General features: G+C 69.4%; 54 protein-coding genes (1 of these 54 running past the window's edge). 22 read left to right on the forward strand and 32 right to left on the reverse strand.

What is annotated here, in order from left to right; genetic code table 11:
* On the forward strand, positions 1–1,260 hold a 1,260-nt coding region (locus L632_RS0121190), incomplete at its 5' end, for a Re/Si-specific NAD(P)(+) transhydrogenase subunit alpha (protein WP_028716961.1).
* Positions 1,261–1,273: 13 nt separating this feature from the next.
* Positions 1,274–2,716 carry an NAD(P)(+) transhydrogenase (Re/Si-specific) subunit beta gene (locus tag L632_RS0121195; RefSeq protein ID WP_028711200.1) on the forward strand — a complete coding sequence of 481 codons (1,443 nt, stop codon included), beginning with the start codon at positions 1,274–1,276 and terminating at the stop codon, positions 2,714–2,716.
* A gap of 76 nt (positions 2,717–2,792) precedes the next feature.
* On the opposite strand, the gene L632_RS0121200 is transcribed toward L632_RS0121195, so the two are convergent.
* Both L632_RS0121200 and L632_RS0121205 read right to left on the reverse strand, forming a co-directional pair.
* Entirely contained in the window at positions 2,793–3,059 is a 267-nt protein-coding gene (locus tag L632_RS0121200) for a hypothetical protein (protein ID WP_028711199.1), read from the reverse strand.
* A 141-nt stretch (positions 3,060–3,200) separates the two neighbouring features.
* A complete protein-coding gene (locus L632_RS0121205) occupies positions 3,201–3,710 on the reverse strand; it encodes a murein L,D-transpeptidase family protein (RefSeq protein WP_028717565.1) in 510 nt (169 codons plus the stop codon).
* Between the two features lie 176 nt (positions 3,711–3,886).
* Between L632_RS0121205 and L632_RS0121210 the strand changes: the two genes are divergently transcribed.
* A complete protein-coding gene (locus tag L632_RS0121210) occupies positions 3,887–5,185 on the forward strand; it encodes a DUF3422 family protein (protein ID WP_028711197.1) in 1,299 nt (432 codons plus the stop codon).
* A 135-nt stretch (positions 5,186–5,320) separates the two neighbouring features.
* Entirely contained in the window at positions 5,321–5,665 is a 345-nt protein-coding gene (locus L632_RS0121215) for an arsenate reductase family protein (RefSeq protein ID WP_036699117.1), read from the forward strand.
* A gap of 8 nt (positions 5,666–5,673) precedes the next feature.
* On the opposite strand, the gene L632_RS0121220 is transcribed toward L632_RS0121215, so the two are convergent.
* From L632_RS0121220 to L632_RS0121260, 9 genes are all read right to left on the reverse strand, one after another.
* Complete coding sequence (locus L632_RS0121220; protein ID WP_028711195.1) at positions 5,674–6,279, reverse strand: YitT family protein; 606 nt, start codon at positions 6,277–6,279, stop codon at positions 5,674–5,676.
* A gap of 55 nt (positions 6,280–6,334) precedes the next feature.
* Positions 6,335–7,333 carry an ABC transporter substrate-binding protein gene (locus tag L632_RS0121225; protein ID WP_036699118.1) on the reverse strand — a complete coding sequence of 333 codons (999 nt, stop codon included), beginning with the start codon at positions 7,331–7,333 and terminating at the stop codon, positions 6,335–6,337.
* Between the two features lie 78 nt (positions 7,334–7,411).
* Complete coding sequence (locus L632_RS0121230; RefSeq protein WP_028711193.1) at positions 7,412–8,833, reverse strand: mannose-1-phosphate guanylyltransferase/mannose-6-phosphate isomerase; 1,422 nt, start codon at positions 8,831–8,833, stop codon at positions 7,412–7,414.
* A 146-nt stretch (positions 8,834–8,979) separates the two neighbouring features.
* Positions 8,980–9,927 carry a glyoxylate/hydroxypyruvate reductase A gene (locus L632_RS0121235; RefSeq protein ID WP_232215643.1) on the reverse strand — a complete coding sequence of 316 codons (948 nt, stop codon included), beginning with the start codon at positions 9,925–9,927 and terminating at the stop codon, positions 8,980–8,982.
* On the reverse strand, positions 9,905–11,047 hold the full coding sequence (gene rodA / locus L632_RS0121240; RefSeq protein WP_028711191.1) for a rod shape-determining protein RodA: 1,143 nt from the start codon (positions 11,045–11,047) through the stop codon (positions 9,905–9,907). Before rodA ends, L632_RS0121235 begins: the two co-directional genes overlap by 23 nt.
* 3 nt (positions 11,048–11,050) lie before the next feature.
* Positions 11,051–12,994, reverse strand: coding sequence for a penicillin-binding protein 2 (mrdA, locus tag L632_RS0121245; protein ID WP_028717566.1), 1,944 nt, complete (start codon positions 12,992–12,994; stop codon positions 11,051–11,053).
* A 3-nt stretch (positions 12,995–12,997) separates the two neighbouring features.
* Complete coding sequence (locus L632_RS0121250) at positions 12,998–13,528, reverse strand: hypothetical protein (protein WP_028717567.1); 531 nt, start codon at positions 13,526–13,528, stop codon at positions 12,998–13,000.
* On the reverse strand, positions 13,521–14,453 hold the full coding sequence (gene mreC / locus L632_RS0121255) for a rod shape-determining protein MreC (protein ID WP_028717568.1): 933 nt from the start codon (positions 14,451–14,453) through the stop codon (positions 13,521–13,523). The genes L632_RS0121250 and mreC overlap by 8 nt, the downstream gene beginning before the upstream one ends.
* A gap of 13 nt (positions 14,454–14,466) precedes the next feature.
* Positions 14,467–15,501, reverse strand: coding sequence for a rod shape-determining protein (locus tag L632_RS0121260; protein ID WP_028711187.1), 1,035 nt, complete (start codon positions 15,499–15,501; stop codon positions 14,467–14,469).
* Positions 15,502–15,756: 255 nt separating this feature from the next.
* Here L632_RS0121260 and L632_RS0121265 point away from each other — a divergent pair, with 255 nt between their 5' ends.
* Positions 15,757–16,596, forward strand: a complete 840-nt coding sequence (locus L632_RS0121265) for a putative rhamnosyl transferase (protein WP_028711186.1) — start codon at positions 15,757–15,759, stop codon at positions 16,594–16,596.
* 33 nt (positions 16,597–16,629) lie between these two features.
* Here the strand turns inward: L632_RS0121265 and L632_RS0121270 are convergent, their stop codons facing one another.
* On the reverse strand, positions 16,630–18,192 hold the full coding sequence (locus L632_RS0121270) for a 2-isopropylmalate synthase (RefSeq protein WP_028711185.1): 1,563 nt from the start codon (positions 18,190–18,192) through the stop codon (positions 16,630–16,632).
* A 347-nt stretch (positions 18,193–18,539) separates the two neighbouring features.
* A complete protein-coding gene (gene purD, locus L632_RS0121280) occupies positions 18,540–19,802 on the reverse strand; it encodes a phosphoribosylamine--glycine ligase (protein WP_028711184.1) in 1,263 nt (420 codons plus the stop codon).
* Positions 19,803–19,911: 109 nt separating this feature from the next.
* On the opposite strand from purD, the gene xseA reads away from it, so the two are divergent.
* Positions 19,912–21,471, forward strand: a complete 1,560-nt coding sequence (xseA, locus tag L632_RS0121285; RefSeq protein ID WP_028717569.1) for an exodeoxyribonuclease VII large subunit — start codon at positions 19,912–19,914, stop codon at positions 21,469–21,471.
* Between the two features lie 84 nt (positions 21,472–21,555).
* On the opposite strand, the gene L632_RS0121290 is transcribed toward xseA, so the two are convergent.
* The 4 genes from L632_RS0121290 to L632_RS0121305 all read right to left on the reverse strand — a co-directional run bounded on the left by L632_RS0121290 (position 21,556) and on the right by L632_RS0121305 (position 25,535).
* Positions 21,556–22,815, reverse strand: coding sequence for an MFS transporter (locus tag L632_RS0121290; RefSeq protein WP_371256013.1), 1,260 nt, complete (start codon positions 22,813–22,815; stop codon positions 21,556–21,558).
* Positions 22,816–22,822: 7 nt separating this feature from the next.
* A complete protein-coding gene (gene eda / locus L632_RS0121295; protein WP_028711181.1) occupies positions 22,823–23,461 on the reverse strand; it encodes a bifunctional 4-hydroxy-2-oxoglutarate aldolase/2-dehydro-3-deoxy-phosphogluconate aldolase in 639 nt (212 codons plus the stop codon).
* Between the two features lie 184 nt (positions 23,462–23,645).
* Positions 23,646–24,308, reverse strand: a complete 663-nt coding sequence (locus L632_RS0121300) for a DUF1190 domain-containing protein (RefSeq protein ID WP_051416108.1) — start codon at positions 24,306–24,308, stop codon at positions 23,646–23,648.
* A gap of 3 nt (positions 24,309–24,311) precedes the next feature.
* Positions 24,312–25,535, reverse strand: a complete 1,224-nt coding sequence (locus L632_RS0121305) for a glutathionylspermidine synthase family protein (RefSeq protein WP_028711179.1) — start codon at positions 25,533–25,535, stop codon at positions 24,312–24,314.
* Positions 25,536–25,865: 330 nt separating this feature from the next.
* On the opposite strand from L632_RS0121305, the gene L632_RS0121310 reads away from it, so the two are divergent.
* The 5 genes from L632_RS0121310 to L632_RS0121330 all read left to right on the forward strand — a co-directional run bounded on the left by L632_RS0121310 (position 25,866) and on the right by L632_RS0121330 (position 31,123).
* Complete coding sequence (locus tag L632_RS0121310; RefSeq protein WP_051476520.1) at positions 25,866–27,467, forward strand: ABC transporter substrate-binding protein; 1,602 nt, start codon at positions 25,866–25,868, stop codon at positions 27,465–27,467.
* Between the two features lie 108 nt (positions 27,468–27,575).
* Positions 27,576–28,568, forward strand: coding sequence for an ABC transporter permease (locus L632_RS0121315; protein ID WP_028711177.1), 993 nt, complete (start codon positions 27,576–27,578; stop codon positions 28,566–28,568).
* Positions 28,565–29,470, forward strand: coding sequence for a nickel transporter permease (gene nikC, locus L632_RS0121320; protein WP_028711176.1), 906 nt, complete (start codon positions 28,565–28,567; stop codon positions 29,468–29,470). Before L632_RS0121315 ends, nikC begins: the two co-directional genes overlap by 4 nt.
* Positions 29,467–30,321: an ABC transporter ATP-binding protein gene (locus L632_RS0121325; RefSeq protein WP_028711175.1), complete on the forward strand. Its 855-nt coding sequence runs from the start codon at positions 29,467–29,469 to the stop codon at positions 30,319–30,321. Before nikC ends, L632_RS0121325 begins: the two co-directional genes overlap by 4 nt.
* A 46-nt stretch (positions 30,322–30,367) precedes the next feature.
* Entirely contained in the window at positions 30,368–31,123 is a 756-nt protein-coding gene (locus tag L632_RS0121330) for an ABC transporter ATP-binding protein (RefSeq protein WP_028711174.1), read from the forward strand.
* On the opposite strand, the gene L632_RS0121335 is transcribed toward L632_RS0121330, so the two are convergent.
* Positions 31,120–31,824, reverse strand: a complete 705-nt coding sequence (locus L632_RS0121335; RefSeq protein WP_028711173.1) for a VIT family protein — start codon at positions 31,822–31,824, stop codon at positions 31,120–31,122. The two genes, L632_RS0121330 and L632_RS0121335, sit on opposite strands and share 4 nt — an antisense overlap.
* Positions 31,825–31,949: 125 nt before the next feature.
* Between L632_RS0121335 and L632_RS0121340 the strand changes: the two genes are divergently transcribed.
* Positions 31,950–33,395, forward strand: a complete 1,446-nt coding sequence (locus L632_RS0121340; RefSeq protein WP_028711172.1) for an aldehyde dehydrogenase family protein — start codon at positions 31,950–31,952, stop codon at positions 33,393–33,395.
* A 14-nt stretch (positions 33,396–33,409) separates the two neighbouring features.
* Positions 33,410–34,153, forward strand: a complete 744-nt coding sequence (locus tag L632_RS0121345) for an SDR family oxidoreductase (protein ID WP_028717571.1) — start codon at positions 33,410–33,412, stop codon at positions 34,151–34,153.
* On the opposite strand, the gene L632_RS0121350 is transcribed toward L632_RS0121345, so the two are convergent.
* From L632_RS0121350 to L632_RS0121365, 4 genes are read right to left on the reverse strand one after another with little or no spacing between them, the layout of a single operon-like run.
* Complete coding sequence (locus L632_RS0121350) at positions 34,150–34,983, reverse strand: metal ABC transporter permease (protein WP_028717572.1); 834 nt, start codon at positions 34,981–34,983, stop codon at positions 34,150–34,152. The genes L632_RS0121345 and L632_RS0121350 overlap by 4 nt on opposite strands.
* Positions 34,980–35,840, reverse strand: coding sequence for a metal ABC transporter permease (locus tag L632_RS0121355; RefSeq protein WP_028711169.1), 861 nt, complete (start codon positions 35,838–35,840; stop codon positions 34,980–34,982). The genes L632_RS0121350 and L632_RS0121355 overlap by 4 nt, the downstream gene beginning before the upstream one ends.
* The gene (locus L632_RS0121360; protein WP_028717573.1) at positions 35,837–36,706 is read right to left on the reverse strand and encodes a manganese/iron ABC transporter ATP-binding protein; all 870 of its coding nucleotides are present in this window, start codon (positions 36,704–36,706) and stop codon (positions 35,837–35,839) included. The genes L632_RS0121355 and L632_RS0121360 overlap by 4 nt, the downstream gene beginning before the upstream one ends.
* Complete coding sequence (locus L632_RS0121365) at positions 36,699–37,604, reverse strand: metal ABC transporter substrate-binding protein (RefSeq protein ID WP_051416106.1); 906 nt, start codon at positions 37,602–37,604, stop codon at positions 36,699–36,701. Before L632_RS0121365 ends, L632_RS0121360 begins: the two co-directional genes overlap by 8 nt.
* A gap of 105 nt (positions 37,605–37,709) precedes the next feature.
* Here L632_RS0121365 and L632_RS0121370 point away from each other — a divergent pair, with 105 nt between their 5' ends.
* Positions 37,710–38,132, forward strand: a complete 423-nt coding sequence (locus L632_RS0121370) for a Fur family transcriptional regulator (protein ID WP_036699121.1) — start codon at positions 37,710–37,712, stop codon at positions 38,130–38,132.
* On the forward strand, positions 38,129–38,488 hold the full coding sequence (locus L632_RS0121375; protein ID WP_198019299.1) for a YigZ family protein: 360 nt from the start codon (positions 38,129–38,131) through the stop codon (positions 38,486–38,488). The genes L632_RS0121370 and L632_RS0121375 overlap by 4 nt, the downstream gene beginning before the upstream one ends.
* On the opposite strand, the gene L632_RS0121380 is transcribed toward L632_RS0121375, so the two are convergent.
* The 3 genes from L632_RS0121380 to pth are packed head-to-tail and all read right to left on the reverse strand — an operon-like array spanning position 38,485 to position 40,618.
* Entirely contained in the window at positions 38,485–38,859 is a 375-nt protein-coding gene (locus L632_RS0121380; RefSeq protein WP_156929395.1) for a DUF2237 family protein, read from the reverse strand. The two genes, L632_RS0121375 and L632_RS0121380, sit on opposite strands and share 4 nt — an antisense overlap.
* The gene (locus L632_RS0121385; protein WP_028711163.1) at positions 38,859–39,914 is read right to left on the reverse strand and encodes a DUF2332 domain-containing protein; all 1,056 of its coding nucleotides are present in this window, start codon (positions 39,912–39,914) and stop codon (positions 38,859–38,861) included. The genes L632_RS0121380 and L632_RS0121385 overlap by 1 nt, the downstream gene beginning before the upstream one ends.
* Complete coding sequence (pth, locus tag L632_RS0121390) at positions 39,911–40,618, reverse strand: aminoacyl-tRNA hydrolase (protein ID WP_028717574.1); 708 nt, start codon at positions 40,616–40,618, stop codon at positions 39,911–39,913. The genes L632_RS0121385 and pth overlap by 4 nt, the downstream gene beginning before the upstream one ends.
* A gap of 196 nt (positions 40,619–40,814) precedes the next feature.
* On the opposite strand from pth, the gene L632_RS0121395 reads away from it, so the two are divergent.
* From L632_RS0121395 to L632_RS0121415, 5 genes are all read left to right on the forward strand, one after another.
* Positions 40,815–41,444: an ATP-dependent Clp protease proteolytic subunit gene (locus tag L632_RS0121395; protein WP_028711161.1), complete on the forward strand. Its 630-nt coding sequence runs from the start codon at positions 40,815–40,817 to the stop codon at positions 41,442–41,444.
* A gap of 161 nt (positions 41,445–41,605) precedes the next feature.
* Positions 41,606–42,871, forward strand: a complete 1,266-nt coding sequence (clpX, locus tag L632_RS0121400; protein ID WP_028711160.1) for an ATP-dependent Clp protease ATP-binding subunit ClpX — start codon at positions 41,606–41,608, stop codon at positions 42,869–42,871.
* Positions 42,872–43,403: 532 nt separating this feature from the next.
* Positions 43,404–43,778 carry an NADH:ubiquinone oxidoreductase subunit NDUFA12 gene (locus L632_RS0121405; RefSeq protein WP_028711159.1) on the forward strand — a complete coding sequence of 125 codons (375 nt, stop codon included), beginning with the start codon at positions 43,404–43,406 and terminating at the stop codon, positions 43,776–43,778.
* Between the two features lie 4 nt (positions 43,779–43,782).
* The gene (mlaD, locus tag L632_RS0121410) at positions 43,783–44,253 is read left to right on the forward strand and encodes an outer membrane lipid asymmetry maintenance protein MlaD (RefSeq protein WP_028711158.1); all 471 of its coding nucleotides are present in this window, start codon (positions 43,783–43,785) and stop codon (positions 44,251–44,253) included.
* Positions 44,250–44,753 (forward strand): DUF2155 domain-containing protein, encoded by a 504-nt coding sequence (locus tag L632_RS0121415; RefSeq protein ID WP_028711157.1) that lies wholly within the window; start codon positions 44,250–44,252, stop codon positions 44,751–44,753. The genes mlaD and L632_RS0121415 overlap by 4 nt, the downstream gene beginning before the upstream one ends.
* Here the strand turns inward: L632_RS0121415 and aat are convergent.
* The 6 genes from aat to tkt form a co-directional block, all read right to left on the reverse strand.
* Positions 44,717–45,355 carry a leucyl/phenylalanyl-tRNA--protein transferase gene (aat, locus tag L632_RS0121420; protein ID WP_028711156.1) on the reverse strand — a complete coding sequence of 213 codons (639 nt, stop codon included), beginning with the start codon at positions 45,353–45,355 and terminating at the stop codon, positions 44,717–44,719. The two genes, L632_RS0121415 and aat, sit on opposite strands and share 37 nt — an antisense overlap.
* 35 nt (positions 45,356–45,390) lie before the next feature.
* On the reverse strand, positions 45,391–46,740 hold the full coding sequence (gene accC, locus L632_RS0121425; RefSeq protein WP_028711155.1) for an acetyl-CoA carboxylase biotin carboxylase subunit: 1,350 nt from the start codon (positions 46,738–46,740) through the stop codon (positions 45,391–45,393).
* A 7-nt stretch (positions 46,741–46,747) separates the two neighbouring features.
* Entirely contained in the window at positions 46,748–47,269 is a 522-nt protein-coding gene (gene accB / locus L632_RS0121430; RefSeq protein WP_028711154.1) for an acetyl-CoA carboxylase biotin carboxyl carrier protein, read from the reverse strand.
* A gap of 103 nt (positions 47,270–47,372) precedes the next feature.
* Positions 47,373–48,263, reverse strand: coding sequence for a lysophospholipid acyltransferase family protein (locus L632_RS0121435; RefSeq protein WP_051416105.1), 891 nt, complete (start codon positions 48,261–48,263; stop codon positions 47,373–47,375).
* A gap of 26 nt (positions 48,264–48,289) precedes the next feature.
* A complete protein-coding gene (locus L632_RS0121440) occupies positions 48,290–49,216 on the reverse strand; it encodes a DMT family transporter (protein WP_028717575.1) in 927 nt (308 codons plus the stop codon).
* Between the two features lie 240 nt (positions 49,217–49,456).
* Positions 49,457–51,475 (reverse strand): transketolase, encoded by a 2,019-nt coding sequence (gene tkt / locus L632_RS0121445; RefSeq protein WP_028711151.1) that lies wholly within the window; start codon positions 51,473–51,475, stop codon positions 49,457–49,459.
* A 93-nt stretch (positions 51,476–51,568) separates the two neighbouring features.
* On the opposite strand from tkt, the gene L632_RS0121450 reads away from it, so the two are divergent.
* Together L632_RS0121450 and L632_RS0121455 are read left to right on the forward strand one after the other, a co-directional pair.
* Positions 51,569–53,512 (forward strand): hypothetical protein, encoded by a 1,944-nt coding sequence (locus tag L632_RS0121450; protein WP_028717576.1) that lies wholly within the window; start codon positions 51,569–51,571, stop codon positions 53,510–53,512.
* 90 nt (positions 53,513–53,602) lie between these two features.
* Complete coding sequence (locus L632_RS0121455) at positions 53,603–55,093, forward strand: nucleobase:cation symporter-2 family protein (RefSeq protein WP_028711149.1); 1,491 nt, start codon at positions 53,603–53,605, stop codon at positions 55,091–55,093.
* On the opposite strand, the gene L632_RS0121460 is transcribed toward L632_RS0121455, so the two are convergent.
* Positions 55,087–55,949 carry the 3' portion of an HlyC/CorC family transporter gene (locus L632_RS0121460; protein ID WP_036699125.1) on the reverse strand. 520 nt of this gene lie beyond the right edge of the window, so the window shows 863 of its 1,383 coding nt (coding positions 521–1,383); its start codon lies beyond the right edge, outside the window; its stop codon occupies positions 55,087–55,089. The two genes, L632_RS0121455 and L632_RS0121460, sit on opposite strands and share 7 nt — an antisense overlap.

The following is a 55,949-nucleotide window of genomic DNA, read 5'->3' on the forward strand; positions in this document are numbered from 1 at the left end:
CTGGCGCGCGAGCAGGGCGTCACCGCCATCGCCATGGACATGGTGCCGCGCATCTCGCGCGCGCAGAAGATGGATGCGCTGAGCTCGATGGCCAATATCGCCGGCTACCGGGCGGTGATCGAGGCGGCGAACAATTTCGGGCGCTTCTTCACCGGCCAGGTGACGGCGGCGGGCAAGGTGCCGCCGGCCAAGGTGCTGGTGGTGGGCGCCGGCGTCGCCGGGCTTGCGGCGATCGGCGCCGCGGTCAGCCTGGGCGCGCAGGTCCATGCCTTCGACGTGCGCCCCGAGGTGGCCGAGCAGATCGAATCGATGGGCGCGGAATTCGTCTATCTGGACTTCCAGGACCAGGTGCAGGACGGGGCCGCCACCGGCGGCTATGCCGCGCCCTCCTCGCCCGAGTTCCGCGAAAAGCAGCTCGAGAAGTTCCGCGAACTGGCGCCCGAGATGGACATCGTCATCACCACGGCGCTGATCCCCGGCCGCGACGCGCCGAAGCTCTGGACCGCCGACATGGTCGCGGCGATGAAGACCGGCTCGGTCATCGTCGACCTGGCGGCCGAGCGCGGCGGCAATTGCGAGCTGACCGTCCCGGATGAGCGCATCGTCACCGAAAACGGCGTGGTGGTGATCGGCTATACCGATTTCCCGTCGAGGATGGGGGCGCAAGCCTCTGAACTTTATGGCAACAACATCCGCCACATGCTCTCGGACCTGACGCCGGGCAAGGACGGCGTCATCGTCCAGAACATGGAGGACGACGTGATCCGCGGCTCGACCGTCACCCATGACGGCGACGTGACCTGGCCGCCGCCGCCGCCCAAGGTCGCGGCCATCGCCGCCGCGAAGCCCAAGGAAAAGCCCAAGGAACTGACCCCCGAGGAACGGCGCGCGCAGGAAATCGCCGCCTTCCGCGCCCAGACCCGCAGCCAGGTGACGCTGCTCGGCGCCGGCGCGGTGCTGATGCTGCTGGTGGGGCTGTTCGCGCCCGCAAGCTTCCTGTCGCATTTCATCGTCTTCGTGCTGGCGGTCTTCGTCGGCTTCCAGGTGATCTGGAACGTCAGCCATTCGCTGCACACGCCCTTGATGGCGATCACCAACGCCATCTCCTCGATCATCATCGTCGGCGCGCTGCTGCAGATCGGCTCGGGCGGCTGGCTGGTGGTGCTTCTGGCGGCGCTGTCGGTGCTGATGGCGGGCGTCAACATCTTCGGCGGCTTCCTGGTCACGCGCCGGATGCTCGCCATGTTCCAGAAGTCGTAAGGGGAGAGGGCGCATGGAATACGGATTCACCACCGCCGCCTATGTGGTCGCGGCCGTGCTGTTCATCCTGTCCCTGGGCGGGCTCTCGGGCCAGGAAAGCGCCAAGCGCGCGGTCTGGTACGGCATCGCGGCCATGGCGCTGGCGGTGGTCGCGACGCTGATCGGGCCGGGCTATGGCAATTGGGGGCTGACGCTGGTCATGCTGGCCATCGGCGGCGGCGTCGGCTGGTATGTCGCCAAGCGGGTGCAGATGACCGAGATGCCGCAGCTGGTCGCGGCCATGCACAGCCTGGTCGGCCTGGCCGCGGTGCTGATCGGCTTCAACGCCCAGTTCGAGCTGGCGCGGGTGATCCGCGCCCGCGCCACGGATGCCGCCGCGCATTTCGAGGGCTTCGCCGCGGTGCTGGCGCACAAGACCCCGGCCGAGATCGCCATGCTGAAGGTCGAGGTCTTCCTGGGCATCTTCATCGGCGCGGTGACCTTCACCGGCTCGGTGGTGGCCTTCGGCAAGCTGGCGGGCAAGATCGACGGCAAGCCCCGCAAGCTGCCGGGCGGGCATATGCTGAACGCCGGCGCGGCGGCGCTGTCGGTGCTGCTGGGCGTCCTCTATTGCGCCGGGATCGGGCCGGCGGTGCCGTGGCTGCTGCTGATCACGCTGCTGGCCTTCTTCATCGGCTATCACCTGATCATGGGCATCGGCGGCGCCGACATGCCGGTGGTGGTGTCGATGCTGAACAGCTATTCCGGCTGGGCGGCGGCGGCGATCGGCTTCACGCTGGGCAACGACCTGCTGATCGTGGTGGGCGCGCTGGTCGGCTCCTCGGGTGCGATCCTGAGCTACATCATGTGCAAGGCGATGAACCGCAATTTCGTCAGCGTGATCCTGGGCGGCTTCGGCGGCGAGGCGGGCCCGGCGATGGAGATCGAGGGCGAGCAGGTGGCCATCGACGCCGACAGCGTGGCGGCGGCCTTGAACGATGCCGACGAGATCATCATCGTGCCGGGCTATGGCATGGCGGTGGCGCAGGCGCAGCAATCGGTGTCGGAACTGACCCGCAAGCTGCGCGCCAAGGGCAAGACCGTGCGCTTCGCCATCCACCCGGTGGCGGGCCGCCTGCCGGGGCATATGAACGTGCTGCTGGCCGAGGCCAAGGTGCCCTATGACATCGTGCTGGAGATGGACGAGATCAACGAGGATTTCCCCTCGACCGACGTGGCGATCGTGATCGGCTCGAACGACATCGTGAACCCGGCGGCGCAGGAGGACCCCAACAGCCCCATCGCCGGCATGCCGGTGCTGGAGGTCTGGAAGGCCAAGCAGGTCTTCGTCAGCAAGCGCGGCCAGGGCACCGGCTATTCCGGCATCGAGAACCCGCTCTTCTACAAGGAAAACACCCGCATGTTCTACGGCGACGCAAAGAAATCCATCGACCAGCTCCTGCCCATGATCGAGTGAGGGGGGGGAAATGACGAAAGCGGGCCGCGAGGCCCGCTTTTTTTCATATCCGCGCCTTTAGTCCCGGGTCCCGGCTTCAGATCGCATCCAGCATCGACTTGATGACATCGGTGGGCAGGGCGGGATGCAGCGCCAGCTTGCGGGTGCGCTTGCCCTTGCGCGGGATCAGCAGCGCGCAGCGCGTGGCAAGCGCAAGCGAGCCCTCGCCCGACTGGGCGATGGCCCCCGCCCGCCAGCGCGAATGCGGTCCGAAACGCATGATGCTTTCGATGGTGCCGGGCACATAGCCCTCGGTCTCGGCCGAATCGATCAGGGCGTCGTGGATGATGGGGGGCAGATACATGGGTGCCGGCATTCGAGGATCAACATTTCAGCCATGTGTTAATCCGCGGCGGCCGCGATGAGTATATGCCCTTTTGAACAGGTCTGCCATACAAGCCATGCGCGTATCGCGCCGGCCCGGTTCGTCCGCTGGCCGAAAGGCTCAGGGCGTGATCAGGATCGGCGTGCCGTCGCGCACCATGGCGTAGATATCCTCGACCTCGGCATCGGTGACGGAGATGCAGCCGGCCGTCCAGTCGTGGCGCAGCTTCGAGAGCGCCCGCCCCTCGGGGCCCTGGCCATGGATGAAGATGTCGCTGCCGGCGCTGCGCCCGATGGCCGCCGCCAGCGCCTTGTCCTGCGCATTGGGATAGGAGATCCCGATGGACAGGTGGTAGCGGCTGTCGGGATTGCGGCGGTCGATGAAATAGAGCCCCTCGGGGGTCTTGCCGTCGCCCTCGAACTGCTTGTGGCCGATGGGCTCGTTGCCCAGCCCGATGCGATAGGCTTTCAGCACCGTATTGCCGCTGAGCAGCAGCATCTGCCGCGCGCCCTTGTTGACCACGACCTGCGTGACCGGAGGGCCGGAATAGGTCTTCAACTTGCTGGGCGCGCAGGCGGCAAGCCCAAGGATAAGCGCGATGGCGCAGATGCGACTCAGCCAGCCTGTCATGCGATGCCCTCGATCCGGTGTTTTGCCTTATTTTGCCTGTCCCGCGCCCGCTGGGCAATGCGGCAGGCTTCACGAAATCCTGATGCGCCGGGCGGCGGCGTGGCAGATTTGCCAGCGCCGCGAAATCGCCGGGCTTTCCTGTTGCGGGAAAGATGGCCGCGGCTAATCATGCGGCCATGAACGACGAAGACGAACACCCCCAGCGTTACGCCCTGGTGAACGAGTTGCATGCCCGGCCCTCGCCGCGGCTTCGGGCGCCCTGCACCGCGGTCTTTCTGGCGATCAAGGAGCCGCGCGACGCCGCCAACCGCGACCGGGCCCGGGACGTGGCGCATCTGGCCGAGCTTTGCGCCCGGCACGGCGCGCCGCGCCCCGACACCAGCGCCGGGCATTACGCGGCGCAGCTGGGCCGCCATCAACTGCGCTGGGAAAGCCATACCGAGTTCGTCACCTATGCCGCCTTCGCGCCCGGCCTGCCGCCGCGGCCCTTCGACCCCTCGGCCGGGGCGATCTTTCCGCATGACTGGCAGCACCACGCGCCGGGCAAGCGCATTGCCGCGGTGATGATCCAGGTCGATATCCTGCCGGAGGATCCGGCCGACATCCTGCCGCGCCTGTCGGAATGGTTCGCGGCCGACAGCATGGCCTCGGTCTGGGTGCTGGAGGAGGCGGCGGTGGTGGCCGGCGATTTCCGCATCGATCCGGCCGGCTGGATGCGCTTTGCGCTGTTCGTCAAGCCCGGTACCCAATCGGGCCGGATCGGCCGCATCGTCCAGCGCCTGCTGGATCTTGAGACCTATCGCGCCATGTCCATGCTGGGCCTGGGCCGCGCCCGTGAACTGACCCGGCAGCTGAACGCGCTGGACCCGCAGCTCAGCGACATCGTCCAGGGCATGAGCGACGACAGCCGCCCCGCCGACGCGGTGCTGCAAGACCTGCTCTCGGTCTCGACCCGGCTGGAGAGCGCGGCGACCCAGCACGCCTTCCGCTTCGGCGCCAATGCGGCCTATGAGGCCATCGTCATGGACCGCGTCGCCTCGCTGCGCGAGTCGCGCTTTCTCGGCGGGCAGATGCTGACCGAGTTCATGGCGCGGCGCTATCTGCCCGCCATGCGGACCGCGAAATCGGCCGAGAAGCGGCTCTCGGCCATGCTGGACCGCAGCGAGCGCGCCGGCGAGCTGCTGCGCACCCGCGTCGATGTGCAGCGCAGCGCCCAGAATCAGGAGTTGATGCAGCGCATGGACCGCCGCGCCGACCTGCAATTGCGGCTGCAGCACACGGTCGAGGGGCTGTCGGTCGTGGCGATCAGCTATTACGCGGTCGGCCTGCTGGGCTATGCGCTTTATCCGCTGGCCCATGCGCTGCATATCGACAAGGCGGTGCTGGTCGCGGCGCTGACGCCGGTCGCGGTGCTTGGCGTCTGGCTGGGCATGCGGCGCATCCGGGCGCGGCTGCATGACGGCAGCGGCCACTAGCGCCGGCCGCGGGCTTGGCCGATAAGGCGCGCAATCCGTGACCCGAAGAAGGAGAGAATCGGTGAGACAGGCCCTTTCCCTTTGCGCGGTGCTGGCCCTTGCGGCCTGCGGCGTGCCCCTGGTGCCCTTCGTCTGATGGCGGGGCGGCTCATGATGTATGGCCTCGGCCATTGCTCGACCTGCCAGAAGGCGCAGGCCGAGCTGGAGGCCGCAGGCTGGCAGGTCGAATTCCGCGACGTGGCCAAGGTGCCGCTGGACCGGGAGGAATGGCAGCGCATGATCGCCGAGTTCGGCGAGAAGCTGGTCAACCGCGCCAGCCTGACCTGGCGCGGCATGTCCGAGGAGGAGCGCGCCGGCACGCCCCTGCAGATGCTGTCGGCCAAGCCCTCGCTGATGAAGCGCCCGGCCATCGTCCAGGACGACAAGCGCCTGCTGGGTTGGACCGCGAACGTCAAGCGCGCGCTGGGGGTGGCGGCCTAGGCCGCCCTTCACACGACATAGCGGTCGCGGCGGTGGTTGATCGCGATCACCAGGTTCAGCACCAGCGCGCCCAGAAAGGACCAGGCGACGCTTTGCCAGTCGCGCAGCATCAGCGCCGCCAGGAACAGGCAGGCGTCGAAGATCAGTTGCGTCCAGCCGGCGCGAAAGCCGGTCGCGTCCTGCAGATACAGCGCCACGATGCCGATCCCGCCCAACGAGGCGCCGTGCCGGAACAGCGCCAGCAGCGCCGAACCGGTTAGGAAGCCGACCAGGACGGCGCCCACCGCCGGATGGACATGGCCGAATTCCAGCCCGGCCGGCAGGACCGCGACCAGGACCGACATCGCCGCCACGGCGGTGAAGGTCTTGAGCATGAAGCCCAGCCCCAGCCGCCGGTAGCCCAGCCAGTAGAAGGGCAGGTTCACCACGAAGAACACCGGCGCGAAGCCCCAGCCGGTGGCATAGGAGATCAGGATCGCCAGCCCCGCCGTCTGTCCGGTGACGAAGCCCAGATGGGTCAGCAGCAGCACGCCGGTCGCGGCCATGAAGCTGCCATAGGCCAGACCTTGCGCGTCCTCGATCGGACTGTGGCGGCGGGGAGATGTGTCGCTCATCCGCCCCTCTTGCCCGCGGCGGCGAGGGGCGGCAAGGGGGGCGGGCTGGGACGGATCAGCGCAGGGGCGTGACGTCGGGTCCCTCGGCGGCAACGGCGGCAGCCTCGGCCGGGGCGGCCCTTCGGGAGATCCGGGCGGTGAAGGCGTCGCTCGGGTCGCGGCGCAGCACGGCCTGGGACCCGCCGACGCGCAGGGTCTCGACCGTGCGGCGGTATTCCGCCTCGTCCAGCGCCCCGCCGGCCGAAAGCAGCGGGCCGATCCGGCGCAGCATTGCGGCCTGCCGCTGCACCGCCGCCTCGTCCGGATCGGGGCCGAGGATCAGCCGCGCGGTTTCCACGGGATTTTCCGCCGCCTCGCGCCAGCCCTTCATGCTGGCGCGCAGAAAGCCCGCCAGTTGCGCCTCGGCCTCGGGCCCGGCCAGCTGGCCGGCAAGAACGTAAAGCCCGTCCTCAAGCACCGAGGCGCCCTGGTCCCGCGGGTCGAGCTCGATCAGGCCCTCGCCCGGCAACGGGTCGTAGCTCAGCGTGCTGATGCAGGCGGCCTGCTTCTGGCGCAGCATCTCGGCGCCCGGCCATTGCGCCAGCAGCGCGACGCCGGACAGGCTGTCGTCGGGGACCAGTCCCAGCCGGTTCAGCCAGGCCCGCAGCGGATAGTCCGTGCCCCCGAACCAACTGCCGATGGTCTTGCCGCGCAGATCGGCGGCGCCGGCCACGCCCGTCTCGCGCAGGCAGGTCAGCCGCAGCGCCGGATGGGCGAAGATCTGGCCGATATTGACCACCGGCAGGCCGTTTTCCCGCGCCACCAGCGCGGTGGGCAGCCATTCCACCGCCAGGTCCGCCTCGCCCCGCGCCAGCGCCTCGAAGGGCGGGGCGCCGTCGGCGGGGCGCAGGGTGACGGTCAGCCCTTCCTCGGCATAATGACCGCGCGCCTCGGCCAGCAGAAAGCCGGCGGATTCCGCCAGGGCCGGGCCGCGCAGCTGCACGGTCAGTTCCCCGGCCCGTGCAGTCAGCGCGGCCAGCGTCAGGGCCAGGGCGGGAAGCAGGGATTTCGTCATCCGTCTCATCGCCGGCCATGGTTAGACGGCCCGGTTCAGCGGCGCAAGCAATCGCGCCGCACGATGCCGCGAGCGGCGTCAGTCGCGCGAATAGATGTCCTCGTAGCGCACGATGTCGTCCTCGCCCAGATAGGCGCCGGTCTGCACCTCGATCAGCACCATCGGCACCTTGCCGGGATTCTCCATCCGGTGCACGGCGCCCAGCGGCACATAGATCGACTGGTTCTCGGTCACCAGCGTCTCGGTGTCGTTCACCGTCACCCGCGCCGTGCCGCTGACCACGATCCAGTGCTCCGAACGGTGGAAATGCGATTGCAGCGACAGCGCGCCGCCCGGATTGACCACGATGCGCTTGACCTGGAAGCGGTCGGCCAGCGCCAGCGTCTCGAACCAGCCCCAGGGGCGGTGGTCGCGCAGGAAGGTCTCGGCCTGCCGGGCGCCCTTGGCCCTCAGCGCCGAGACCGCCTTCCTGACCTCTTGCGCGCGGTCCATGCCGGCGACCAGCACCGCGTCCTTGGTGGCGACGACCATCACGTCCTTCAGCCCGATGCCCACCACCTCCATCCCCTCGTCCTGCGAGCGCAGCAGCACGTTGTCGCAATCGATGGCGGTCGAGCGTCGGTCGGTGACGGCGCCGCGTTCGGCCGGCGCGGCGGCCTGTGCCTCGTGCCAGACCGCGTCCCAGCCGCCAAGATCCGACCAATAGCCCGAAAAGCGCACCACCGACAGATTGTCGGCCTTTTCCAGCACCGCGTAATCCACCGAGCGGTCGGGCAGCTGCTCCCAGGGCTCGGGCGCCAGCCGCAGGAAGCCGAGATCCGTCTGGGCCTCGGCCAGCGCCGCCTCGACGGGGGGCAGGTATTCCGGCGCATGGGCCCTGAACGCCTCGACCATCGTCCGGGCGGCAAACAGGAAGATCCCGGCATTCCACAGGAAATTGCCCTGCGCGATCATCTGCGCCGCTTTCTCGGCATCGGGCTTCTCGACGAAGCGTTTCAGCACCAGCGGGCCCTCGCCCTCGTCCTCGGCCTCCATGTAGCCATAGCCGGTTTCGGGCCGGGTGGGGGCGATGCCGAAGGTGACGATGCGGCCCGCCTGCGCGGCGGGCAGGCCCAGATCGACGGCGCGGCCGAAGGCCTCGGCATCGGGCACCACATGGTCCGAGGGCGCGACCAGCAGCACCGCATCGGGGTCCTTTTCGGCGGCGCTCAGCGCGGCGGCCAGGATGGCGGGCGCGGTATTGCGGCCCGCGGGCTCGATCAGGATGGCCGCGGGCGCGATGCCGATCTGGTCCAGCTGCTCGGCGACGATGAAGCGGAAATCGGCATTGGTCATCACCAGCGGCGCGCCGTAGCGCGGACCGTGAAGCCGGCGGGCCGAGGCCTGGAACAGGCTTTCCTCGCCCACCAAGGGCGCGAATTGCTTGGGAAAGCTCTTGCGCGAGACGGGCCACAGCCGGGTGCCCGATCCTCCGGCCAGCAGAACAGGGGTGATCGTCATGAAAATCGCTCCATCGGCCCGGAGGCCGTTTCATCCGCTTTCGTTATCCGCCGGCAGCCTTTCGTGCGCAACTTGCGCAAACCGTCAGGGCGGCGGGGCGTGGTCCCCGGAATAGCATGCCGGGCCCGAAGCGGCAAATCCGCCGGTCAATAGCCCCGCGCCCGGTCCACCAGATGCAGCAGCGGCTGGCCGCGCATGGCGCGGCGCAGGTTCTCGGCCGCGACCGGCGCGGCGCTGGAGGGCCGGGTCTCGGCCGCCACATGCGGGGTGACGGTGATGCGCGGATGGCGCCAGAACGGATGTTCTGGCGGCAAGGGTTCGTGCCGGAACACGTCCAGCACCGCGCGCGCCGCCGGGTCGCGGTCCAGCGCCGCGATCAGCGCCGGTTCGTCGATCAGCGTGCCGCGCCCGGCATTGATGATCGTCGCACCCGCTGGCAGCAGCGCCAGCCGTTCGGCGTTCAGCAGGTCGCGGGTCTCGGCCGTGTCGGGCAGAAGGCAGACCAGGATCTCGGCGCGGCGCAGGGCCTCGGGCAGGGCCGCGCCGGGCAGGACCTCGATCCCCGGCACGGCGCGGCCGGATGCGGACCAGCCGGTGACCCGGAACCCCAGCCCCGCCAAGGCCGAGGCCACGGCCCGCCCCAGTTCGCCCATGCCCAGCACGGTGATGCCGCGCCCGGCGGCCAGCGGCGGGGTCAGGTGGTTGCGCCAGACCCCGTCCTGCGCATGGCGGTCCATGCCCAGATGCGCCCGCAGCGCCCAGCCGGTGCAATATTCCACCATGCCCTGCGCCAGCCCCGGATCGACCATCCGGCACAATGGCTGCGTCAGGGTCGGGTTGGTCACGATGCGCTCGACCCCCGCCCAGAGGCTTTGCACGACGCGGGCGCGGGTGAAGGGGGTGAAATCCAGCCTGGCGCCGTCCTCGGGATAGCCGGGCGCGTAGATCAGCGCGTCGAAACCGGCCGGATCGCCGTCGCGGCGCAGATCCATCTCGGGGCAGGCGGCGCGCAGGGCGGGCGCCCAGGCGTCCCACAGCCGGGCAGGGGCGGCGAACAGCACCCGCATCCGGTCAGCCCCGCGGCCGGTGGACATGGGCCGATTGCACGATGCCGAAGGCCATCAGCAGGATCATCAGCGAGGTCCCCCCATAGCTGACCAGCGGCAGGGGCGAGCCCTTGGCGGGCAGCATCCCCATCACCGTGGCCATGTTGATCGAGAAATACAGGAAGAACGTCCCGGCGATGCCGATGGTCATCAGGCTGGCGAAGCGGTCGCGGTTGGTCAGGGCCGAATACATGCAGAAGCCCAGGATCAGCACATAGAGCATCAGCAGCGAGCCGGCGCCGACAAAGCCGAATTCCTCGGCCAGCGAGGTGAAGATGAAGTCGGTATGCTTCTCGGGCAGGAAATTCAGCCGCGACTGCGTGCCCTGCATGAAGCCGCGCCCCGACCAGCCGCCCGATCCCAGCGCGATCTGCGCCTGGGCGATGTTGTAGCCGGCCCCCAGCGGGTCCGAGCTTGGGTCGAGGAAGGTGTCGATGCGGCGGAACTGGTAATCGTGCAGCAATTGCCAGTCGGTGCCCCGGCTCTCCATCACCGCGGTGATGCCGGCGACGACGATGGCGACGACGCCGGCGAAATACCACAGGCTGACGCCGGCGGCGAACATCACGATGCCGCCCCCGGCGATCAGCATGATCGAGGTGCCGAGGTCGGGCTGCATCAGCACCAGCCCGGTCGGCAGCAGGATCAGGATCACCGGGATCAGCACCCAGAACGGGCGCGAGACCTTTTCGACCGGCAGCCAGTCGTAATAGGCGGCCAGCGTCATCACGAAGGCCACCTTGGTCAGCTCGGACGGCTGGATGCGGATCGGCCCCAGCACCAGCCAGCGCTGCGCGCCCATGCCGACATGGCCGATCACCTCGACCAGGATCAGCAGGCCCACGCAGATCACGTAAGAGGCCACCGAGATCGAGCGCCAGAACCAGATCGGCACGAAGGCCAGCGCGAACATCAGCACCATGCCGACGGCGAAGCGTTCCATCTGCGGCCCGGCCCATCGGTCCATCTCGCCGCCCGAGACGGAATAGAGCATCAGGAAACCGATGCAGCTGACGGCGGTGACCAGAAAGACCAGCGGCCAGTTCAGATGCAGGATCTTGCGCCAGCCGGTCGGCACCTGTGCGACGTGATAGTCGAGATAGCTCATGCGTCAGGCCTTTGCGCGCTCTTGCCCCTTGCGGGCCGAGGGGATCAGGTTCATGCGCGACCACATCTCCTGCACCTTGGCGCGCTCGCCCTCGGGATAGGCGGAAAGCGGCGGCAGCCCGTCCGCCAGCGCGTAAAGCAGGATGTCGCGGGCGATGGGCGCGGCCACGGCCGAGCCGCCGCCGCCATGCTCGACCACCACCGAGACCGCATAGCGCGGCATGTCATAGGGCGCGAAGCAGACGAACAGCGCATGATCCCGCCGGTTCCAGGGCAGCTGCTCGTTCGAGATCACTCCGCGGGCGCGTTCGGCGGCGGTGATGTTGCGGACCTGCGAGGTGCCGGTCTTGCCGGCCATCTGCCATTCCGGCGCGATGATGCGTGAGCGCCGCGCCGTGCCGTGGCTGCCGTTCATCACCGCGTCCATGCCGGCCCGCGCCGTGCGCAGGTGCAGCGGGTTGATGTCCAGCTCCGGCCATTCCGGCAGCGGCTCGGCCTGGCCGTCGATGGCGCGCACCAGCCGCGGCGCCACCGCCCGCCCCGTCGCCACCCGCGCCGTCATCACCGCCAGTTGCAGCGGCGAGGCCAGCACATAGCCCTGGCCGATCGAGGCGTTGAGCGAATCGCCGACCTGCCATTCCTGGGAATAGCGCGCCCGCTTCCAGGCGCGGTCGGGGGCGATGCCCTCGGCGATGGCGGACATCGGCAGCTCGTGGCGCACGCCGATGCCCAGCTTGCGCGCCATGGCGGCGATGCGGTCGATGCCGACGCGCTGCGCCAGCTCGTAGTAATAGACGTCGCAGGACTGTTCGAGGCTGCGCACCGCATCGATGGTGCCGTGGCCGCCCCGGCTCCAGCAATGGAAGCGGCGGCCGGCGACCTGGGTATAGCCCGGGCAGAAGAAGCGCGAGCCGGGATTGATCACCCCGGATTCCAGCCCGGCCAGCAGCGTCACCATCTTGAAGGTCGAGCCGGGCGGATAGACGCCCTGCACGGTCTTGTCGGCCAGCGGCCGGTGGTCGTGGTTCATCAGCGCCCGGTAATCCGGCCCCGAGATGCCGCGCACGAACTTGTTCGGGTCGAAGACCGGCGAGGACGAGATGGCCAGGATGTCGCCATTGGTCACGTCCATCACCACGGCGGCGGCGCTTTCGTTGCCCAGCCGCTGGGTGGCGTAATTCTGCAGCCCGGCGTCCAGCGTGGTCTGCACCGTGGCGCCCTGCTGGCCTTCCTGCCGCGACAGCTCGCGCATCTCGCGCCCGGCGCTGTTCACCTCGACCCGGCGCGAGCCGGCCTTGCCGCGCAGCGACTCCTCCAGCTTGGCCTCCATGCCGACCTTGCCCAGCTGGAACTCGGGCAGGCGCAGCACCGGGTCCGGATCCTCGATCTTCGACAGGTCGTAATCCGAGACCGGGCCGACATAGCCCAGCACATGCGCGAAATCGCCGGCGCGCGGATAGCTGCGCGACAGGCCCGCCTCGGGCGTGACGCCCGGCAGGGCGGGGGCGTTGAGCGCGATCGAGGAAAACTCGGCCCAGCTCAGCCGGTCGGCGACCAGCACCGGGGTGACGGCGCTGCGCTTGCGGATCTCTTCCAGGATCTCGGCGGCCTGGCGGTCGGACATCGGGATGATGTGGCGCAGCCGGGCGATCACGGTCGAGATGTCGCCCGCCTCCTCGCGGGTCAGGGTGACGCGGTAGTTCTGCTCGTTCCCGGCGATGATCGTGCCGTTGCGGTCCAAGATCAGCCCGCGCGCCGGCGGCAGCAGCCGGATCTTGATCGAATTGCCGTCCGACAGCATGCGATACTGGTCGGCATGCTCGATCTGCATCGAGCGCAGCTTCAGCCCCAGTGCCGAGACCACCGCCGCCTGAATCGCCCCCAGCATCAGCACCCGGCGGGTGATGAGGCGGCTGCTTTCGGCGATTTCGCGTTCCGACTTGCGCATGGCTCAGCGATGCCTCGTGTCTCGTTCGGCGCGGCCACGCGGCAGGCCCAGCACCCAGCCGGCAAGCCCCGCGACCAGCGGATAGGCCGCGACCGTGGCGATGTATTGCAGGATCACCTGCCCGAAGGGCGGCAGGGGCAGGAAGAAGATCGCCAGCAGGAAGCGGTTCGCCACCATCATCAAGGCCAGAAGCATCGCCACGCGCAACCATTCAACCATGAAAGGCAGCTCTCGCCAACGCTGCTCGCGCTTGCGGGCGGCCTCGGTGCCGATCACGGCCAGCGCGGCGCCCAGCCCGATGGGGTGAAGCAGCAGGATGTCCTCGATCAGGAACAGGACGGCGATGGTCAGCACCGGGACCTGTTCGGGGCGGCGCAGCACCCAGACCAGCGCCAGGCACAGCCCCAGGTCCGGCCCCGGCCAGCCGATGCGGCCCGGCGCCAGCGGCAGCAGCCGCCAGAACAGGATCGCCAGGAACAGCGCCACGAACAGCGCCTGTCCCAGCAGCCGCTGGCGGCGGGCCGGCTCAATCATCCGCGGCCTCGGCCTCGGCGGTGGCCGCTTGCAGGTCGGACAGCGGCGGCAGCGGCGGGCCGATGAAATCGGCGCTCGGCGGCGGGATCAGCAGTCCGGTATCCGAGAGCTGCTCGGCCGGGTGGCTGCGCAGCACCCGCAGGAATTCCAGCCGCCCGTAATCGGCGGCCAGCCGCACCCGCAGCCGGCCGTCGCTGGCCAGCGCCACCTGGCCGACCGGCAGGCCGGGCGGGAACACGCCGCCGTCGCCCGAGCTGACCACCCGGTCGCCGGGGCGCAGGTTCTCGGGGCTTTCGATGAAGTCCAGCGCCGGCAGGGCGGTGTTGTCGCCGGTCAGCAACGCGTGCTGGCCCGAGGGCAGGATGGTCACCGGGATGCGGCTGGAGGGATCGGTCAGCAGCATGACCCGGCTGGTGGTCTGCCCGACGCCCGAGATGCGCCCGACGAGCCCCAGCCCGTCCATGGTCGCCCAGCCGTCCAGGATGCCGTCGCGCGCGCCGACGTTCAGCAGCACCGATTGCCGGAAGGCCGTGCCGCTGTCGGTCAGCACCACGCCCGAGACCGAGGTCAGGGCCGGGTCGATCCGCACGCTGTTCTGCGCCAGCAGCTTGGCGTTTTCCTGCTCCAGCTGCACGGCGGCCTCTTTCCAGGCCGACATCTTCTGCAGCTCGCGGCGCAATTCCTGATTCTGCTCGTAGAGCCGGGCATAGGACTGGAAGCCCGCCACCATGCGCGAGACCCGGGTGACCGGTGCCATCACCCAGTCGAAGCTGGGCACGAAGCGGTCGATGAAGGCCGCGCGCATGCGTTCGGCCCTGGGGCTGTCGATCTGCCAGAACAGGAACACCGCCAGCAGGAACAGCACCAGCAGCGAAACCAGGATGCGGCGGACCGGAGCCGCGTAATCAGGGCCCTTGCGCGCCATGGGCCGAACCCGCTCAGCTGTCGTAATCGATCACGTGGCGCAGCTGCTTCTCGAATTCAAGGGCCTTGCCGGTGCCCAGCGCCACGCAGCTCATCGGCTGGTCGGCCAGGCTGATCATCAGCCCGGTCTGTTCGCGCAGCGCCAGGTCCAGCTCGCCCAGCATGGCGCCGCCGCCGGTCAGCATCACGCCGCGGTCCACGATGTCGGCGGCAAGATCCGGCGGCGTCGCCTCCAGCGCCACCATCACCGATTCGCAGATCTGCTGCACCGGCTCGGCCAGCGCCTCGGCGACCATGGCCTGGGTGATCTCCATCTCCTTGGGGATGCCGTTCAGAAGGTCGCGGCCGCGCACCATGATCGTGGCACCGCGCCCGTCGTCGGGCATGCGGGCGGTGCCGATCTGGGTCTTGACCCGCTCGGCCGTCGATTCGCCGATCAGCAGGTTGTGGTTGCGGCGCAGGTAGTTGATCAGCGCGTCATCCATGCGGTCGCCGCCGATGCGGACCGAACGGGCATAGACCACGTCGCCCAGGGACAGCACGGCGACCTCGGTGGTGCCGCCGCCGATATCCACGACCATGCTGCCGGTCGGCTCGGTGATCGGCATGCCGGCGCCGATGGCGGCGGCGATGGGTTCCGCGATCAGCCCGGCGCGGCGGGCACCGGCCGAGAGCACCGACTGGCGGATGGCGCGCTTCTCGACCGGGGTGGCGCCATGCGGCACGCAGACGATGATCTTCGGCTTCGAGAAGGTGGTGCGCTTGAACACCTTCTTGATGAAATGCTTGATCATTTCCTCGGCGCTGTCGAAATCGGCAATCACGCCCTCGCGCATCGGCCGGATGGCCTCGATGCTGCCCGGAGTGCGGCCCAGCATCAGCTTGGCGTCCTCGCCCACGGCCAGCACCTGCTTCTTGCCGTCCTTGACGTGATAGGCGACGACCGAAGGCTCGTTCAGGATGATGCCCTTGCCCTTGACATAGACCAGCGTGTTCGCGGTCCCCAGGTCGATCGCGATATCGGTGGAAAACAACCCGCCAAAGGCCATGTGACTACCCCTTCTGCCGTCCCTGCCATGACGGCCGTTTTCGCCGTTCTTTGCGAACGGACATTGCCCGATTGCCCCGGCGAGTCGCCCCCGCCAAGGTGTTGGACATATAGGCCGGGGCCGGGCTGGGGAAAACCAGAAAATTCCATTCCGCCGATGTCGTGGCGGCGATCCGCGGGCCCTGCCGCGCCGCTTGACCGGGCAGCGCCGCCTGCTAGGCTGCCGCCGGTTCTGGTCGCCAGGAAGGGGCAGGGTTTGCGGGACGATATCGTGGGGATCTGCCGCTTTTCCTTCCTGGGGAAATGCGACTGGGCCGAGACTGCCGGGCAGGGCGGCAACGCCCCCGCGCTGATGGCGCGGCGCCGCGCCATGCTCTACGCGCCCGAGCGGCTGGCGCGCCGCTTCGCCGCCTTCGAGACGCTCTGCCTGCCCTCGGTCAGGGCGCAGACCGACGCGGATTTCCGCTTCTGGATCCTGACCTCGCCCGAGATGCCGCGCGAATGGCTGGAGCGGCTGCGCGATCTTTGCGCAGGCCTGCCGCAGATCCGGCTGATCGTCTCGGACAAGCGCGAGACGGTGAACGCGCTGCGCGAGCCGCTGCGCGAGGCGGCCGATGCGGCCGGCCGGCCGGTGATCCAGTTCCGCGTCGACGACGACGACGCCTTCAGCCGCCACCATGTCGCCCGCATCCGCGGCCATGCAAGGCGCTTTTCAGACCTGCCGGCCTTCGCAATCAGCTATCCGCAGGGCCTGGTCATGGGCAGCTACGAGGGCGAGCCGATCAGCTACTGGCGCGCGCATCAGCCCTTCCTGGGCGCCGGCGCGGCGGTGCGGATGCGCGGCGCGGGCCGCTGCATCTATGCCTACAACCATTTCCAGTTGCCCAAGCATTTCCCGGCCTTCACCGATATCGGCGGGCTCGGCTATCTGCAGACCCGCTGGGACGAGGGCGATTCCGTCGCCACGATCGTCGCGAAATTCCCGAAATGGTTCCAGCGGCTGGACCCGGACGCCTTCCAGCAGGCGCTGGCCGAGGATTTCCCCTTCCTGCAGGGCGTCGACCTGGGCTTCGTGGAACGCAAGGGGGCGGCCTGACAGCCGCCCCCTCTTACGCCATTCCGCGGCGGATCAGTGCGAATACATGCTGACCTGCTTGGCGTCCGCACCTTCGCCGACCATGTCGCGGCGCACCTTCAGCCGGTTCAGCGCGCCGACATAGGCCTTCACGCTGGCCAGGATGGTGTCGGTATCCGAGGCCTGGCCGGTGGCGATCCGGCCTTCCTCCTCCATGCGCACGCTGACGGTGGCCTGGGCATCGGTGCCCTCGGTCACCGCATGGACCTGATACAGCTGCAGATGCGCCTTGTGCGGCCAGATCGCCTTGACGGCGTTGAAGCAGGCATCGACCGGGCCGTCGCCGGTGGCATGGACGGTCTTCTCCTCGCCGCCGACCGTCATGGTCAGGTCGGCCGACTGCCCGTCCGTGCCGCAGACCACGCGCAGGTGCTTCACCTGCAGGTAATCGTGCTCGGTATTGGCGGCGCTGTCCTGCATCAGCGCCACCAGGTCGTCGTCGTAGATCTCCTTCTTGCGGTCGGCCAGGGCCTTGAAGCGCACGAAGATGTCCTTCAGCTGGTTGTCGCCCAGCTCATAGCCCAGGTCGCGCAGCTTCGAGCGCAGCGCAGCGCGGCCCGAATGCTTGCCCATGGCGATATTGGCCTCGTTCAGGCCGATATCGGCGGGGCGCATGATCTCGAAGGTCTCGACATTCTTCAGCACGCCGTCCTGGTGGATGCCGGATTCGTGCAGGAAGGCGTTCTTGCCGACGATGGCCTTGTTGAACTGCACCGGAAAGCCCGAGACCTGGCTGACCCGACGCGAGATGCCCATGATCTTCGTCGTGTCGATGCCGGTCGTATAGGGCATGATGTCGTGGCGCACCTTCAGCGCCATCACCACCTCTTCCAGCGCGGTGTTGCCGGCCCGCTCGCCCAGCCCGTTGATGGTGCATTCGATCTGGCGCGCGCCGGCCTCGACGGCGGCCAGGGCATTGGCGGTCGCCATGCCCAGGTCGTTGTGGCAATGCGTGGCGAAGACCACCCCGTCGGCGCCCGGCACCCGTTCCAGCAGCATGCGGATCAGCGCGGCCGATTCGCGCGGCGCGGTATAGCCCACGGTGTCGGGGATGTTGATGGTGGTGGCGCCGGCCTTGATGGCGATCTCGACCACCCGGCACAGGTAGTCGTGCTCGGTCCGGGTGGCGTCCATCGGCGACCATTGCACGTCGTCGCACAGGTTGCGGGCATGGCTCACGGTCTGCTCGATCCGCTCGGCCATCTGGTCCATGTCCAGGTTCGGGATGGCCCGGTGCAGGGGCGAGGTGCCGATGAAGGTGTGGATGCGCGGGCGCTTGGCGTGCCTCACCGCCTCCCAGCAGCGGTCGATATCGGGGAACTGGGCGCGGGCCAGGCCGCAGATCACACTGTTCTGCGCCTGCTTGGCGATCTCGCTCACGGCGGCGAAATCGCCCTCCGAGGCGATGGGAAAGCCCGCCTCGATGATGTCCACGCCCATCTCGTCCAGCATCTGGGCGATTTCCAGCTTCTCGGCATGGGTCATGGTGGCGCCGGGCGATTGCTCGCCGTCGCGCAGGGTGGTGTCAAAGATCAAGACGCGGTTCGGATCGGTCATGTCGGTTCTTTCTTACGCGGGAATTCGGGGTTCAGAAGCCAAGCCGGGCGCGAACCAGACTGAGCGGCGGCCCGGAAGACCCGCTCAGCGCAGCGTAAGAAGAAGCAGACCGCGGAGGTTCACGGCAATACGCGCGCCATCATGCGCGTGCGGGGCCGTGGCAATGATCTGCTGCATCCGAGTCATGGCGCGAACTATAAGACCCGCGCCACCGGCTTGAAAAGACGAAAAACACGCTGCCGCAGCAATTTCCCGCCCCGCAGCCGGCACGGGCGTTGCCGCCCCGCACCGCCGCCTGCTTCACCGTTTTCCAAATACTCCTGCGCCCGTGCCGCCGGTGCGGCAGCTCAAAGCGCGCGCCAGCCGATGTCGCGGCGGCAGAAGCCCCCCGGCCAGTCGATGGCATCGGCCAGCGCATAGGCGCGCGCATGCGCCTCGGCCAGGGTGGCGCCGCGCCCGGTTGCCGCCAGCACCCGGCCGCCCGTGGCGACGATCTGCCCGTCGCGGCGCGCGGTGCCGGCATGGAAGACCATGCGGAAACTGTCCTCGGCCAGCGCGTCGAGCCCGCGGATGGCGCTGCCCTTCTCATGGCTGCCGGGATAGCCCTTCGCGGCCAGCACCACGGTCAGGGCATGGTCGTCGGCCCAGCTGACCGAGGCCGTGCCCAGCCGGCCCTCGGCGCAGGCCAGGATCAGGTCCAGCGCCTGGGCGCCCAGCCGCATCATCAGCACCTGGCATTCCGGGTCGCCGAAGCGGACATTGTATTCCACCAGCCGCGCCCGCCCGTCCCGGATCATCAGCCCGGCATAAAGCACGCCCTGGAACGGCGTGCCGCGCCGCGCCATCTCGGCCACGGTCGGGCGCACGATCTCGGCCATGACCGCATCCTGGATCTCCGCCGTCAGCACCGGGGCCGGGGAATAGGCGCCCATGCCGCCGGTATTCGGTCCGGTATCGCCGTCGCCCACGCGCTTGTGGTCCTGCGCCGTGCCGATCGGCAGGCAGTCCACCCCGTCGCAAAGCACGAAGAAGCTCGCCTCCTCGCCTTCCATGAATTCCTCGATCACCACCTCGGCCCCGGCCGCGCCGAAGGCGCCGCCGAAGGCGTCATCGACGGCGGCGATGGCCTCGGCCTCGGTCATGGCCACGGTCACGCCCTTGCCGGCGGCCAGCCCGTCGGCCTTGACGACGATGGGCGCACCCTGCGCGCGGATATAGGCCCGCGCCGGCTCGGCGGCGTCGAAGCGCGCCCAGGCGGCGGTCGGCGCGCCGCAGGCGTCGCAAACCTCCTTGGTGAAGGCTTTCGAGGCTTCCAGCATCGCCGCCGCCCTGGACGGGCCGAAGACCGGGATGCCCGCCGCCCGCAGCTCGTCGGCGACGCCCGCTGCCAGGGGCGCCTCGGGGCCGATCACCACCAGGTCGATGGCGTTCTCCTCGCAAAAGCCGATCACGGCGGGGCCGGACAGGATGTCCAGATCCGCCAGCCGCGCCAGCGGCTCCATTCCGGCATTGCCCGGCGCGACGAACAGCCGGTCGCATTTCGGATTCTGCCGGATCGCCCAGGCCAGCGCATGTTCGCGCCCGCCGCTGCCGAGGATCAGGATGTTCATGCGGAAAGGCCCCTTTGCGAATGGTCCCGCGCCTTCTAGGAACTGGCCCGGCCCGGATCAATCCCCCAAGCCCCTTGATCCCGCCCGCGCCCCGCGCCACAACCGGGCCATGGAGCTTTTCGAAGACACGCCCGCCAGCAACGCCCATGAATTCACCGTCTCGGAAATCTCGGGCGCGGTGAAGCGCGTGATCGAGGGCGAGTTCGGCCGCGTCCGCGTGCGCGGCGAGATCGGCCGCGTCTCGCGCCCCTCCTCGGGGCATCTCTATTTCGACCTCAAGGACGAACGCGCCTGCATCGCCGCCGTCACCTGGAAGGGCCAGGCCGCGCGTCTCTCGACCCGCCCCGAGGAGGGGATCGAGGTCATCGCCACCGGCCGGCTGACCACCTTTCCCGGCCAGTCGAAATATCAGCTGATCGTCGAGGAGATCGAGCCCGCCGGCGCCGGCGCGCTGATGATGATGCTGGAAAAGCGCCGCAAGGCGCTGGCGGCCGAGGGGCTGTTCGACGAATCGCGCAAGCGCCCGCTGCCCTACCTGCCGCGGGTGATCGGCGTCGTGACCTCGCCCTCGGGCGCGGTGATCCGCGACATCCTGCACAGGTTGCGGGACCGTTTCCCGACGCGGGTGCTGATCTGGCCGGTGGCGGTGCAGGGCGAGGGCTGCGCGCCGCAGGTCGCCGCCGCGATCCAGGGCTTCAACGCGCTGCCCGGGGAAGGGCCGATCCCGCGCCCCGAGCTGATCATCGTCGCGCGCGGCGGCGGCAGCCTCGAGGATCTCTGGGGCTTCAACGAGGAAGCCGTGGTCCGCGCCGCGGCGGCCAGCGACATCCCGCTGATCTCGGCGGTGGGGCACGAGACCGACACCACGCTGATCGACTTCGCCGCGGACCGCCGGGCGCCGACGCCGACCGCGGCCGCCGAGATGGCGGTGCCGGTGCGCGCCGAACTGGCCGCCCGGCTGGCCGAGATGCGGGCGCGGATCATGCGCGCCGCCCAGACCGGCAACCAGCGCCAGCGCCAGCGGCTGGCCGACCTGGGCCGGGCGCTCGGCCGGCCGCAGGCGCTGACCGATCCGGCGCGGCAGCGCTTCGACCTGTTCGCCGAACGGCTGGAACCGGCGCTGCGCGGCTTCGTGCGCGCCCGCCGCGACCGGCTGAACGCGCTGCCGCTGTCGCTCTCGGCATTGCGCGCCATGCTGCGCAACCGGCGCGAGGCGCTGCAGGCCCATCGGCAGCGCCTGCCGCTCTGCCTGGCCCGGCTGCGGCAGCGCAAGGCCGAGCGCCTGGCCGATCTGGGCCAGCGGCTGGAACGCGCCCGGTCGCGGATGCTGGCCGACAGCGCCCGCCAGCTCGCCCGCGACCGCGCGGCGCTTGACCAGTTCGCGGCGCGGCTTGCCGCCGGCGCCGCGCGCCTCCTGCCGCCGCGGCGCGAGGCGCTGGAGCGGCTGGACCGCCTACGCCAGACGCTGGGCTATCGCGAGACCCTGCGCCGCGGCTTCGCGGTCGTCCACGGCCCCGCGGGCCTGATCACCGCCGCTGCCGAGGCGGCGCAAACCCCGCGCTTCGAGATCGAGTTCCTCGATGGCCGCATGGCGGCGCGCCCCGACGCGCCCCCGGCCAAGCCGGCCCGCAGGCCAAGGCAGCCCAGGGACCAGAAATCCCTGTTCTAGCTTCTTTCTTGCCCAAATATCCCGGGGGGAGCGCCTGGCGCACCCCGTCGAGGGGTGCGGCAGGCGCGGGGGGCAGAGCCCCCCTTACCGCGCGACCTCCCGCGGCCGCAGCATCAGCCAGAGCAGCGCCCCGCCGGCCAGCACCAGGAAGGGCAGCATGGCCAGGTTGACCGCGCTCCAGCCCGCCTGGGCCGAGCCGCCCATGCAGTTCATCAGCCCGCCCGAGGACAGCGAGGCCAGGAACACGCCGGAAAATACCACGGCGTCGTTCAGGCCCTGCACCCGCTCGCGCTCCTCGGGGCGATAGGCGCGGGTCAGCATGGCGGTGGCGCCGATATAGCCGAAGTTCCAGCCCAGCCCGAGCAGGATCATGGCCAGGAAGAAATGCGAGAGCTCCACCCCCGACAGTGCCACCGCGCCGGCGCCTGCCAGGATCGCCAGGCCCAGCATGACGATGCGCGTGGCGCCGAAACGGGCGATCAGATGGCCGGTGAAGAACGAGGGCGCGAACATCGCCAGCACATGGCCCGAGACGATGTTCGCCGCGTCCGCCGTGGCGAAGCCGCAGCCGACCACCGCCAGCGGCGCCGAGGTCATCACCAGGTTCATCAGCGCATAGGAGACCATACCGCAGATCATCGCCACGGCGATCTGCGGCACGCGCAGCAGCGCGCCCAGCGGCCGGCCCTGGGCGCGGCCCCTGGCGGGCGCCGGCGGGCGCGGGATGTCGAGAAAGGCGAAGATCACCGGCCCGAGCAGGTTCAGCCCGATGATCGCGGCATAGGTGGCCAGGAAGGGGATGGCAGTCAGCTCGGCGGTCAGGCGCACCAGGACCGGGCCGGTGAAGGCGGCGGCAAGCCCCCCGGCCAGCACCCAGGAGATGGCACGCGACTGGAACTCGGGCGGGGCGCAATCGGTGGCGGCAAAGCGGAAGAAGCCCTGCGCCGCCATATAGACCCCGGTGAACAGCGCGCTGGCGGTGAAAAGCCAGAAATTGCCCGCCGACAGCGCATAGGCGGCGATACCCGCCCCCAGCGCCGCCGAGCCGCAGGAGAGCAGGAACCCCGCCCGCCGCCCATGCCGGCGCATGAAGCCCGAAAGCGGCCGGGCCGACAGCGCCGAGCCCAGGATCATCATCGACAGGGGCAGGGTGGCGATGCAGGGGTTGGGGCTGAGCATCTGGCCCGCCAGCCCGCCGACGATGAAGATCATCGACATCTGCGCCCCCAAAAGCGCCTGGGCCAGCAGCAGCACGACGACATTGCGCCGGGCGCGGCGCATGGCGTCTGAACCGGTCAGGACCGGCTGGCCATCGCCGGGGGTGGTCGCGTCGGGGGCGGTCATCGCAGGCTCATCTCAGCCCGAAAGCCTCGCGGGCGCGGGTTTCGATGGCCGCCCAATCGCCGGCGGCGACATCGGCATCCGGCGCGATCCAGCTGCCGCCGACGCAGACCACGTTCGGCAGCGCCAGGTAGTCCGGGGCGTTCTGCGGGGTCACGCCGCCGGTCGGGCAGAAGCTGACCTGCGGCAGCGGCCCGGCCAGGGATTTCAGCGATTTCGCCCCGCCCGCCGCCTCGGCCGGGAAGAATTTCAGCATGGAATAGCCCAGTTCCATCGCCCGCATCACCTCGGAGGCGGTGACGGCGCCGGGCAGCAGCGGCAGGCCGATCTCCTCGCAGGCCCGGGCCAGCCGCTCGGTCAGGCCGGGCGAGACGGCGAAGCTGGCCCCGGCATCCTTGGCGCGCCTTGCGTCCTCGGGGGTCAGCACCGTGCCGGCGCCGACATGGCCGCCCTGGACCTTGGCCATTTCGCGGATGACGTCGAGCGCGGCGGGGGTGCGCAGGGTCACCTCGAGCACCGGCAGGCCGCCGGCCACCAGGGCCGTGGCCAGCCCCTCGGCGCGGCCGGCATCGCCCACGACCAGGACCGGGATCACCGGGGCGAGTTCGCAAAGCGCGCGGGTGTTCTGGGACTGGGTCTCGGGGGTCATGGCGGGCCTCGTTCTTGCGGAAACTGCCGGCAGGTTGCGCTTTTCCGCGCGGTTGCGCAAGGGCTCGTGTTAGCGTTAACTGCCGTCCTGGTCGGCGGCTTTGCCGGGGAAGGGGGCTGTCCGCCCCCTCTTGCGGCTGGCGCCGCAATTCACCCCCGAGGATATTTCGGCAAGAAAGAAACCCTCAGCCGCCGAAACTGCTGCGCCCGCCCGAGCGTGCGGTGGCCGAGGCGCCGAAGCCGCCGCGCTGGCTGACCTGGGCCGCGCTCATCGGCGGCTTGCCGATGGTCGAGGGCGCGCGCTGGAAGGTCGTGGCCGGCACCTTGCCGGCGCCGCGGTTGCTGGCGAAGCTCTGGTCGCCCTTGGGGGTCGAATAGCGCCCGTCGGCGGTGTTCACCATCGGCTGCGAGGAGATGCCGCCGCCGCGCGACAGCATCGAGCCCATCATGTAGCCGACCAGCAGCGGCATGAAGGAAAAGCCGCCGCCGGAATTCTGCGCCTCCTGCGTCTGCGTTGGGTCGCCGCCGCAATTGCCGGCGCCATGCTCCTGCTCGCACAGTTCCTTCGATTCGTAGCGCGGCGCGGTTTCCAGGAATTCCTGCCGGGCGGCGGCGAAGTTCTGGCGGCAGTCCTCCTCGGTGAACCACAGGGTTTCCTGCTTGCTGGCGGCGATGCAGCTTTCCAGGTCGGGAAAGCTTTGCGCGTCCATGCGGTCGTCCTCGCAGCCGGCCAGCGCCAGGGTGGCGGTTCCGGCCAGCACCAGCGCGACATGGCGGCCGCGCTTGCGAAGGCTGTGGCTGCGGGCGGGGCGGGGGACGGGGTTGGAACGGGAAAATGCGTCGGTCATGGATCAGCCCTCGATGAAATGCGGCTTGAAGCGCGACAGGTTGTGGGTGATGCGCGAGCGATCCTCGCGCAGGCCGAGGCCGCAGCAGTTTTCGCCGACGATCCAGGCGCCGAGCACCGGGTGGAAGCCGCCGAAATCCGGCAGGGGCGCCAGGCCCTGCAGGATCATCGGGTGGTGCGAATAGCTGTCGTCGCCGGTGCGCGCCGTTTCGCGGCCCTGTTCGTGGATGACGACCCCCGCGCCCTCGCGCGAGAAGATCGGCTTGGTCACATGGCCGCGCGCCAGCGCGTCGCGCGCCGCCTCGAAGGCCTGGGCCACGGCGGGGGCGGGGCTGCCGCCGGACAGCGCGTCCTGCACATCCGCGAGGAAGAAGGCCGGCAGCAGGTTCGGATGGCCGGGGAACATCTGCCAGAGCAGCGGCAGGATGGCCTTGTTCGACAGGATCGCCTTCCAGGGCGGCTCGATGAAGCGGGTGCCCGAGCTTTGCAGATGCGCGGCGAAATCGTCGCGCAGCATGTCCTCCCAGGGGTAGAGCTTGAAGAGCGTGCCGATGACCCGGGATTGCTCGTCGGCGAACTGGCCCTCCTCGGTCAGGCCGATCTGCCGGAGCGCGGTGAAATGCGCGCCCAGGCCCGCCTCGCGCGCGGCCCAGGCCAGGGTCTCGACGGTGGCGTAATCCTCGGGGTTGTCGGGATCGGCGGCGAAATGCACCTCCTCGCCGTCGGCGCAGATCTGCGTCCAGCGCGCCACGATCGCCTCGTGGATGCTGTTGAACTGGTCGCAATCCTCGCCCAGCACCCCCGCCGCCTGTTGCTGTTCGAACCAGAGCCACTGGAAGCTGGCGGATTCGTAGAGCGAGGTCGGCGTGTCGGCATTGTATTCCAGTAGCTTCGCCGGGCCGCTGCCGTCATAGGCGAGGTCCATGCGGCCATAGAGTTCGGGTTCGCCGCGCGCCCAGCTCGATGCGATCAGGTCCCAGTGCTGGCGCGGGATGTCCAGCCGGGTCAGCCAGGCCTCGTCGCGGACGGCGCGGTCCACCGCCTCGCGGCACAGCGCATGCAGCTCGGTGGCGGGGGCCTCGATATCCTCCTCGATCTGGCGCAGGGTGAAGCGATAGGCGCTGGTCTCGTCCCAATAGGGCTCGCCGCCCATGTCGGCGAAGGTGAAGCCGAGCTCCTTGGCCTCGTCGCGCCAGCCGGGCCGTTCGGGAAGGGTGCGTTTTTCCATGGTCTCTCCTTCCGCCCGAGATAGGGCGGTGGGCCGGGCGGGCGCAACCCCGCATGGCGATTTTCGGGCGCGGTCCGCCGACGCGGGCCCGGCGGCCGGCGCGGCAAGGCGCCGCGAGGCGGGGCGGTTATCCGTCGCGGCCTCCGCCCGCGGCCGGACCCGGCCAGCGCCGGCCCGTCGGGACCGGAAGCGCGCCGGACGGCGGTGGCGGCGCGGCGCGGGAAAATCTCGGCACCGGCACGCGGGGCTTGCGGCAGGCCGGGCTTCGCGCCAATCTGCTACCATTCCAGCCCCGCGAGCGACGGGGCGCGACAACAGGGATGATCCATCATGCAGAACCGTTTCCCGCTTCGCGCGCTGCTTCTGGCTTCGGCCATGTCTCTGGGGGTGGCGGCGCCGGCCGCCTGGGCCGAGACCCCCGCCGACACGCTGGTCATCGCCCATCAGATCGACGACATCATCAGCCTCGATCCCGGGCAGAGCTTCGAATTCTCGGGGCAGGACGTGGTTCACAGCCTCTATGACCGGCTGGTCGATTTCGACCCGCTGGACCTGAATGCCGGCATCAAGCCCAGCCTCGCGGAAAGCTGGGAGGTCAGCGAGGACGGCAAGACCATCACCCTGACCATGCGCGAGGGGGTGAAGTTCCATTCCGGCAACCCGGTGCGGGCCGAGGACGCCGCCTGGTCGCTGCAGCGCGCCGTCAAGCTGAACAAGTCGCCGGCCTTCATCCTGAACCAGTTCGGCTTCACCGCCGAGAACGTGGACGAGCGCGTGACCTTCGACGGCAACAGGCTGATCCTGCAGCTGGACCAGCCCTATGCGCAAAGCTTCGTGCTGAACTGCCTGGCCTCCGAGGTCGGCTCGGTCATCGACAAGGAAACCGCGATGAGCCATGCCGAGGGCGAGGATTTCGGCAATGCCTGGCTGTCCACCAACGGCGCGGGGTCGGGGCCCTACACCCTGACCGCCTGGCGGCCGAACGAGGCGGTGCAGCTGGCCGCCAACGAGGAATACTGGCAGGGCGCGCCGGTGATGAAGCGAGTGATCGTGCGCCATGTGCAGGAGAGCAGCGCCCAGCGGCTGCTGCTGGAACAGGGCGATATCGACGTGGCCCGCAACCTGACCCCGACGGATGTCGATGGCATCGCCGGCAACGACAGGCTGAAGGTCGCGGACGAGCTGCGCGGCCGCATCCTCTACATGGGGCTGAGCCAGAAGGATCCGCTGCTGTCCCGGCCCGAGATGGTCGAGGCGATGAAATACCTGATCGACTACGCGGGCATGGAGTCGAGTTTCCTCAAGGGCCAGTGGAAGGTGCACCAGAACTTCCTGCCCGAGGGCTATCTGGGCGCCTCGGACGAGAACCCCTGGACCCATGACATCGAGAAGGCCCGCCAGATCCTGACCGATGCCAGCATCACCTCGGGCACGGTCAAGACCATCGTGCGCGACATCCGCGAATATGTCGACGCGGCCCAGACCCTGCAGGCGGCCATGGCGCAGGTCGGCCTGACGCTGGAGATCCAGCAGATGACCGGGGCGCAGGTGCTCGACGCCTATCGCGCCCGGCAGGTGCCGATCTTCATCGGCGAATGGGGCCCGGATTACGCCGACCCGAACACCAATGCCTCGACCTTCGCCCATAATCCCAACAATGCCGACGATGCCGGCCTGTCGCAGCTGGCCTGGCGCAACAGCTGGGCGGTGCCCGAGGAGATGAATCGCGCCGTCGAGGCCGCCACGCTGGAGGGCGACACCGACAAGCGCGTGCAGATGTATCTGGACATCCAGAGCCAGTATCGAGAGATCGCACCGATCATCCCGATGTTCCAGAAGATCGAGCAGGTGGCGATGCAGCAGAACGTGCAGAACTGGACCTCGGGCGGTTCGGTCACCTCGGTCAACTATCGGCAGGTGACGAAGGAATAAGTCGTGGTCCATCCCGACCTGACCGGTCCGCCGGGACAGGGCGCGCCGCCCCCGGCGGGCGGCGCAACCCCCGGCCCGGGCGCGCGGCTGCGGCGCCGGGCGCGAAGCCTGGGCGGCATCCTGCTGTCGCTGGCGCTGACGCTGCTCGGCCTGTTGCTGGTCACCTTCGTCATCGGCCGGGTCATGCCGATCGACCCGGTGCTGAAGGTGGTGGGCGAGCGCGCGACACAGGCGCAATATGACGCGGCCTTCCAGGCCATGGGACTGGACAAGCCGATCTGGCAGCAGTTCCTGCGCTACATGGCCGAGGTGCTGCAGGGCGATTTCGGCCGCTCGATCTCGACCGGGCATCCGGTGGCGCAGGACCTGCGGCGGGTGTTCCCGGCGACGGTCGAGTTGGCGACGCTGGGCACGCTGATCGGCGTCTGCGTGGGCGTGCCCTTGGGCGTGGTCGCCGCGGCGCGCCGGGGCGGCTGGATCGACCAGATCGCCCGCGTGGTGGCGCTAGTGGGCTATTCCATGCCGATCTTCTGGCTGGGGCTGATGGGGCTTCTGCTGTTCTACGGCATCCTCGGCTGGGTCGGCGGGCCGGGCCGGCAGGGCATCATATACGACGGCATGGTGCCGACGGTCACCGGGCTGATCCTGGTCGACAGCCTAGTCGCCGGCGACTGGGCCGCCTTCCGCGACGCCTTCAGCCATATCGTGCTGCCGGCCAGTCTGCTCGGCTATTTCAGCCTCGCCTATATCAGCCGCATGACGCGCAGCTTCATGCTGGAGCAGCTTTCGGCGGAATATGTCGTCACCGCCCGCGTCAAGGGCCTGTCCGAGCGGCGGGTGGTCTGGGGCCATGCCTTCCGCAACATCCTTGTGCCGCTGATCACGGTGATCGCGCTCAGCTTCGGCTCGCTTCTGGAAGGGTCGGTGCTGACCGAGATCGTGTTCTCCTGGCCCGGCATCGGCCAATACATCACCAAGGCGCTGCTGGCCGGCGACATGAACGCGGTGCTGGGCGGCACGGTGGTGGTCGGCACCTGCTTCGTGGCGCTGAACCTGCTGTCCGACATCCTCTACCGCCTGCTGGACCCGAGGGCGACATGACCGAGACGACCCGCGCATGGCTTCTGTCCGACGCGCCGCAGACCCGGCGGCAGGCGCGTCTGGGGGCGATCTACCAGGGCTGGCTGACCTTTCGCGCCAACCGGCTGGCCATGGTCGGGCTGGCGATCCTGGTCCTGCTGGTGCTGGTCGCCGCCTTCGCGCCCTGGATCGCGCCGCAGAATCCCTATGCCCAGAACCTGGCCGAGCGGCTGAAGCCGCCTTCGGCGCAGCACTGGCTGGGCACGGACGCGCTGGGGCGGGACATCCTGTCGCGGCTGATCCACGGCTCGCGCGTGACGCTGTTCATCGTCGGCACGGTGGCGCTGATCGCGCCGGTGATCGGGCTTTTCGTCGGCACGGTGGCGGGTTTCGCCGGCGGCTGGGTCGATCAGGTGCTGATGCGCATCACCGACATCTTCCTGGCCTTTCCCAAGCTGATCCTGGCGCTGGCCTTCGTCGCGGCGCTCGGCCCCGGCATCGGCAACGCGGTGCTGGCCTTGGCGATCACCTCATGGCCGCCCTATGCGCGCCTGGCGCGGGCCGAGACGCTGACCATCCGCAATACCGACTATATCGCCGCCGCCCGGCTGCAGGGCGCAGGGCCGCTGCGGCTGCTGATCGGCCATGTCTGGCCGCTCTGCGTCAGCTCGCTGATCGTACGGGTGGCGCTGGACATGGCGGGGATCATCCTCTCCGCCGCCGGGCTAGGCTTCCTCGGCCTCGGCGCGCAGCCGCCGATGCCGGAATGGGGCGCGATGATCTCGGACGGGCGCACCTATATCCTGGACTTCTGGTGGGTCGCGGCCATGCCCGGCATGGCGATCTTCGTCGTCAGCCTGGCCTTCAACCTGCTCGGCGACGGCTTGCGCGACGTGCTGGACCCCAAGGGGGGCCGGGAATGACCCCGCTGCTTTCCGTCCGGGACCTGCGCGTCAGCTTCCCGACCCGCTCGGGCCGTTTCGAGGCGGTGCGCGGCGTCAGCTTCGACCTTGGCCGCGAAAGGCTGGGCGTGGTCGGCGAAAGCGGCTCGGGCAAGTCGATGACCGGCCGCGCCATCCTCGGCTTGGTGCGCCCGCCGGGCACGGTCGCGGCCGGGCGCATGGAGCTTGGCGGCCAATCGATCCTGAACCTGCCCGAGCGGCGCATGCGCCGGTTGCGCGGCGCGCGCATCAGCATGGTGATGCAGGACCCCAAGTTCAGCCTGAACCCGGTGATGACCGTGGGCCGGCAGATCATGGAGGGCTACCGGCTGCATAGCGGCGAAAGCCGCGCCGCGGCCCGCGACAAGGCGCTGGAAATGCTGCGCGCCGTGCAGATCCGCGATCCCGAGCGAGTCTTTCACGCCTATCCGCACGAGGTCTCGGGCGGCATGGGCCAGCGCATCATGATCGCGATGATGCTGGCCCCGGACCCCGAGATCCTGATCGCGGACGAGCCGACCTCGGCGCTGGACGTCTCGGTCAGGAACGAGGTGCTGCGCATCCTGGACCGGCTGGTCTCTGCCCGCGGCATGGGGCTGATCTTCATCAGCCACGACCTGAACCTGGTGGCGCAGTTCTGCGACCGCGTCCTCATCATGTATGCGGGCCGCGTGGTCGAGGAACTGCCCGCCCGCGACCTGCATGCCGCGAAACACCCCTATACCCAGGGCCTCCTGAACAGCCTGCCGCGGCTTGACCGGCCGGTGGACCGGCTCGCGGTCCTGCAAAGGCAACAGGACTGGCGCGACGCCCCGCCGGCGGGAGCCCCGTGATGGCCCTTCACCGTTTTCCAAATACTCATCCGCACCGGTGCCGCCCATGCTGACGGTCGAGAATCTGGACGTCTGGTTCGGCCATGCGCCCGAGCGCGTCGATGCGGTCCGATCCGCCAGCTTTACCGTCGCGCGGGGCGAAAGCTTCGGCCTCGTCGGCGAAAGCGGCTCGGGCAAGTCGACCATCCTGCGCGCCGTCGCCGGGCTGATCGACAGCTGGTCCGGCCGCATCGAGGTGGCGGGAGAGGTCATCGCCGGCCGCCGCCGCTCGCGCGGCTTCCACAAGACGGTGCAGATGGTGTTCCAGGATCCCTATGCCAGCCTGCATCCGCGCCATTCCGTGGACCGGGTCCTGTCGGAAACCCTGCGCCTGCAGGGCATGGACGGCATCGACCGGCGCATCGCCCGGCTTCTGGACCAGGTCGGGCTGGGGCAGGGCTTTCGCTTCCGCTATCCGCATCAGCTTTCCGGCGGCCAGCGCCAGCGCGTCGCGATCGCCCGGGCGCTGGCGGCGGAGCCGCAGCTTCTGCTGCTGGACGAGCCGACCTCGGCGCTGGATGTCAGCGTGCAGGCCGAGATCCTGAACCTGCTCTGCGATATCCGGGCCGAACGCGGGCTGACCTATGTGATGGTCAGCCACGACCTGGCGGTGGTGGCGCATATGTGCGACCGGCTGGCGGTGATGCGCGAAGGCCGGATCGTCGAAGAGATGGATGCCGCCGCCCTGCGCGCCCAGCGGGCGCAGGGCGATTACGCCCGGGCGCTGATCGCCGCCAGCACCGGCTACAGCCGCGACGCCTAGACCGCCACCCCGACCAGCTTGCCGATCCCGGCGGTGACCGCCAGCGCCACGATGCCGCCCAGGATCACCCGCAGCACCGCCCGGCCGGGCGGTGCGCCGCCGGCCCAGGCCCCCAGCGCGCCCAGCACCCCCAGCGCCGCCACCACGGCGACCAGCACGCTGGCGATGACCGCGCCGCCCGGCGCCAGGATCGCCGCCAGCAGCGGCACCGCCGCCGCGATGCTGAAGGTCGCGGCCGAGGCCAGCGCCGCCTGCAGCGGATTGGCGTTCGAGGCCTCGCTGAGCCCCAGCTCGTCGCGCACATGCGCAGCCAGCCCGTCATGCTCGGTCACCTCGCGCGCGGCCTGCAGGGCGGTGCCGGGCGTCATGCCCCGCGATTCGTAGATCGCGGCCAACTCGTGCAGCTCTTCCTCGGGCATCTCGCGCAGGGCTGCATGCTCGCGGGCGATATCGGCGCGCTCGGTATCCGATTGCGAGCTGACCGAGACATATTCGCCCATGGCCATGGACATCGCCCCGGCGACCAGCCCGGCCAGCCCGGCGATCAGGATCGCCTCGGGCCCCGGATCGGCCGCCGCCACCCCGACGATCAGCGCCCCCACCGAGACGATGCCGTCATTCGCCCCCAGCACCGAGGCGCGCAGCCAGCCCATGCGGCTGACGTAATGCGGATCGTCGGGATGGGCGCTCGGCTGGGTCATCGGGGTCCTCGGCTATTGCTGTTTCGGGCCAGCTTAACGGCCCGGACCGCATTTGCCAGCCTTGCGTCCCGCGACCGGCGCCGTCACGCTGGCGGCGGACGAATCCCGCCGAAAAGGAGGCAAGAATGCAGCACGGCCCGACCCTGCCGCCCGCGCGGAACCTGATCGGCGGCGCCTGGCTGCCGGCCGCCTCGGGACGCGAGATGCCGATGATCTCGCCCATCGACGGCCGGCCCTTCGCCACCATCGCCGATTCCGGGCCGGAGGATGTCGACGTCGCGATCCGCGCCGCCCGCGCCGCCTTCGAGGGCGATTGGGGCCGGCTGACCGCCGCCGAGCGCGGCCGGCTGATGCTGCGCCTGGCCCTGCGCATCGAGGCCGAGGCCGAGGCGCTTGCCCGGCTGGAAACCCACGACAACGGCAAGCCCGTCGCCCAGTCCCGCGCCGACATGGCGGCGCTGGCGCGCTATTTCGAATATTACGGCGGTGCGGCGGACAAGCTGCATGGTGAGGTGATCCCGTTCCTGAACGGCTATGACGTGACGGCGCTGCGCGAGCCGCATGGCGTCACCGGTCATATCATCCCCTGGAACTATCCGGTGCAGATCTTCGGCCGCTCGGTCGGGGCGGCGCTGGCCATGGGCAACGCGACGGTGACCAAGCCGGCCGAGGATGCCTGCCTGACCATCCTGCGCATCGGCGAATTGGCGGCCGAAACCGGCTTTCCGCCCGGCGCCATCAACATCGTCACCGGGCGCGGCGCGGTGGCGGGCCAGGCGCTGGCCGAGCATCCCGGCGTCGATTTCATCAGCTTCACCGGGTCGCCCGAGGCCGGGCAGGCCATCCAGATCGCGGCGGCGCGCAACCACATTCCCTGCACGCTGGAACTGGGCGGCAAGTCGCCGCAGATCGTCTTCGAGGATGCCGATCTTGAGGCCGCGGCCCCGGTCATCGTCAATGCCATCGTGCAGAACGGCGGCCAGACCTGCTCGGCCGGCTCGCGCGTGCTGATCCAGCGCGGCATCTGGGACCGGCTGATGGCGATGCTGGCCGAACGCTTCGCCGCGGTCGTGGCCGGGCCGGCCGAGGGCGCGCTGCTGGGCCCGCTGATCTCGGCCCGGCAGAAGGCGCGGGTCGAACGTTACATCGCCGAGGCCGCAGCCCCGCTGATCGCGCGCGGTGCCGTGGCCGCGGATGCGCCGGCGGCGGGCTTCTATGTCGCGCCGGCGCTGTTCGGGCCGGTCGATCCCCAAAGCCCGCTGGCGCAGGAAGAGATCTTCGGCCCGGTGCTGGCCGCCATCCCCTTCGACACCGAGGCCGAGGCGGTGGCCATCGCCAACGGCACCGAATACGGGCTGGTCGCCGGCATCTGGACGCGCGACGGCGACCGGCAGGCGCGCATGGCCCGCGCCATGCGCTGCGGGCAGGTCTTCATCAACGGCTACGGCGCCGGCGGCGGGATCGAACTGCCCTTCGGCGGGGTGCGCAAATCCGGCCATGGGCGCGAAAAGGGCTTCGTCGCGCTTTACGAATTCTCGCGGCTGAAAACCGTCGTTCATCGTTTCGCATAAAAGGGGGAGAAAATATGCGGCTTCAGGGCAAGACGGCATTGGTGACCGGCGGCGGTTCGGGCTTCGGGCGCGGCATTGCCGAGCGTTTCGCGCGCGAGGGCGCGCGGGTGGCGGTGCTGGACATCAACGCCGACACCGCCGGGGCGGTGGCCTCGGGCATCGAGGGCCTCGCCATCCCCTGCGACGTGAGCCGGGGCGATCAGGTCCGGGCGGCGGTGGAGAAGGCGCGCGAGAGCTTCGGCAGCCTCGACATCGTGGTGAACAATGCCGGCTGGACCACGCCGAACGGCCCGCTGCTCGACACGGACGAGGCGGCGTTCCGCAAGATCTACGACATCAACGTGCTGTCGATCTTTCACATGACCCATGCCGTGCTGCCGCATTGGCGCGCGCGCGGGCAGGGGGTGATGATCAATGTCAGCTCGACCGCCGGCATAAGGCCGCGTCCGGGGCTGAGCTGGTATAACTCCTCGAAAGGCGCGGTGAACACCCTGACCCGCAGCCTGGCGGCGGAACTGGCGCCCGAGGGCATCCGGGTGAACGCCATCGCCCCGGTGATGGGCGAGACCGGGATGCTGGAGCGGTTCATGGGCTGCGAGGACACGCCCGAGAACCGCGCCCGCTTCCTTGCCACCATCCCGCTGGGCCGGCTGTCGACGCCGCGCGACATCGCCAACGCGGCGCTTTACCTGGCCTCGGACGAGGCCGATTTCATCACCGGCGTCATCCTCGAGGTCGATGGCGGGCGGACGGTCTAGCCCGCTGCCTGCGCGCGCCGCGTGGCGATGCTGCGCCACAGGAAGGCCAGCACGAACAGCGCCGTCAGCACCAGCACGACGGTCGGTGCAGGCGCGCTGTTCAGCCAGAAGCTGGCCCAGACCCCGCTGACCGCCGCGAAGGCCGCGACGCCGACCCCGGTGGCCAGCATGGGCGGCAGCCGCCGCGTGACCAGGAAGGCCACCGCCCCCGGCGCGATCAGCAGCGCCACCGCCAGGATGATGCCGACCGCGCTGAGCATGGCGACGACGGTGGCCGAGATCATGGCAAGCAGGCCGTAATTCAGCACGGCCAGCGCCAGCCCCGAGACCCGCGCCTGCACCGGGTCGAAGGCCAGAAGCGCGAAGTCCCGCCATTTCAGCACCAGCGCCAGCCCGACCACGGCCGAGATGCCGCCGGCCAGCCGCAGGTCTTCGGGGCCGACGCCCAGCATGTTGCCGAACAGGATGTGATCCAGGTGCAGGTCGGTCCGGATGGCGGTGTAAAGCACCACCCCCAGCCCGAACATGCCCGACATGACCACGCCCAGCACCGTGTCGGCCTTGACCCGGCTGTTGCCCTGCAGCCAGCCCGACAGCATGGCGCAGCCCAGCCCGGCCAGGAAGGCGCCAAGGATCAGCGGCAGGCCGGCGACATGGGCCAGCACCACGCCCGGCAGCACCGCATGGCTGACGGCATCGCCCATCAGCGACCAGCCCTTGAGCACCAGGAAGCAGGACAGAAGCCCGGCGGGCAGGGCGATCATCAGCCCGATCAGCGCCGCGTCGCGCATGAAGGGAAAGGAAAACGGCAGCAGCAGCCAGTCCATCATGCGGCCTCCTCCAGCGCCGCGCGGGCCCGGCGGCGGGCGGCGAGCAGGCCATGCTTGGGCGCCAGCAGGAAGACGGCCAGGAAGATCAGCGTCTGCAGGCAGACGATCACCCCGCCGGTCGCGCCGTCGAGGAAGAACGAGACATAGGCCCCCAGCGCCGAGGTGGTCGAGCCGATGGCCACCGAGATCAGGATCAGCCGCGGAAAGCGGTCGGTCAGCAGATAGGCGGTCGCGCCCGGCGTCACCACCAGCGCCACGACCAGGAAGGCGCCGACGGTCTGCATTGCCGCCACCGTGCAGGCCGAAAGCAGGGTGAAGAACAGCACCTTCAGCGCCTGTGGGTTCAGCCCGACGGTGCGGGCATGGCTCTCGTCGAAGAACACCACCATCAGGTCGCGCCATTTCGCCGCCAGGATCAGCAGCGAAAGGCCGCCGATCAGCGCCAGCTGCAGCGTATCGCCGGGGGTGATCGCCAGGATGTTGCCCATGGTGATGGTCTGCACGCTGACCGCCATCGGATTGAGCGAGACCATGAACAGCCCCAGCCCGAAGAAGCCGGTGAAGATCAGCCCGATGATCGCGTCCTCGCGCAATCCGCTGCGCTTGTTCAGGAACAGCATGGTCAGCGCGGCAAGCCCGCCCGACAGGAACGCCCCCAGCGCGAAGGGCAGGCCCAGCATGTAGGCCCCGGCGACGCCCGGCACGATGGAATGCGACAGCGCGTCGCCGATCAGCGACCAGCCCTTGAGCATCAGATAGGCCGAGAGGAAGGCGCAGACCCCGCCGACCAGGGCCGAGACCCAGATCGCATTGGTCATGTAGCCGTATTCGAAGGGCACCAGCAGCGTGCGGATCATTTCGAGGCCGCCTCTTCCTCGCGCGCGCTGCGCTGCCTGTCGTCGTAGAAGACCAGCGGCCGCTCGTCGTCCGACAGCACGGTCAGCGCGCGCGGATCGTCGTCGTCATGCAGGCGCCGCCCGCCCAGCACGAAATGCCGCAGCACGCCGCCGAAGGCCAGGCGCAGGTTGTCGGGGGTAAAGACCTCGGCCGTCGGCCCATGGGCCAGCACGGTGTTCTTCACCAGAACCACCCGGTCGCAATATTCCGGCACCGAGCCGAGGTCGTGGGTCGAGACCAGCATGACCCGCCCCTCCTCCCGCATCTGCTGCAACAGCGCGATGATGGCGGATTCGGTCTTGACGTCCACGCCGGTGAAGGGCTCGTCCAGCAGGATGACCCGGGCGCCCTGCGCCAAGGCCCGGGCCAGGAAGACGCGCTTCTTCTGCCCGCCCGAAAGCTCGCCGATCTGGCGGTGGCGGAAATCCTGCATGTTCACGCGCGCCAGCGCCTCGTCCACGGCGCGGCGGTCCTCGGGCCGCGCGCGGCGCAGGAAGCCCATATGGCCGTAGCGGCCCATCATCACCACGTCCTCAACCAGCACCGGGAAGGTCCAGTCCACCTCCTCGGCCTGCGGGACATAGGCGATCAGGTTCCGGCGCAGCGCCTGCGGCACGGTCAGGCCCAGCACCCGCACCTTGCCGGCGGCGGCCGGCACAAAGCCCATCAGCGCCTTGAACAGCGTGGATTTCCCCGAGCCGTTCACCCCCACCAGCGCCGTGACCGAGGCTTGCGGCACCGAAAAGCTGGCATCGCGCAAGGCGGTGAAGCCGTTGCGATAGGCCACCGTCAGGTTGGATACCGCGATGCCGGGGGCGTCATCCATCGGACAGCCCCTTGACGATGGTCTCGGACGTCACGCGCAGCAGGTCCAGATAGGTCGGCACCGGCCCGTCCGGATCGGACAGGCTGTCGACGTAAAGCACCCCGCCATAGCGCGCCCCGGTCTCGGCGGCGATCTGCCGGGCCGGGCGGTCCGAGACGGTGCTTTCCGAGAACACCACCGGGATCCGGTGCTGCTTGATCGCATCGACGACGCGGCGCACCTGCTGGGGTGTGCCCTGGGCATCGGCGTTGATCGGCCACAGGAACAGCTCGTTCAGGTGGAAATCGCGCGCAAGGTAAGAGAAGGCGCCCTCCGATGTCACCAGCCAGCGCCGCTCCTCGGGCAGGGCGCGGGCGGCGTCGCGCAGCGGACCGATGGTGCGCGCGATCTCGCCCTTGTAGCGGCCGGCGTTGGCGCGATAGCTGCCCTCGCCCTCGGGATCGACCTGGGACAGGGCGGCGGCGATGTTGTCCACATAGACCAGCGCCGTATCCAGCGCCATCCAGGCATGCGGGTTGGGCTTGCCGTCGTATTGCCCGCCCGAGATCGGCATCGGCTCGATCCCCTCGGTCAGCGTGGCCGAGGGCAGGTCGCCCAGGTTGCGCAGGAACTGCTCGAACCACAGCTCGAGGTTCAGCCCGTTGCGCAGGATCAGGCGGGCGTCGCGGGCGCCGATCAGGTCGCTGGGCGTCGGTTCGTAATTGTGGATCTCGGCCCCCGGCTTGGTGATCGAGACCACCTCGGCCCGGTCGCCCGCCACGTTGCGCGCCATGTCGGCGATGATGGTGAAGGTGGTCGCCACCTTGAGCCGGCCTGCCTGCGCCAGCGCCGGGGCGGGAAGGATGGCGGGGGCGGCAAGCCCGGCAAGGGCCGTGGTCAGGAATGTTCTGCGTTTCATGATCCGATTCTTCTGCTCTGGGCCTCGTTCTGCCGCTGTTATCTGCGAATGATTCTCAACTGTCAAGCCAGTTGCAATTTCTTCGCATCTGGGCCAGAAAACCGCATGGAGATCGAGACCCGTGCCCAAGCCTTCGAGGACGCGCTGCGCCGTGCCGGCGTGCGCATCACCCGTCAGCGCGCCGCGCTGCTGCGGGTGCTGGCGGCGGCCGAGGATCATCCCGACGCGACGCAGCTGCATCAGCGGGCGACGGCCGCCGGGGCTGGGGTGTCGCTGGCGACGGTCTATCGCACGCTTTCCGCGCTTGAGGCGCAGGGCGTGATCCAGAAGCTGGAATTCGAGGGCGAGCCGGCGCGGTTCGAGCCCGCCGACGGCACCCATCACGACCACATGATCGACGTCGAGACCGGCGAGGTGATGGAATTCGTCAACGAGCGCATCGAGCGGCTGCAGGCCGAGATCGCCGCCGAGATGGGCTACGAGATCGTCCGCCACCGGCTGGAGCTTTACGTCCGGCGCCGCCGATGAGCCTGACGGTCTTCGACAAGATCATCTCGGATCGTGGCTCGCGCTATGCGGTGTCGGGCGGGCCGGCGCGGACCCGGGCCGAGGCCGAGGCGCTGCTGGCCGAGCTGAAGCGCAACAAGCGTTTCGCCAAGGCCACGCATAACAGCTGGGCCGCGATCCTGTCGGGCGAGGCGCTGCGCGACGACGACGGCGAAAGCGGCGCCGGCCAGATCATCCTGCAGATGCTGGAACGCGCCGGGCTGACCGACCATGTGGTGATCGTGACGCGCTGGTATGGCGGCAAGCATCTGGGCGGCGACCGCTTTCGCCACGTCGTCGATGCGGTGCGGCATTATCTGGCGCAAAGCGGGCGCTAGCCTTCGCGTCCGACCGCATGGGCCTGCAGCAGCTCCAGCGGCACGATCTCCAGCGTGCGGGCATGGGTGGCCTCCAGCACCACCTCGGGCGCGGCGAATTCCTGCGCCGCCTGCAGGAAGCGGGCCGCGCAAAGACACCAGCGGTCGCCCGGCTTCAGCCCCGGAAAGCGGAATTCGGGCCGCGGCGTGCTCAGGTCGTTGCCCAGGTATTTCGACAGCGCCAGGAACTCGGCGGTGACGATGACGCAGACCGTGTGCCGGCCGCGATCCTCGGGGCCGGTATTGCAGCAGCCGTCGCGGAAGAATCCGGTCAGCGGCGCGGTCGAGCAGGTCTCGAGCCTGCCGCCAAGAACGTTGAGCGCGGGGTCCATCACAGGGTCTCCTTCGGCTGCCAGCCGATCCAGCGGCCGTGGAAATCCGCCCGGCCGAGGCTCCATTCGCGCATCCCGCCGCCGCTCCAGAGTCGCAGGACCAGCGCCGCGCCCTCGCCGCCATCGGCCTCCATCGACAGATGCGCCAGCGGCCGGTCGGGACTTGCCCCGTCCCCGGCGGCCCGCAGCGCGGATTCGACGAGCGCCCGCGTGGGGGCGGGAAAATACTGCGCCGCCACGGTATGATAGACAAGCCTGCCATGCGCGCAAGGCTCGGCAAGCCGGGCCGCGAGCCATGCGCCGGCATCGCCGCGATCCACCCGCGGCGGATGCCGCCCGGCCAGCGCCAGCGCCGCCTGCATCCGCTCCAGCCGCGCCCGCTGATCCGCCCAGACATAGGCCAGCAGCCGCAGCCCGTCCCGCGCCGGGTCCAGCGGGTTCAGGTCCACGCCGCGGGCCGCGCCGATCGCCAGCGCCGCAGGGGGCGGGGCCGCGCCGCGCCATTGCGGGTTCAGCCAGACGGACTCCCCCTCGTCGGCCAGCAGGGACGGGGCGTATTCCTCTGCATCCCCAAGCCGGTATCGTGGAAAGTTCAGGTTGAGTCCCGCGCTGGCGCCCAGCTCCAGCAGGTCGAAGCGGCGCCCGGGCAGCAGGGCGCCGATAAACCAGCAGGCCGCGATCAGCGCCGCGGCCCGGGCGACCTCGTTGGTCTGCGGCGCATGCTCGACCCATTCGAGCATATGCGCTTCATCGTGATGAATTGCCTGTGAAATCCTGTCATGCAGCCGGTCATCGTCGGGTTCGGCATAGGCCTGGGCGAGTTCCGGGTCGCGTCCGGTCAGGACCAGCGCGTGCAGCGCCCCGCAAAGCCGCAGCGGCACCGAGTCGGCGCGGTGGCTGGCATCGCCGGGCCATGTCCGCACCCGGCGCGCCAGCGCCCCGTCATCCCCGGCCAGGATCAGCGCCAGCTGCTCGCAGACCCGCGCCGTCAGGGGAGAGCCGAGCGCGCGGCAGGCTTCGGCCTGCAGGGCGAATGCCGCGCGCCAGGCGGTCACCGGAACCGCTCGGTCAGCGCCCTCAGGCGGTCGGAAAGGCTGGGCGGCTCGGCGGCGGAATCGTTGGCGGGTTTCGCCGCGGGCTTGGCCGGCGACGCCTTGCCGGGCAGGTCCGGCCGCGTGCCGCTGTTGCGCGCCGGCGCCACCCGCGCCGCGACCGCGTTCATGAAGCGCGCATCCTCGCCGGCGGCCAGCGCCGCCGCCCCGTCCGAGATGCCGCGCAGCAGGTCGTCCAGCCCGGCCTGCTCGGCCTTGGCGAAATCCGACAGCACGTAGCCGGCGACGCGGTCCTTGTCGCCGGGATGGCCGATGCCGATGCGCAGCCGGCGATAGCCCTCGCCGATATGCTGGTGCAGCGAGCGCAGCCCGTTATGCCCGGCATGTCCGCCGCCGGTCTTGAGCCGCACCTTGCCCGGCGCGAGGTCCAGCTCGTCATGCAGCACGATCACGTCCTGGGGCGTGAGCTTCAGATAGCGCATCGCCTCGCCGACCGACTGGCCGGACAGGTTCATGAAGGTGCCGGGCTTGAGCAGGGCGACCCGCTCCTCGCCCAGCCGGCCCTCGCAAACCTCGCCCTGGAAGCGGCTGCGCCAGGGGGTGAAGCCGTGGTCCGAGGCGATGCGCTCCACCGCCATGAAGCCCACATTGTGCCGGTTGGCTGCGTATTTCGCGCCCGGATTGCCCAGGCCGACGATCAGTTTCATGCGTCTCTCCGTCGCTCGGGCGCCAGATTACCGGCCTGGCCGGAAAGGGGCAAATTTTATCGCTCTCTTGTCCTCGCGGCCCGGCGTTACTAAGACTCTGTCAACCTTTCGCGTCTAAGAGCGGTCCCAGGGGACAAGGCCCTTGGGACGAATCGCGAAACGGGCAGGCCAGGCAGGGACAAAAGCAAGGACAGACATGCACGATCCGGCAGAATTCTACATGAACACGCTCGTCCCCATGGTCGTCGAACAGACCAGCCGCGGCGAACGTGCCTATGACATCTTCTCGCGCCTGCTGAAGGAAAGGATCATCTTCCTGTCCGGCCCGGTGCATGACGGCATGGCGACGCTGATCTCGGCGCAGCTCCTGTTCCTCGAGGCGGAGAACCCGACCAAGGACATCAGCATGTATATCAACAGCCCCGGCGGCGTGGTGACCGCGGGCCTGTCGATCTATGACACGATGCAATACATCAAGCCGCGCGTCTCGACCCTGGTGGTCGGGCAGGCCGCCTCGATGGGCTCGCTGCTTCTGTGCGCCGGCCAGCCGGGGCATCGCTTCTCGCTTCCGAACAGCCGCATCATGGTGCACCAGCCCTCGGGCGGCTTCCAGGGCCAGGCCACCGACATCCTGATCCACGCGCGCGAGACCGAAAAGCTCAAGCGCCGCCTGAACGAGATCTATGTCGCCCATACCGGCCGCACCCTGGAGGAGGTCGAGGAGGCGCTGGAGCGCGACCGCTTCATGTCGCCCCAGGAAGCCAAGGACTGGGGTCTGATCGACGAGATCCTGACGGCGCGCGGCAAGGCCGAGCCGGACAAGTGATCACGGCTTCGGGAAGCTGCCGGGGCTGGCGTTTTGGGGATTGTGACGGGCCGGGGTGGCTCGTAACATGATGGCGACGCGGGACGTGGTCCGACCACGTCCGAAACAGGCGGTCGTCCGGCGCTTTTGCCGGGCCTCCGGGGCAATACGAGGATGAACTGATGGCCAATCCGACCGGCGGCGACAGCAAGAACACGCTCTACTGCAGCTTCTGCGGCAAGAGCCAGCATGAGGTGCGCAAGCTGATTGCCGGTCCGACCGTGTTCATCTGCGATGAATGCGTCGAGCTTTGCATGGACATCATCCGCGAAGAGACCAAGACTTCGGCGTTGAAGTCCGGCGACGGCGTGCCCAGCCCGCGCGAGATCTGCAACGTGCTGGACGATTACGTCATCGGCCAGGAACATGCCAAGCGCGTGCTCTCGGTCGCGGTGCACAACCACTACAAGCGGCTGAACCACAGCTCCAAGAGCGATATCGAGCTGGCGAAGTCGAACATCCTGCTGATCGGCCCGACCGGCTGCGGCAAGACGCTGCTGGCCCAGACGCTGGCGCGCATCCTGGACGTGCCCTTCACCATGGCCGACGCCACCACGCTGACCGAGGCAGGCTATGTCGGCGAGGATGTGGAAAACATCATCCTGAAGCTGCTGCAGGCCAGCGAATACAACGTCGAGCGGGCGCAGCGCGGCATCGTCTATATCGACGAGGTCGACAAGATCACCCGCAAGTCCGACAATCCCTCGATCACCCGCGACGTTTCGGGCGAGGGCGTGCAGCAGGCGCTGCTGAAGATCATGGAGGGCACGGTCGCCTCGGTGCCGCCCCAGGGCGGGCGCAAGCATCCGCAGCAGGAATTCCTGCAGGTGGACACGACCAACATCCTGTTCATCTGCGGCGGCGCCTTCGCCGGGCTGGACCGCATCATCGCGCAGCGCAACAAGGGCACGGCGATGGGCTTCGGTGCCGCGGTCAAGGAAGACGACGACAAGGGCGTGGGCGAGCTCTTCAAGCAGCTCGAACCCGAGGATCTGCTGAAATTCGGCCTGATCCCGGAATTCGTCGGCCGCCTGCCGGTCATCGCCACCCTGGGCGACCTGGACGAATCGGCGCTGATCACCATCCTGACCCAGCCCAAGAACGCGCTGGTCAAGCAGTATCAGCGGCTCTTCGATCTGGAGGGCGTGAAGCTGACCTTTACCGAGGACGCGTTGACCGCCATCGCCCGCCGCGCCATCAAGCGCAAGACCGGCGCCCGCGGGCTGCGCTCGATCATGGAGGACATCCTGCTCGACACCATGTTCGACCTGCCCGGCATGGACAGCGTCGAGGAGGTGGTGGTCAACGAGGAGGCGGTGGACAATCCCACGGCCAAGCCGCTGCTGATCCACACGGATGCGAAAAAGGAAACCGCGACCGCGGGCTGACGCGCAAGGCGCAGCAACGGGCCAGACGGGCTGGCCGGCAGGGCGCGGCCGAGGTGCGGCAACGGTCTTTGCCAGGGCGCCGGGAGGGCCCGCGCCATCATCGGCCGTGCCGCCCGCATTGCCGGCTGTTCGCGCAAGCGTGTCGATCGCGTGGATGGTCAGCACGGCAGGCGCCGCATGTCGCGGCCGCAGGCTGTGGGCGGGGTGCTGAGCTTGCCGAGAAACCGCAGCCGCCGCGCCGCCGATGAAGGATGCGACCGGTCTTGGGTCAGGATCGCTTTGCCGCTCGCGGCGCCGCGCGGTCGGCTGCCGCTTCGGGGTTTACTGTGGCGGCGCGGCCGCGTTTCGGGATTGGGACAGGCGAAACGCCTCGGCGCCGTAACGGGCAGGGCGGGCACCGCTTGTCGGGGCTCGCGGCCGGCGAGGCCCTGCGGCGATCCGTCCGCCGGCGGCTGGCGGTCCAAGCCTCTCTGGACCTTGGCCGCAACTTGCGCCATATCTCGGCCGACACCCTATGAAGAGGTTCGCACCCATGTCGTTTCTGCTTCGCTTTCTGACCTGGTGGAACAGCCAGACCCTGAACACCCAGGTCTGGACCAAGCTTTACGGCGCAAAGGTCGGAGAGGACGATCAGGGCAACATCTATTACCAGTCCCGCGACGGCAAGCGGCGCTGGGTAATCTATAACGGCGAAGCCGAGGCGAGCCGGGTGTCGCCGGAATGGCACGGCTGGCTGCACCACACCTTCCAGGAGCCACCGACCAGCGAGCCGCTGGCCCACAAGCCCTGGGAAAAGCCGCATGAGCCGAACCAGACCGGCACGCCGGCGGCCTATCATCCGGCCGGCTCGCTCTATCGTGCCCAGCCGGTCGAGCGCCGCGACTACGACGCCTGGCAGCCCGAGTAAGCCCATGAACAGCGCCGCGGAACGAGCCGAGCTTTGGGTTGGCGCGGCCGTTCTGGCCGTGGCGGCCGGCTTTCTGGTCTGGTCCACCTCGGGCGGCAGCCGGCTCGCCGCGCAGCTGGGCGGCGGCTATGAGCTGCGCGCGGCCTTTCCCAATGTGGACGGCATCGAGGTCGGCACCGATGTGCGGGTGGCGGGCGTCCGGGTCGGGCGGGTCGTCGCCGTCGACCTGAACCCGCAGACCTATCTGGCCGAGGCGCGGCTGCGCCTGCCCGAATCCATCCGGCTGCCCGCCGACAGCGCCGCGCTGATCCAGTCGGACGGGCTGTTGGGCGGCGCCTATATCGAGCTGCAGCCCGGCGGGGCGCCCGAGGACCTCGAGCCCGGCGCCGAGATCGAGGATGTGCAGGGCGCGGTCAGCCTGATCTCGCTGATGATGAAATTCGTGGATTCGCAAAGTTCGGAGGACGGCCAATGACGCATATCCTGACCCGCGCCTGCCTGTGCCTGCTGCTGGCCGCCGGCCCCGCCCTGGCCCAGTCTCCGGAGGAGGAGGACCTGGCCGAGGATCAGCAGCTGATGGTCGATCCGGCCTTCAGCGACGACCCCGAGGCGGTGGTCCCGGCCGAACCCTCGGCAGCCGAGCGCCAGCGGGCGGCCGAGCAGGCCCGCGGCCCGGAAACCGCGCGCGGCAGCGGCGCGCAACTGCGCGGGCTCGACAAGATCACCGGCAGGACCGAGGATTTCACCCTGACCGTGGGGGAATCGGTCGCCTTCGGCCGGCTCGAGGTCAGCCTGGCCGAATGCCGCTATCCGGCCGCCGACCCGACCTCGGACGCCTATGCCGAGCTGACGATCACCGACAGCCGGGCCAATGCGCGGCTGTTCGCCGGCTGGATGATCGCCTCGTCCCCGGCGCTCTCGGCGCTGGACGATTCGCGTTACGATGTCTGGGTGATTTCCTGCACCAGGGCCTGAAGCCCGGGCAGCGCATGCGCGGTGAAATCCGCCCGGACCTGCAGCGCCGCCGCCAGCCGCCGGCGATAATCCATCCGCATGATGGTCTGCCCGCCCATCGAGGCCAGGTGCGGGCTGGGATATTGCGTGTCCCACAGCGTGAAGCCGCAGCGCGCCAGATGCGAGGACATCCAGATCAGCGCCGCCTTCGATGCATTGGTCCGGCGCGAGAACATGCTTTCGGCAAAGAAGGCCCCGCCCAGCGTCAGCCCGAACATGCCGCCGATCAGCGCGTCGCCGGCGCGGATCTCCAGCGAATGCGCGTGTCCCATGCGGAACAGGTCTTGGTAGAGCGCGAAGAGCGGCGCGTTGATCCAGGTCTCGGCCCGGTCGGCGCAGCCCTCGACGACGCCCGCGAAGTCCTGGTCGATGGTCGCCCGCCAGTCGCAGCGCCGCAGAAAGCGCCGCATCGAGCGCGAGACATGCACCCCGCCCACCGGCAGGATGCCGCGCAGCGCCGGCTCGAACCAGTAGAGTTGCGAATCCGTGGCGGATTGCGCCATCGGGAACACGCCCTGGGCATAGGCGGCCAGCATCCGTTCGGCGGTCAGGCCCCCGCTCATGCGCAGGGCCTCTGTCGCGCCGGCAGCCGCATCGGTCAGGCGGCGGCCATCTCGGCCAGCCAGCGTTCCAGCCAGTGGATCGAATAATCGCCGCGCTGGATGTCGGGATTCTCGATCAGCGCCCGGAACAGCGGCACGGTGGTGTCGATCCCGTCCACGATCAGCTCGCCGAGCGCCCGGTTCAGCCGCGCCAGCGCCTCCTCCCGGTCGCGGCCGTGCACGATCAGCTTGCCGATCAGGCTGTCGTAGAAGGGCGGGATGCGATAGCCGTCATAGATCGCCGAATCCATCCGCACGCCCAGCCCCCCGGGCGCGTGATATTGCGAGATGGTGCCGGGCGAGGGGGTGAAGTTCGGCAGTTTCTCGGCATTGATCCGCACCTCGATGGCATGGCCGGAGATCTTCAGATCCTCCTGGCGGAACTCCATCTCTTCGCCGGCGGCGACCAGGATCTGCTGGCGCACCAGATCGACGCCGAAGATCGCCTCGGTCACCGGATGCTCGACCTGCAGGCGGGTGTTCATCTCGATGAAATAGAATTCGCCGTCCTCGAACAGGAACTCGATGGTGCCGGCGCCGCGATAGCCGATCTTGGCCATGGCATTGGCGCAGATGCCGCCGATCCGGGCGCGCTGCTCGGCGGTGATGACCGGGCCGGGGGCTTCCTCCAGCACCTTCTGGTGGCGGCGCTGCAGCGAACAGTCGCGCTCGCCCAGATGCACCGCGCGGCCGCGACCGTCGCCGAAGACCTGGATCTCGATATGGCGCGGGCGCTGCAGGTATTTCTCGATATAGACCTCGTCATTGCCGAAGGCCGCCTTGGCCTCGGCGCGGGCGGTGCGGAAGGCGTTTTCCAGCGCGGCCTCGTCATGGGCGACCTTCATGCCGCGCCCGCCGCCGCCGGCGGTGGCCTTGATGATGACCGGATAGCCGATCCGGGCGGCGATCTGCCGGGCCGCGGCCACGTCCGCCACCCCGCCGTCCGAGCCGGGCACCACCGGAATGCCCAGCGATTTCGCGGTTTCCTTGGCGGTGATCTTGTCGCCCATGATGCGGATATGTTCCGCCGAAGGGCCGATGAAGGTGATGCCGTGATCCTCGACCATCTGCACGAAGCCGGCATTCTCGGAGAGGAAGCCATAGCCGGGATGGATGGCCTGGGCACCGGTGATCTCGCAGGCCGAGATGATGGCCGGCTGCGACAGGTAGCTGTCGGTGGAGGGCGGCGGACCGATGCAGACCGATTCGTCGGCCATGCGCACATGCATGGCATCGGCATCGGCGGTGGAATGCACCGCGACCGAGGCGATGCCCATCTCGCGGCAGGCGCGGATCACGCGAAGCGCGATCTCGCCGCGGTTGGCGATCAGGATCTTGTCGAACATCCCGGCCTCACTCGACGACCATCAGGGGGGCGCCGAATTCGACCGGGCTGCCGTCGTCGACCAGGATGCGCTTGACCGTGCCCGAGCGGGGCGAGGGGATGTGATTCATGGTCTTCATCGCCTCGACGATCATCAGCGTCTCGCCCTCCTTGACCTGCTGGCCGATGCTGACGAAGGGCGTCGCGCCGGGCTCGGGCGCCAGATAGGCGGTGCCGACCATGGGCGAGGTGACGACGCCGGGCAGGCTGGCCGGGTCCTCGTTGCCGGTCGGGGCCGGGGCGGCGGCGGCTGCGGGGGCGGCCGGAGCGGCGGGCGCCGGGGCGGCGGCGGGCGCGGCCATGGCCTGGATGATCTGCTTGTTCTGCTTGGAGAGGCTGACGGTCAGCCGGTCGTTCTCGTCATATTCGCGCTTGACGGTCAGCTCGGTCAGCTCGTTGCGATTGAGCAGTTCGGCCAGGGCCTGGATGAAGGCGACATCGCCCTCGTGATGGCGCTTCTCGTGACCAGCGTTCTTGGATTCGTCGCTCATGCCGTCCTCTGGATGTCGTTGTCGGGGCCCGCGTTCTGCTTGCGCGGCGGATTTGGGCGTTCTTATAGACCGGTGGACAACCCAAGGGAAAGGGATTCGCCGCCTAGCCCCTGCGTTTCCAGCGCCGGTGCACCCAGAACCATTGCTCCATATGGGCGCGGACCAGCCGCTCCAGATCGTCGTTCAGCGCCTGCATCATGGCCGCGGCTTCGCCATGCGGCACCGGCGCGCCGACCTCGACCCGGAAGCTCAGCCCGTCGGGCTGGCGCACCCCGGCGATGGGCAGGATCAGCGCGTCATAGCGCAGCGCCAGCTCGGCCGGGGTCAGCACGGTCCTGGACGGCAGGCCGAAGAAGCGCAGCTCGGCGCCGTGATCGTCGAACTGGTCGAAGCCCAGGGCCAGCCAGCCGCCGCCCTTCAGAAAACGCAGCATCGCGGCCAGCCCGGCGCGGCCGCGCGGGAACATCGGCTGCGAGATGGCGTTCAGCGCCGGGATGTAATGGCGGTTGAAGGCCTCGTTGTTCATCGGCCGGTAGAGCGCGCCGACCGGCCAGCCGCGCCCGGCCAGCGCCGCGCGCATGGCGTCGTAATTGCCGAAATGCGCGGCGGCCAGGATGACGGGCCGGCCCGCCGCGGCCGCCTGCTCCAGCGCCGGAAGCCCGGGCCCGGTCAGCGGATCCGAGGCGCGGATGCGGTCGGTGAACTCCTCGCCCGAATAGGTCTCGGCCAGCGAGCGGCCGGCATTGTCCGGCACGGCGCGGGTCAGGCGGCGGATCTCGGCCGGGGGCAGGTCGGGGCAGGCCATGGCGAGATTGGCGCGGATGCGCCTGCGCCAGCCGGCAAGCGGGCCCAGGACATGGGCGAAGAACCAGCCCATGACCGGGATGCGCCGTTCGTAGGGCAGGATGCGGGCCAGGCCCATCAGCGCCAGAAAGGCGCCGTTGGCGATGCGGTCGCGCAGGCTGATGGGCTCGGGGGTTTCGGTCTCGCTCATCGCGGTCCTGCCTTCTGGGCTTCGATTCACGCGGGCCGGTGCATGGCGCGGGCCTCGCGCATCCAGACATATATGCCAGCGGCCACGATGATCAACGCGCCGACAAGGGTCCAAAGGTCGGGCAGGGTGCCCCAGACCAGCCAGCCCCAGAGCCCGGCCCAGATCAGCCCGGTATAGCCGAAGGGGGCGATGGCGGCGGCCTCGGCCAGCGAGAAGGCCCGGATCAGCAGCGTCTGCGCCGCGGTGCCGAGCCCGCCGAGCAGCAGGAAGGCCCAGATGTCGCCCGCCGCGATGGGCTGCCAGAAGAACGGCACCGCCAGGGTAGTGAGGATCGAGCCGACCAGCGCCGACCAGAGGACCGAGGTCGCGGTGGAATCGCTGCGCGCGATGCGGGTCAGGATCGCGCCGGCGGCATAGGTGAAGGCCGCGACCAGCGCCAGCAGCGCCGCGGGATGGAAGACCCCGGCGCCGGGGCGGATGATGATCAGCGCGCCGCAAAGCGCGGCAAGGATGCCGAGGATGCGCCGGATGCCGATGGATTCGCCCAGGAAGATCGCGGCGCCCAGCGTGATCAGCACCGGGTTGATGTCCATGATCGCGGTGGCCTCGGCCAGGCCGATGAATTGCAAGGCGCTGAAGAACAGCAGGATCGAGCCGAGCTGCGTCACGCCGCGGAAGAACTGCACCACCGGGCGCCGGGTGGCCAGGGCGCTGCGCAGCCGCGGCGCGAAGATGACCGCGACGATGGCCAGGTTGGTGACGAAGCGCACCCAGACCACCTGCACCGGATGGTAGAGCGTCGAGAGATGCTTGCCGGTCGCATCCATCAGCGTGAACAGGAAGATCGCCAGCAGCAGGAGCAGGATGCCGCGCAGCTGCGTGGACCGCGCGGGATCGCCCGCGGGCGCGAGGATCGGCGGCAAGGCGCCGGGGCTGGGTTGGGGCGGTGTCATGGCGGGTCCCTCTTGTCCCCGGGGTTATGCCCGCGGGCGGCGGCAGGGTCCATGGGGGGCGGCGCGAGGGCCGGGCCGCGCCGTCCCATGAGTATTTGGGAAACGGTGAAAGGCAGCCGCGGCGGCTTTCCCGGAGCGCCGGGGGCATGGGTATTCGGGGGAACGAAGAAGCCGGCGGGATGGGACGGGGCCGGCGGGATGGGAGGGGGCCGCGCCGGGGCGGGCGCGGCCCGTAAGTGCTTAGCCGAGCAGGCGGCGAGCCTCGGCGACGGCGGCCTCGGCGGTGATGCCGAACTCCTTGTAGAGCGTGGGCGCCGGGGCCGAGGCGCCGAAACCGGTCATGCCGATGAAGCCCGAGGTCTCCTCGCGCCCGCGCTCGCCCAGAAGCAGCCAGTCCCAGGGCTGGCGCACCGCGGCCTCGATGGCGATGCGCACGGTGCCGGCGGGCAGCACCTGCTGGCGATATTCAGCCTCCTGGTCGCGGAAGAGCTCCATCGACGGCACCGAGACCACGCGGGTCGGCACGCCCTCGGCCTCGAGCGTCTCGCGCGCGGCCACGGCGATTTCCACCTCGGAGCCCGAGGCCATCAGGATCACCCGGGGCGCGGCGCTGGCCTCGCGCAGCACATAGGCGCCCCTGGCGGTCAGGTTCTCGCCCGCATCCTCGCGCAGCAGCGGCAGGTTCTGGCGCGACAGCGCCATGACCGTCGGGGTCGATTCGCTCGACAGCGCGATTTCCCAGGCCTCGGCGGTCTCGATCAGGTCGCAGGGGCGCAGGGTCAGCGTGTTGGGCGTGGCGCGGCAGATCGCCAGATGCTCGACCGGCTGGTGGGTCGGGCCGTCCTCGCCCAGGCCGATGCTGTCATGGGTCATGACATAGGTCACCGGCAGGCCCATCAGCGCCGAAAGCCGCATGGCGCCGCGCGCATAGTCGGTGAAGCACATGAAGGTGCCGCCATAGGGGCGCAGCCCGCCATGCAGCCAGATGCCGTTCATCGCCGCGGCCATGCCGTGTTCGCGGATGCCGTAATGGACATAGCGGCCCTTGCGGTTTTCCGGGGTGAAGATGCCCAGATCCTTGGTCTTGGTGTTGTTCGAGCCGGTCAGGTCGGCCGAGCCGCCCAGCGTCTCGGGCAGTTCGGGGTTCACCACCTCGAGCACCATCTCGCTGGCCTTGCGGGTCGCGACCTTGGGCTTGCTGGCCAGCGCCTGTTCCTTGAGCGCCGCGATGGTGGGCGCCAGCCGGTCGCTGACGCCGCCCGAGATGCGGCGGGCGAATTCGTCGCGGTTCTCGGCCGCATCGACGCGGGCCGCCCAGGCCTCGCGCTCGGCCCGGCCGCGGGCGCCGATGGCGCGCCAGTCGGCCAGGATGTCCTCGGGCACGGTGAAGGCGGGCGAATCCCAGCCCAGCACCTCGCGCGCGGCGGAGATCTCGGACGCGCCGAGGGCCGAGCCGTGCACGCCCGAGCTGTCCTGCTTGTTCGGCGCGCCGTAGCCGATGATGGTCTTGCAGGCGACGAGGACCGGGCGGTCGTCCTTGCCGCTGGCGGCATCGGCCAGCGCGCGCTCGATATCGGCGGGGTCGTGGCCGTCGCAGGAAAGCGTGCGCCAGCCCGAGGCTTCGAAGCGTTTCAGTTGGTCCGTCGAATCCGACAGCGACACCCGGCCGTCGATGGTGATGTCGTTATTGTCCCAGAGCACGATCAGGTTCTTCAGCTTCTGGTGGCCGGCCAGGCCGACGGCTTCCTGGCTGATGCCCTCCATCAGGCAGCCGTCGCCGGCGATGACCCATGTCTTGTGGCTGCACAGCGCCTCGCCGAACTGGGCGCGCATCGCCTCTTCGGCGATGGCGAAGCCGACGGCGGTGGCGATGCCCTGGCCCAGCGGGCCGGTCGTCGTCTCGACGCCCTCGGCATGGCCGAATTCCGGATGGCCGGCGGTGATCGAGCCCCATTGCCGGAAATTGCGGATCTGGTCGATCGACATCTGCTCGTATCCGGTCAGATGGAGCAGCGAATAGATCAGCATCGAACCGTGGCCGGCCGACAGCACGAAGCGGTCGCGGTCGAACCAGTTCGGCGCGGCGGCGTCGAACTTCAGGTGGTTGCGGAACAGGACCGTGGCGACGTCGGCCATGCCCATCGGCATGCCGGGATGGCCCGAATTCGCGGCCTCGACGGCGTCCATCGAGAGGGCGCGGATGGCGTTTGCGAGGCGCCAGTGAGCGGGATCGGCCTTGCGGCGGGCGGCGATGTCCATATCGGGATTCCGTGCTGTTGTGTGGCGGCACGCCCTGATAGGCAGGAGGGCGGGCGGTTGCAAGCCGCAAGGGCGGCGAAGGGGCGGTTTCGCATGACGAAGGACCATGCCATCATCGGTTTCCGGCAGGATCGGATCGGCGCGCGGCTGATCTGCCTGCTCAATGTCATGCGCCTGTCGCGCAAGTTCGGCGTCCCCGGCCGCTATCTCTGGCTCTCGCAGCCCGAGGGTCCCTATCCCGAACTGGCCGATCCCCGCGATTTCCTGGCCCCCGATTTCGTGGCCGCGCATATCGACATCGTCGCGCGCCCGCCCGGCCGGACGGGCCTGCGCAACCTTCCCGCCGTGGCGCCGGGCATGAACAGCGCCGGCTTCGCCCGCAGCCTGGCCGAGGGACGGCGCTATGAATGCGACGCCATGTCCGAGATCATCCGCTTCATGGACGAAACCGAGGCGGAAGCCGCAGAGGGCCTGCGCGCGGCCGCGGCGGAGCTTGCCCTGTCGCCGCGGCTGACGCGTGCCTTGGCGCGGGCCCGGCGCATCCTGGCGCAGGCCGGCGGCGGCCAGCCCGCCGCCATCCATGTGCGGCGCGGCGACATCCTGGACGGCGATCCCTGGTCCTATTCCTCCTGGGCGTCGAAATATGTGCCCGACGAGTTCTTCCGCGCCTTCGTCGCCCGCGCCGAAGGGCCGGTCATCGCGTTTTCCGACACGCCTGCGGCGGTCGAGCATCTGCGCCAGGGCGATCCGCGCCTGGTGCCCGTGCACGAGCTGCTGAAGGCCGGCGCCCTGTCCGCGGCCGAGCGCGACCTGCTTGAGCTCTTGCTGATGGCCGGCTGCGCCGAGGTCGGGGCGCCCAGCCACAGCGCATTCTCGCGTGCGGCGGCGATGATCGGGCATTGCCGCATCGTGGCCCTGCCGGCCGCGCTGCAGGCCGGGCCGCGGCTTGCGGCCTATGATGCGCTTCTGGACCGGGTGATCGCGCGGCCCGACACTTTCTTCGCGCCCGGCGATCTGGCGCAGAGCGTCAGCTATGCCGCGCGCCATGCCGCAAGCTGCGGGCGCGGCGGCGAACTGGTCGACGCGCTGGCCGGGCGCCGCGCCCTGCTGGAGCGGTTCCCGTTTCTTTACAGGGAGCTGGCCCTGGCCGCCTGGTCGGCGCGGCGCAGGCAGAAGGCGCGGCGGTTGGCGCAGCAGGGCCTTGACGCGCCCTTGATGCGCAACCGCGACAAGCCGCAATGCCGGCAGGTGCTGCTGGTGACCGGCGAGCAGGGGCCGGAGCTCGAGGCCGACTTTCTTGGCATGCTTTTCACCGGCCGCGCGGCCGAGGGCCCGATCATGCCGGCGCTGGCGCATCGGCTGATCCGCGGCGGCGGCCCCGCCGCCCGGGCGCTGTGCTATGCGCCCGACCTGCTGCCCATCCATGCCCAGCCGGATCCGGAGGACGGCAAGGGAAGGCTGCTGCCGCTCTGGACGCTGCGCATCGACTGGTCGGAATTCGTCCGCGACCCCGGCCCGCAGCGCGAATTGCTGCTTTGGCCCGACCTGTGGCGCAAGATCGCGCCGGGGGCGGAAAAGCTGCAGCAGATCGAGGCGGCGCTGGCCCGGGGCGAAAACCCTGGGCTTGACGAAAGGGATGCGGCCTGGCTGGGCTTTTGCGCCTCGGTCCTGCGGCTGCATGGCCGGCTGAACCGGGCCTTCGCGCTGCTGCACTGGCTGGATGCGGCGCGGCCCGCGCAGATGCTGACCCACAAGCGGCTGGCCGATGCCTGCTTCGCCGCCGGCAATCGCAAGGCCGGCGACCGCTGGCTGGGCTCGGCGCTGGCGCTGGCGCCCGACCAGCCGCTGCTGCGCCTGTCCGCCGCCCTGCGCGCCGCCAAGGCGCAGGACGGCGCGCGCGCCGAGGCGCATCTGCAGGCGGCCCGGGCGGCCTGGCCCGGGCTGGGCCTGACCGAGACCCTGGGCCGCGCGCTGCGCAGGCAGATGCCTGCCGGCGCGCCCGCCTGCGCCGCAGAACCCGGCGCGACGCCGGGCTGACCGCGTCTGCGTCACAAAGGATTTGCCAAAACCCCGCTGGCCAAGCAATCTGGCAGAAAAAGCAATGCCTTTCGGCAACAGGGGGAAATGATGGCACGAGTTGCGACATCCGCGGTCGACCCGGTCGACGAGATCCTGCCGCCGGTCCGCATGGCGACATTGGGCCTGCAGCACGTCTTGGTGATGTATGCCGGCGCGGTGGCCGTGCCGCTGATCGTCGGCCGGGCGCTGAAGCTCTCGCCCGAGGACGTGGCCTTCCTGATCTCGGCCGACCTGTTCTGCTGCGGCATCGCCACCATCATCCAGTCGCTGGGCATGACGCGCTGGTTCGGCATCCAGCTGCCGGTGATGATGGGGGTGACCTTCGCCTCGGTCGGGCCGATGGTGGCGATGGCGAATGCCTATCCGGGACCGGAGGGCGCGCGGATGATCTTCGGCGCCATCATCGGCGCGGGGATCGTCGCCATGATCCTGGCGCCCTTCGTCGGCCGGATGCTGAAATTCTTTCCGCCGCTGGTCACCGGCACGATCATCCTGGTGATCGGCGTGACGCTGATGCGGGTGGGGATCAACTGGATCTTTGGCAACCCGGTCGGGCCGACCGCACCCAAGGTCGTGGACCCGGTCGCCATGGGCTGGCTGAACCAGCTGAAGGAGCTGGCCGGGACCGGCGCCGTCCCGGCCCTGCCGGACGGCTTTGCCCCGGCGCCCAGCGTGCAGAACCCGCTTTACGCCCAGCCCGTCAACATCGTCATCTCCGGGGTGGTGCTGGTGGCGATCCTGCTGATCGCGCGCTTCGGCCGCGGTTTCGTCGCCAATATCGCGGTGCTGCTGGGCATGCTGATCGGCGCGGCGCTGACCATCGCCCTGGGCCAGATGACCTTCGAGAAGGTCGCCGAGGCGCATTGGTTCGGCATCGTCACCCCCTTCCATTTCGGCACGCCGATCTTCGATCCGGTGCTGATCGTGACCATGGTTCTGGTGATGATCGTGGTGATGATCGAATCGACGGGCATGTTCCTGGCGCTCGGCGACATGACCGGCCGCGAGATCACCCCGCAGCGGCTGAGCGCCGGGCTGCGCACCGACGGCCTCGGCACGCTGATCGGCGGCATCTTCAACACCTTCCCCTATACCTCCTTCAGCCAGAACGTCGGCCTTGTCGGCGTCACCGGCATCAAGAGCCGCTATATCTGCGTCGCCGGCGGGCTGATCCTGATCCTGTTCGGGCTGGTGCCCAAGATGGGCGCGGCGGTGGAATCGCTGCCGACCCCGGTGCTGGGCGGGGCGGGGCTCGTCATGTTCGGCATGGTGGCGGCGACGGGGATCCGCATCCTCTCGACGGTGGATTTCGCCGGCAACCGCAACAACCTGTTCGTGGTGGCGGTGGCGCTTGGCTTCGGGATGATCCCGCTGATCGCGCCCGATTTCAAGCAATGGATGCCGCATGCCATCCACCCGCTGGTCGAATCGGGCATCCTGCTGGCCACCATCGCGGCGGTGGCGCTGAATGCCTTCTTCAACGGCACCGGCGGCGATGTCGAGGACGCCAAGCGCGCCGCCAGCATGGCCGATCACTGATCGGCGGCGGGCTCGCCGGTCGGGGCCGTCTCGGCCAGCGGCCGGATGCGCAGCCGGGTGACGCGGTTCTCGCGCCGCGCAACGACTTCGAAACGGTAGCCCTGGAACGAGAACACCTGGCCCGGCGTCGGGATCGACTGGGCCATGTGGATCACCAGGCCGGCGACGGTATTGGCCTCGTCGTCGGGCAGCGACCAGTCCAGCGCCCGGTTCAGGTCGCGGATGGTCATGGCGCCGTCGACCAGATAGTCGCCCTGGGCGTTCGGCACCAGCGACTGCGCGGCCTCCATGTCATGCTCGTCGGTGATCTCGCCCACGATCTCCTCGAGGATGTCTTCCAGCGTGATCAGCCCGCGCAGGCTGCCGTATTCGTCCACCACCAGCGCGAAATGCGTGCGCCGTTTCAGGAATTCGCGCATCTGCTCGTCCAGCGAGGTGGTGTCGGGCACGAAATAGGGCGGCATGGCGGTGCTGAGCACGTCGAAGTTGCGCAGCGCCTCGGGGCCGCTGTCCTGCAGCGCCTTGCGCACCCCGCGCAACAGGTCCTTGGCATGGATCACGCCGACGACGTTCTCGCGCTCGCCGCGATAGACGGGCAGGCGGGTATGCGGGCTTTTCAGCACCCGGTCCAGCACCTCATCGGCGGAAAGGTCGGCGTCGATCATCTCGATCCGCGACCGGTGCAGCATGATCTCCTCGACCGAGCGGTCGCCAAGGTCCAGCGCGCCCATCAGCCGGTCGCGTTCCTCCTTCTGCACGGCGCCGCTGGACTGGGCGATGGCCAGCGCACCGGCGATCTCTTCCTGGACGGAAAAGACGGGGCCGGAATCGTCGGCGCGCACCCCGAACAGCGCCA

This window comes from Paracoccus sp. J39 (assembly GCF_000518925.1).
Lineage (GTDB): Bacteria > Pseudomonadota > Alphaproteobacteria > Rhodobacterales > Rhodobacteraceae > Paracoccus.

Coding starts and splice junctions, on each gene's coding strand:
- L632_RS0121345 (WP_028717571.1), top strand. CDS start 33,410: ATGCGGCTTCAGGGCAAGACGGCATTGGTGACCGGCGGCGGTTCGGGC.
- aat (WP_028711156.1), bottom strand. CDS start 45,355: ATGAGCGGGGGCCTGACCGCCGAACGGATGCTGGCCGCCTATGCCCAG.
- L632_RS0121215 (WP_036699117.1), top strand. CDS start 5,321: ATGGCGGGGCGGCTCATGATGTATGGCCTCGGCCATTGCTCGACCTGC.
- purD (WP_028711184.1), bottom strand. CDS start 19,802: ATGAACATCCTGATCCTCGGCAGCGGCGGGCGCGAACATGCGCTGGCC.
- L632_RS0121405 (WP_028711159.1), top strand. CDS start 43,404: ATGTCGTTTCTGCTTCGCTTTCTGACCTGGTGGAACAGCCAGACCCTG.
- L632_RS0121205 (WP_028717565.1), bottom strand. CDS start 3,710: ATGACAGGCTGGCTGAGTCGCATCTGCGCCATCGCGCTTATCCTTGGG.
- L632_RS0121250 (WP_028717567.1), bottom strand. CDS start 13,528: ATGATTGAGCCGGCCCGCCGCCAGCGGCTGCTGGGACAGGCGCTGTTC.
- L632_RS0121360 (WP_028717573.1), bottom strand. CDS start 36,706: ATGGATGACGCCCCCGGCATCGCGGTATCCAACCTGACGGTGGCCTAT.
- pth (WP_028717574.1), bottom strand. CDS start 40,618: ATGAAACTGATCGTCGGCCTGGGCAATCCGGGCGCGAAATACGCAGCC.
- L632_RS0121455 (WP_028711149.1), top strand. CDS start 53,603: ATGGCACGAGTTGCGACATCCGCGGTCGACCCGGTCGACGAGATCCTG.
- L632_RS0121365 (WP_051416106.1), bottom strand. CDS start 37,604: ATGAAACGCAGAACATTCCTGACCACGGCCCTTGCCGGGCTTGCCGCC.
- L632_RS0121435 (WP_051416105.1), bottom strand. CDS start 48,263: ATGAGCGAGACCGAAACCCCCGAGCCCATCAGCCTGCGCGACCGCATC.
- L632_RS0121270 (WP_028711185.1), bottom strand. CDS start 18,192: ATGACCGATCCGAACCGCGTCTTGATCTTTGACACCACCCTGCGCGAC.
- accC (WP_028711155.1), bottom strand. CDS start 46,740: ATGTTCGACAAGATCCTGATCGCCAACCGCGGCGAGATCGCGCTTCGC.
- eda (WP_028711181.1), bottom strand. CDS start 23,461: ATGACCCCCGAGACCCAGTCCCAGAACACCCGCGCGCTTTGCGAACTC.
- clpX (WP_028711160.1), top strand. CDS start 41,606: ATGGCCAATCCGACCGGCGGCGACAGCAAGAACACGCTCTACTGCAGC.
- L632_RS0121200 (WP_028711199.1), bottom strand. CDS start 3,059: ATGTATCTGCCCCCCATCATCCACGACGCCCTGATCGATTCGGCCGAG.
- L632_RS0121380 (WP_156929395.1), bottom strand. CDS start 38,859: ATGGACCCCGCGCTCAACGTTCTTGGCGGCAGGCTCGAGACCTGCTCG.
- L632_RS0121325 (WP_028711175.1), top strand. CDS start 29,467: ATGACCCCGCTGCTTTCCGTCCGGGACCTGCGCGTCAGCTTCCCGACC.
- L632_RS0121375 (WP_198019299.1), top strand. CDS start 38,129: ATGAGCCTGACGGTCTTCGACAAGATCATCTCGGATCGTGGCTCGCGC.
- rodA (WP_028711191.1), bottom strand. CDS start 11,047: ATGAGCTATCTCGACTATCACGTCGCACAGGTGCCGACCGGCTGGCGC.
- L632_RS0121395 (WP_028711161.1), top strand. CDS start 40,815: ATGCACGATCCGGCAGAATTCTACATGAACACGCTCGTCCCCATGGTC.
- L632_RS0121330 (WP_028711174.1), top strand. CDS start 30,368: ATGCTGACGGTCGAGAATCTGGACGTCTGGTTCGGCCATGCGCCCGAG.
- mreC (WP_028717568.1), bottom strand. CDS start 14,453: ATGGCGCGCAAGGGCCCTGATTACGCGGCTCCGGTCCGCCGCATCCTG.
- nikC (WP_028711176.1), top strand. CDS start 28,565: ATGACCGAGACGACCCGCGCATGGCTTCTGTCCGACGCGCCGCAGACC.
- L632_RS0121335 (WP_028711173.1), bottom strand. CDS start 31,824: ATGACCCAGCCGAGCGCCCATCCCGACGATCCGCATTACGTCAGCCGC.
- L632_RS0121220 (WP_028711195.1), bottom strand. CDS start 6,279: ATGAGCGACACATCTCCCCGCCGCCACAGTCCGATCGAGGACGCGCAA.
- accB (WP_028711154.1), bottom strand. CDS start 47,269: ATGAGCGACGAATCCAAGAACGCTGGTCACGAGAAGCGCCATCACGAG.
- L632_RS0121415 (WP_028711157.1), top strand. CDS start 44,250: ATGACGCATATCCTGACCCGCGCCTGCCTGTGCCTGCTGCTGGCCGCC.
- L632_RS0121305 (WP_028711179.1), bottom strand. CDS start 25,535: ATGGAAAAACGCACCCTTCCCGAACGGCCCGGCTGGCGCGACGAGGCC.
- L632_RS0121310 (WP_051476520.1), top strand. CDS start 25,866: ATGCAGAACCGTTTCCCGCTTCGCGCGCTGCTTCTGGCTTCGGCCATG.
- L632_RS0121355 (WP_028711169.1), bottom strand. CDS start 35,840: ATGATCCGCACGCTGCTGGTGCCCTTCGAATACGGCTACATGACCAAT.
- L632_RS0121235 (WP_232215643.1), bottom strand. CDS start 9,927: ATGTCCACCGGCCGCGGGGCTGACCGGATGCGGGTGCTGTTCGCCGCC.
- L632_RS0121195 (WP_028711200.1), top strand. CDS start 1,274: ATGGAATACGGATTCACCACCGCCGCCTATGTGGTCGCGGCCGTGCTG.
- L632_RS0121350 (WP_028717572.1), bottom strand. CDS start 34,983: ATGATGGACTGGCTGCTGCTGCCGTTTTCCTTTCCCTTCATGCGCGAC.
- tkt (WP_028711151.1), bottom strand. CDS start 51,475: ATGGACATCGCCGCCCGCCGCAAGGCCGATCCCGCTCACTGGCGCCTC.
- L632_RS0121370 (WP_036699121.1), top strand. CDS start 37,710: ATGGAGATCGAGACCCGTGCCCAAGCCTTCGAGGACGCGCTGCGCCGT.
- mrdA (WP_028717566.1), bottom strand. CDS start 12,994: ATGCGCAAGTCGGAACGCGAAATCGCCGAAAGCAGCCGCCTCATCACC.
- L632_RS0121210 (WP_028711197.1), top strand. CDS start 3,887: ATGAACGACGAAGACGAACACCCCCAGCGTTACGCCCTGGTGAACGAG.
- mlaD (WP_028711158.1), top strand. CDS start 43,783: ATGAACAGCGCCGCGGAACGAGCCGAGCTTTGGGTTGGCGCGGCCGTT.
- L632_RS0121440 (WP_028717575.1), bottom strand. CDS start 49,216: ATGACACCGCCCCAACCCAGCCCCGGCGCCTTGCCGCCGATCCTCGCG.
- L632_RS0121300 (WP_051416108.1), bottom strand. CDS start 24,308: ATGACCGACGCATTTTCCCGTTCCAACCCCGTCCCCCGCCCCGCCCGC.
- L632_RS0121260 (WP_028711187.1), bottom strand. CDS start 15,501: ATGGCCTTTGGCGGGTTGTTTTCCACCGATATCGCGATCGACCTGGGG.
- L632_RS0121290 (WP_371256013.1), bottom strand. CDS start 22,815: ATGACCGCCCCCGACGCGACCACCCCCGGCGATGGCCAGCCGGTCCTG.
- L632_RS0121340 (WP_028711172.1), top strand. CDS start 31,950: ATGCAGCACGGCCCGACCCTGCCGCCCGCGCGGAACCTGATCGGCGGC.
- L632_RS0121230 (WP_028711193.1), bottom strand. CDS start 8,833: ATGACGATCACCCCTGTTCTGCTGGCCGGAGGATCGGGCACCCGGCTG.
- xseA (WP_028717569.1), top strand. CDS start 19,912: ATGGAGCTTTTCGAAGACACGCCCGCCAGCAACGCCCATGAATTCACC.
- L632_RS0121450 (WP_028717576.1), top strand. CDS start 51,569: ATGACGAAGGACCATGCCATCATCGGTTTCCGGCAGGATCGGATCGGC.
- L632_RS0121225 (WP_036699118.1), bottom strand. CDS start 7,333: ATGACGAAATCCCTGCTTCCCGCCCTGGCCCTGACGCTGGCCGCGCTG.